Annotated in this window: 46 protein-coding genes and 3 pseudogenes; 34 read left to right on the forward strand and 15 right to left on the reverse strand. The window is 61.3% G+C overall.

Going from position 1 to position 55526, the window contains the following annotated elements; translation table 11 throughout:
• Both H926_RS27735 and H926_RS34135 read right to left on the reverse strand, forming a co-directional pair.
• The coding region (locus H926_RS27735; protein WP_237741049.1) for a strawberry notch-like NTP hydrolase domain-containing protein at positions 1–2957 on the reverse strand (2957 nt) is incomplete at its 3' end.
• A 58-nt stretch (positions 2958–3015) separates the two neighbouring features.
• The gene (locus H926_RS34135; RefSeq protein ID WP_237741050.1) at positions 3016–3645 is read right to left on the reverse strand and encodes a toprim domain-containing protein; all 630 of its coding nucleotides are present in this window, start codon (positions 3643–3645) and stop codon (positions 3016–3018) included.
• Positions 3646–4634: 989 nt separating this feature from the next.
• Between H926_RS34135 and H926_RS0114515 the strand changes: the two genes are divergently transcribed.
• Positions 4635–5753: a replication initiation protein gene (locus tag H926_RS0114515; RefSeq protein WP_022676961.1), complete on the forward strand. Its 1119-nt coding sequence runs from the start codon at positions 4635–4637 to the stop codon at positions 5751–5753.
• Positions 5754–6184: 431 nt separating this feature from the next.
• On the opposite strand, the gene H926_RS0114525 is transcribed toward H926_RS0114515, so the two are convergent.
• Together H926_RS0114525 and H926_RS0114530 are read right to left on the reverse strand one after the other, a co-directional pair.
• The gene (locus H926_RS0114525) at positions 6185–6877 is read right to left on the reverse strand and encodes a ParA family protein (protein ID WP_022676963.1); all 693 of its coding nucleotides are present in this window, start codon (positions 6875–6877) and stop codon (positions 6185–6187) included.
• Between the two features lie 347 nt (positions 6878–7224).
• A complete protein-coding gene (locus H926_RS0114530; protein WP_022676964.1) occupies positions 7225–8151 on the reverse strand; it encodes a helix-turn-helix transcriptional regulator in 927 nt (308 codons plus the stop codon).
• A gap of 237 nt (positions 8152–8388) precedes the next feature.
• Between H926_RS0114530 and H926_RS0114535 the strand changes: the two genes are divergently transcribed.
• The 4 genes and pseudogenes from H926_RS0114535 to H926_RS31825 all read left to right on the forward strand — a co-directional run bounded on the left by H926_RS0114535 (position 8389) and on the right by H926_RS31825 (position 13208).
• Entirely contained in the window at positions 8389–9318 is a 930-nt protein-coding gene (locus H926_RS0114535; RefSeq protein WP_237741051.1) for a site-specific integrase, read from the forward strand.
• A gap of 497 nt (positions 9319–9815) precedes the next feature.
• Positions 9816–11402, forward strand: a complete 1587-nt coding sequence (locus H926_RS0114540) for a TonB-dependent receptor plug domain-containing protein (protein WP_022676966.1) — start codon at positions 9816–9818, stop codon at positions 11400–11402.
• Between the two features lie 52 nt (positions 11403–11454).
• A pseudogene (locus H926_RS0114550) lies at positions 11455–12824 on the forward strand (IS3 family transposase).
• A 90-nt stretch (positions 12825–12914) separates the two neighbouring features.
• A complete protein-coding gene (locus tag H926_RS31825) occupies positions 12915–13208 on the forward strand; it encodes a 3-hydroxyacyl-CoA dehydrogenase family protein (protein WP_256380249.1) in 294 nt (97 codons plus the stop codon).
• A 30-nt stretch (positions 13209–13238) separates the two neighbouring features.
• Here H926_RS31825 and H926_RS27745 read toward each other — a convergent pair whose 3' ends face one another.
• On the reverse strand, positions 13239–14018 hold the full coding sequence (locus tag H926_RS27745; protein WP_022676969.1) for an NUDIX hydrolase: 780 nt from the start codon (positions 14016–14018) through the stop codon (positions 13239–13241).
• A gap of 64 nt (positions 14019–14082) precedes the next feature.
• On the opposite strand from H926_RS27745, the gene H926_RS0114565 reads away from it, so the two are divergent.
• The gene (locus H926_RS0114565) at positions 14083–14505 is read left to right on the forward strand and encodes a thioesterase family protein (RefSeq protein WP_022676970.1); all 423 of its coding nucleotides are present in this window, start codon (positions 14083–14085) and stop codon (positions 14503–14505) included.
• Between the two features lie 7 nt (positions 14506–14512).
• On the opposite strand, the gene H926_RS0114570 is transcribed toward H926_RS0114565, so the two are convergent.
• Positions 14513–15526, reverse strand: coding sequence for an aldo/keto reductase (locus H926_RS0114570; protein ID WP_022676971.1), 1014 nt, complete (start codon positions 15524–15526; stop codon positions 14513–14515).
• A gap of 138 nt (positions 15527–15664) precedes the next feature.
• Here H926_RS0114570 and boxB (H926_RS0114575) point away from each other — a divergent pair, with 138 nt between their 5' ends.
• Positions 15665–17158, forward strand: coding sequence for a benzoyl-CoA 2,3-epoxidase subunit BoxB (gene boxB / locus H926_RS0114575; RefSeq protein WP_202804727.1), 1494 nt, complete (start codon positions 15665–15667; stop codon positions 17156–17158).
• A gap of 83 nt (positions 17159–17241) precedes the next feature.
• Here boxB (H926_RS0114575) and H926_RS0114580 read toward each other — a convergent pair whose 3' ends face one another.
• Positions 17242–17721: a hypothetical protein gene (locus H926_RS0114580; protein ID WP_022676973.1), complete on the reverse strand. Its 480-nt coding sequence runs from the start codon at positions 17719–17721 to the stop codon at positions 17242–17244.
• Between the two features lie 12 nt (positions 17722–17733).
• Positions 17734–18195 carry a flavodoxin domain-containing protein gene (locus H926_RS27750; protein WP_022676974.1) on the reverse strand — a complete coding sequence of 154 codons (462 nt, stop codon included), beginning with the start codon at positions 18193–18195 and terminating at the stop codon, positions 17734–17736.
• Positions 18196–18255: 60 nt separating this feature from the next.
• Here H926_RS27750 and H926_RS0114590 point away from each other — a divergent pair, with 60 nt between their 5' ends.
• The 18 genes from H926_RS0114590 to H926_RS0114675 all read left to right on the forward strand — a co-directional run bounded on the left by H926_RS0114590 (position 18256) and on the right by H926_RS0114675 (position 39902).
• Positions 18256–19134 carry a shikimate kinase gene (locus tag H926_RS0114590; protein WP_022676975.1) on the forward strand — a complete coding sequence of 293 codons (879 nt, stop codon included), beginning with the start codon at positions 18256–18258 and terminating at the stop codon, positions 19132–19134.
• A gap of 71 nt (positions 19135–19205) precedes the next feature.
• Positions 19206–20891 (forward strand): 2,3-epoxybenzoyl-CoA dihydrolase, encoded by a 1686-nt coding sequence (boxC, locus tag H926_RS0114595; RefSeq protein ID WP_022676976.1) that lies wholly within the window; start codon positions 19206–19208, stop codon positions 20889–20891.
• A gap of 93 nt (positions 20892–20984) precedes the next feature.
• Complete coding sequence (gene boxB, locus H926_RS0114600) at positions 20985–22382, forward strand: benzoyl-CoA 2,3-epoxidase subunit BoxB (RefSeq protein WP_022676977.1); 1398 nt, start codon at positions 20985–20987, stop codon at positions 22380–22382.
• Positions 22383–22439: 57 nt separating this feature from the next.
• Positions 22440–23996: a benzoate-CoA ligase family protein gene (locus H926_RS0114605; protein ID WP_028658037.1), complete on the forward strand. Its 1557-nt coding sequence runs from the start codon at positions 22440–22442 to the stop codon at positions 23994–23996.
• Positions 23996–25249 (forward strand): NAD(P)/FAD-dependent oxidoreductase, encoded by a 1254-nt coding sequence (locus tag H926_RS0114610; RefSeq protein ID WP_022676979.1) that lies wholly within the window; start codon positions 23996–23998, stop codon positions 25247–25249. The genes H926_RS0114605 and H926_RS0114610 overlap by 1 nt, the downstream gene beginning before the upstream one ends.
• 19 nt (positions 25250–25268) lie before the next feature.
• Positions 25269–25751 (forward strand): DUF4863 family protein, encoded by a 483-nt coding sequence (locus H926_RS0114615; RefSeq protein ID WP_022676980.1) that lies wholly within the window; start codon positions 25269–25271, stop codon positions 25749–25751.
• Positions 25744–26538, forward strand: coding sequence for an enoyl-CoA hydratase-related protein (locus H926_RS0114620; RefSeq protein WP_022676981.1), 795 nt, complete (start codon positions 25744–25746; stop codon positions 26536–26538). The genes H926_RS0114615 and H926_RS0114620 overlap by 8 nt, the downstream gene beginning before the upstream one ends.
• Before the next feature lie 35 nt (positions 26539–26573).
• Entirely contained in the window at positions 26574–28118 is a 1545-nt protein-coding gene (gene paaZ, locus H926_RS27755) for a phenylacetic acid degradation bifunctional protein PaaZ (RefSeq protein WP_022676982.1), read from the forward strand.
• Positions 28119–28121: 3 nt separating this feature from the next.
• Positions 28122–30137 (forward strand): 3-hydroxyacyl-CoA dehydrogenase NAD-binding domain-containing protein, encoded by a 2016-nt coding sequence (locus H926_RS0114630; protein ID WP_022676983.1) that lies wholly within the window; start codon positions 28122–28124, stop codon positions 30135–30137.
• Complete coding sequence (locus H926_RS0114635) at positions 30134–30892, forward strand: alpha/beta fold hydrolase (protein WP_022676984.1); 759 nt, start codon at positions 30134–30136, stop codon at positions 30890–30892. Before H926_RS0114630 ends, H926_RS0114635 begins: the two co-directional genes overlap by 4 nt.
• A gap of 2 nt (positions 30893–30894) precedes the next feature.
• Entirely contained in the window at positions 30895–32097 is a 1203-nt protein-coding gene (gene pcaF / locus H926_RS0114640) for a 3-oxoadipyl-CoA thiolase (protein ID WP_028658040.1), read from the forward strand.
• Positions 32098–32126: 29 nt separating this feature from the next.
• A complete protein-coding gene (locus H926_RS0114645) occupies positions 32127–33239 on the forward strand; it encodes an S-(hydroxymethyl)glutathione dehydrogenase/class III alcohol dehydrogenase (RefSeq protein ID WP_022676986.1) in 1113 nt (370 codons plus the stop codon).
• Positions 33240–33243: 4 nt separating this feature from the next.
• A complete protein-coding gene (gene fghA / locus H926_RS0114650) occupies positions 33244–34083 on the forward strand; it encodes an S-formylglutathione hydrolase (RefSeq protein WP_022676987.1) in 840 nt (279 codons plus the stop codon).
• Positions 34073–34513 carry an NAD(P)H-dependent oxidoreductase subunit E gene (locus H926_RS0114655; RefSeq protein ID WP_237741052.1) on the forward strand — a complete coding sequence of 147 codons (441 nt, stop codon included), beginning with the start codon at positions 34073–34075 and terminating at the stop codon, positions 34511–34513. Before fghA ends, H926_RS0114655 begins: the two co-directional genes overlap by 11 nt.
• Positions 34510–36045: an NADH-ubiquinone oxidoreductase-F iron-sulfur binding region domain-containing protein gene (locus H926_RS0114660; protein ID WP_028658041.1), complete on the forward strand. Its 1536-nt coding sequence runs from the start codon at positions 34510–34512 to the stop codon at positions 36043–36045. The genes H926_RS0114655 and H926_RS0114660 overlap by 4 nt, the downstream gene beginning before the upstream one ends.
• Positions 36042–36854: a formate dehydrogenase accessory sulfurtransferase FdhD gene (gene fdhD, locus H926_RS0114665; RefSeq protein WP_022676990.1), complete on the forward strand. Its 813-nt coding sequence runs from the start codon at positions 36042–36044 to the stop codon at positions 36852–36854. The genes H926_RS0114660 and fdhD overlap by 4 nt, the downstream gene beginning before the upstream one ends.
• Positions 36844–39687, forward strand: a complete 2844-nt coding sequence (fdhF, locus tag H926_RS0114670) for a formate dehydrogenase subunit alpha (RefSeq protein WP_022676991.1) — start codon at positions 36844–36846, stop codon at positions 39685–39687. Before fdhD ends, fdhF begins: the two co-directional genes overlap by 11 nt.
• A 5-nt stretch (positions 39688–39692) precedes the next feature.
• Positions 39693–39902, forward strand: coding sequence for a formate dehydrogenase subunit delta (locus H926_RS0114675; RefSeq protein ID WP_022676992.1), 210 nt, complete (start codon positions 39693–39695; stop codon positions 39900–39902).
• A 342-nt stretch (positions 39903–40244) separates the two neighbouring features.
• Here the strand turns inward: H926_RS0114675 and H926_RS35575 are convergent, their stop codons facing one another.
• A complete protein-coding gene (locus tag H926_RS35575) occupies positions 40245–40760 on the reverse strand; it encodes an alpha/beta hydrolase domain-containing protein (protein WP_371256263.1) in 516 nt (171 codons plus the stop codon).
• On the opposite strand from H926_RS35575, the gene H926_RS27760 reads away from it, so the two are divergent.
• From H926_RS27760 to H926_RS0114705, 5 genes are all read left to right on the forward strand, one after another.
• A protein-coding gene (locus H926_RS27760; protein WP_237741053.1) for an IS3 family transposase occupies positions 40707–41929 on the forward strand; the annotation gives its coding sequence in 2 pieces (ribosomal slippage) (positions 40707–40959 and positions 40959–41929; 1224 coding nt in all). The two genes, H926_RS35575 and H926_RS27760, sit on opposite strands and share 54 nt — an antisense overlap.
• A gap of 1 nt (position 41930) precedes the next feature.
• Positions 41931–42011 (forward strand): hypothetical protein, encoded by an 81-nt coding sequence (locus H926_RS35580; RefSeq protein WP_371256264.1) that lies wholly within the window; start codon positions 41931–41933, stop codon positions 42009–42011.
• Positions 42011–42460 carry a VOC family protein gene (locus tag H926_RS27765; protein ID WP_051146379.1) on the forward strand — a complete coding sequence of 150 codons (450 nt, stop codon included), beginning with the start codon at positions 42011–42013 and terminating at the stop codon, positions 42458–42460. The genes H926_RS35580 and H926_RS27765 overlap by 1 nt, the downstream gene beginning before the upstream one ends.
• A 19-nt stretch (positions 42461–42479) precedes the next feature.
• The gene (locus H926_RS0114700) at positions 42480–43661 is read left to right on the forward strand and encodes an MFS transporter (RefSeq protein ID WP_022676995.1); all 1182 of its coding nucleotides are present in this window, start codon (positions 42480–42482) and stop codon (positions 43659–43661) included.
• An 87-nt stretch (positions 43662–43748) separates the two neighbouring features.
• Positions 43749–45245: a N,N-dimethylformamidase beta subunit family domain-containing protein gene (locus H926_RS0114705; RefSeq protein ID WP_022676996.1), complete on the forward strand. Its 1497-nt coding sequence runs from the start codon at positions 43749–43751 to the stop codon at positions 45243–45245.
• 241 nt (positions 45246–45486) lie between these two features.
• Here H926_RS0114705 and H926_RS35585 read toward each other — a convergent pair whose 3' ends face one another.
• From H926_RS35585 to H926_RS0114720, 4 genes and pseudogenes are all read right to left on the reverse strand, one after another.
• The gene (locus tag H926_RS35585; protein ID WP_028658042.1) at positions 45487–45672 is read right to left on the reverse strand and encodes a hypothetical protein; all 186 of its coding nucleotides are present in this window, start codon (positions 45670–45672) and stop codon (positions 45487–45489) included.
• Positions 45673–45691: 19 nt separating this feature from the next.
• Positions 45692–46172, reverse strand: a pseudogene (locus H926_RS34770) (IS66 family transposase zinc-finger binding domain-containing protein); the annotation flags it as partial.
• A gap of 133 nt (positions 46173–46305) precedes the next feature.
• The gene (gene tnpB, locus H926_RS31835; RefSeq protein ID WP_256380250.1) at positions 46306–46485 is read right to left on the reverse strand and encodes a transposase; all 180 of its coding nucleotides are present in this window, start codon (positions 46483–46485) and stop codon (positions 46306–46308) included.
• A 136-nt stretch (positions 46486–46621) separates the two neighbouring features.
• On the reverse strand, positions 46622–48880 hold the full coding sequence (locus H926_RS0114720) for a TonB-dependent receptor (RefSeq protein WP_158441993.1): 2259 nt from the start codon (positions 48878–48880) through the stop codon (positions 46622–46624).
• A 304-nt stretch (positions 48881–49184) separates the two neighbouring features.
• On the opposite strand from H926_RS0114720, the gene H926_RS31840 reads away from it, so the two are divergent.
• The 4 genes and pseudogenes from H926_RS31840 (at position 49185) to H926_RS34280 (ending at position 52964) form a co-directional block, all read left to right on the forward strand.
• Positions 49185–50492, forward strand: a complete 1308-nt coding sequence (locus H926_RS31840) for a cytochrome P450 (RefSeq protein ID WP_082209180.1) — start codon at positions 49185–49187, stop codon at positions 50490–50492.
• A 25-nt stretch (positions 50493–50517) separates the two neighbouring features.
• Positions 50518–50964 carry a nuclear transport factor 2 family protein gene (locus tag H926_RS0114730; protein WP_148291757.1) on the forward strand — a complete coding sequence of 149 codons (447 nt, stop codon included), beginning with the start codon at positions 50518–50520 and terminating at the stop codon, positions 50962–50964.
• A gap of 542 nt (positions 50965–51506) precedes the next feature.
• A pseudogene (locus H926_RS31845) lies at positions 51507–52436 on the forward strand (IS4 family transposase); the annotation flags it as partial.
• A gap of 6 nt (positions 52437–52442) precedes the next feature.
• Entirely contained in the window at positions 52443–52964 is a 522-nt protein-coding gene (locus H926_RS34280) for an IS4 family transposase (protein ID WP_202804731.1), read from the forward strand.
• Between the two features lie 109 nt (positions 52965–53073).
• Here H926_RS34280 and H926_RS0114745 read toward each other — a convergent pair whose 3' ends face one another.
• Together H926_RS0114745 and H926_RS0114750 are read right to left on the reverse strand one after the other, a co-directional pair.
• Complete coding sequence (locus tag H926_RS0114745; protein ID WP_022677001.1) at positions 53074–54522, reverse strand: benzaldehyde dehydrogenase; 1449 nt, start codon at positions 54520–54522, stop codon at positions 53074–53076.
• 207 nt (positions 54523–54729) lie between these two features.
• Entirely contained in the window at positions 54730–55506 is a 777-nt protein-coding gene (locus H926_RS0114750) for an SDR family oxidoreductase (RefSeq protein WP_028658045.1), read from the reverse strand.
• Positions 55507–55526: the final 20 nt, after the last annotated feature.

A 55526-nucleotide genomic window follows, 5' to 3' on the forward strand; every position in this document is an offset into this window, starting at 1 on the left:
CACGCCTGGTGCGTGCGGTGCGTGCGGCCCAGCCCCTGGATTGCCCGGTCCGCGCGCCATCCGGGCTCGAGCAGGAAATGAACCCGGCGCTGCTGGTTCTTGGCATCAAGGCTGGCGTGATAGCTGCGCCCCGTGCCGCCCGCATCGGAGAACACGAGAATACGCTTGGCTCCCGTCATGAACGCGGTGGTCTCGGCAAGGTTGGTCCGGGGTGAACGGCTTTCGAGGCGCTGCTGGCCCGAACCGTCCCGGACCAGGCGTTTGCTGCGCCCGGTGACCTCGGCGACGGCCGTAACCCCGTAATGCTCGAGTAGCGCATCGAGCGCGGTCGGGATCGGGGGCATGGCGCAGATGTGCTCGATCAGGTCTGCGCGCGCGGCCTCGGCCTGTGGGTTGTGGACCGGATTGCCTGCCTCGTCCCACATCGGCCGCGAGCGCACGTCGCCGAGCTCGTCCGTGTATTCCTCCATTTGCCGGGTCGGGAAGGCCCGGGTGAGGTAGTCGACGACGTATTCCTTGCAGTCTGCCAGAATTTCGAGCTCCTCGCGTTCTTCGGGTTCGAGCTCATTGAGACGTCGGTTGAGGATCGATTCCGCGGTGCTCACCAATTGAACGACCACGCTGTCGCCCGCGCCCAAATGCTCGTCGATCGCGGGGTAGATCGATGGCAGCTTCAGCGCGAGCAGCACCTGTCCGAAGAAGCGTTGCTTGGTCCCCTCGAAGCGGCTGCGGGCCGCCGCCTTGGCGCCGCTGTTGAGCGTCCTTTTCTCAAGCCCATCGACGATCCCGGTGAGTTCGAGCGCGGCTTCGAGGTTCTGGTGGATGATCGTCCAGGCCTCGCAGTAGGTGTCGTAGACCGCGATCTGCTCAGGGGTCAGGTCGTGGCGCAAGATGTCGTATTCGATGCCAGCAAAGCTGAGCGCGCGAGCGAGGTAGAGCCCAGAGGCCTTGAGGTCGCGGGCAACCAGTTCCATTGCGGCAATGCCGCCATCGCGAATTTCGCTGATGAACTGCTCGCGATTTGCGAACGCCGTGCCCGGCCCCCACAGTCCAAGCCGGACCGCATAGGCGAGGTTGTTGACGTCCGAAGCACCGGTTGCCGAGGCGTAGAGCACGCGGGCGCGCGGCAACGTGTTCTGGAGCAGAACCCCGGCGATACCCTGGAGTGAGCCCTGCTTTTGACCCAAGGCCCCTTCCCCGCCCGCGACGCCGCCCATTTCGTGGGCCTCGTCGAAGACGATCACGCCTTCGAAGTCTTCGCCGGCCCAACGGACAATCTGGTCGAGCCTGGTGTCCTCGACGCGTGAACTGCGCAGCGTGCCGTAGGGAACGAACAGGATGCCCTCGGGCGCTGCGATCTCCTCGCCGATCTTCCAGCGAGCCAGATCGAGAATTTCGGACGGCAACCCGCCGATCGCGGTCCAGTCGCGCTGCGCGTCCTCGAGCAGCGGCGCATTCTTCGAAATCCAGATGTGGCGGCGATTGCCCTTGAGCCACTGGTCGAGAATGCAGGCCGCCGCCTGCCTCCCCTTCCCTGCCCCGGTGCCGTCGCCGAGGAAGAACCCTGTGCGGTAAAGTTTGCCGTCCGAGTCCTCCTTGAGCGCAACCTCGCCGGAAGGATGGGTAAAGCGACCGTGCAAGTCGCGGCTCCAGGCCTCGCCTGCATAGATCACGGTTTCGAGCTGGGCGGCCGAGAGCAACCGCGCTGCCACAGTGCGTTCGGGCAGAGCGGGCACGTAGCTGGGCTTCGGCGCGGCGATCGAGGCCATGGCGGCGGATTCGACGAGGTGGGTCGGGTGTTCGCCAGCTTCCGCGATGACCACGCGTGACGGCCGGTAATCGGCATAGACCCCGCGCTGCTCGCCCATCGCGGCAGGTTCGGCCAGCACTTTGTAGGCGACGGGGCGGACGTTGTTGGTCTGGGGAGCTCGCACGATCACGGGCCGGGCTGGACAGGTCTTCACCGAGCGGAACAGGCTGAGCTTTGGTCGGGGCGCAGCCGCCCGCGTCGGGTCACGCAACGGCGTCCGGGGCGGCACCGGCGGCAACGCGGCGAAGAGTTCGCCGACCGAACCGCGGTTGATCGTGGATACGCCGATGTCGCCTGGCACCTTGTCGATTACCAGCATACGAACGGCGATACCGGTGCCGTGCTTGGCATAGCCGCCCTTGTCCAGACGAAGCGACAGGACGACCCGCGCGCCTTCAAGGGTGCGCCGGAAGGCTTCTTCGTACTTTGCCGAAGGCGAGAACCAGTCCGGCATGATCGCAACGATCCGGCCTCCCGGCAGCAAATGATCGAGTGCGGACCGCAAGTGCCTGGCGGCGGTGTTCTGATCTTCCCCGCGCGATTGCGACACCGAGAACGGCGGGTTCATCAGAACAACGCTTGGCCGCGCGGTTCCGGAGAGCAGAGCGCTGAGTTTCGCACCGTCGTGGTGGTAGACCTTCGTGCCGGGAAACACGGCCTCGAGCAGGTCGGCGCGCGTTGGCTCGAGTTCGTTGAGGATCAGATCCTTGACCGCGCCCTTGGCAAGCGAAGCGATGATCCCGGTGCCTGCGCTCGGCTCGAGTAACACGTCATCGCTCGAAAGCCGCGCCAGATGAATGGCGAGACGGGCCAGCGCCGGCGGCGTCGAGAACTGCTGGAACTGGATCTGGTCCTCGCTGCGTACCGTGTGGGTTGGCAGTTCTTTCGCCAGCGCCTCCAGCGTGGCGATCGCCGCGCCGACGTCCATGCGGCCTACCAGCTCGGGAATGGCCAGGGAGAGCGCGACTTCCAGCGCTTCGAAACTGTCGCGCTGCTGCCACGCACCTGCGGCGTCATTGCCGCCTGCACTCTCCGTCATGGCTTCGCTCAAAGCAGCTCGGTCGATCGGAACAGCGAGGAGTAGCTTGGCGGCAAGTGTGCGCGCAGCGCCGAGAATGGCGCTGGCGCGCGGAATCGTTGTGGTCATGCGGAGAACTCCTGAGCTCGTGCCGATCAGCGGCACGCCCCCTCCAGCCCCCCTCCCCTCACCGCTTCAGAAGCTGCGCCCAGTCGTTCATGCGGCCCGGTGGCCATTCGGTCTCGATTGCAAGGCCGGGGCGTCGATAGGCTTCGGCTGCGCGATCGCGCGCCCGCCTGCCCTCGGCGTCGTTGTCGGCCAGCAGGATCAAGGTTTCGACTGAGGCGGGGATGTTGACCTGGTGGAAGCGTTTGGCACCCATGGTCGCCCAGGCCTGGATACCCGTGAGCGACGTATAGGCAGCCGCAGTCTCGAACCCCTCGCAGATGCCGATGGTCTTGGCTGGCGAGCCGTTGGTCCATGCAGCGCCGATAGCCTGGCCGAGGACGCGCTTCTCGGTGTAGGTCGATGTCGACGGATCGAGGAAGATCCGCTGGATCGCGGCGATCGCGCCCGCCTTGCGCATCGCAACGAGGAGTGCCGGCTCGAAGCTCGCAAGCTTCCCCTGCCCTCGTGGACACCGGGGATGAAAGCGCAGGTCATCGACCGGTGCCCAGATGTTGCGAACTTCGCGGACATAGTGCTCGGCCAAGGTTCCCTCGATCTCGCGCGCCGCCTGCCAGATGGCGAGATAAGCCCCATGGCTAGTGTGCCGGTTTGGAGAGATGCTTGGAGGTGTGAAGCTCGGCAGATCCATGATGCGCCGAAGGGCTTTGAGGACATCGCGACTGTCGCACCCAGCATGGCAGGTGACGAGGATACTGCGGTCACCCTGACGGATCGCGAGGGATGGGGTCCGGTCAGCATGCGCGGGGCAGCAACACATGGCAACATTGCCGGACCATCTACCGTTCAGTCGGGCTACCAGGTCGCGGAGAGCGGGTGATGGTCTGTTTTGAACTATGGACATGCAAGCCCAACCAGACCACCCTCCTCTCTCTTGTCATTGAATCCTATTGATCAAAACGCCCAAGCGCAGCTTGGGAGGTTTCTTAGATTCAGGATTCTATGATTCGGGGGTCTTTAGGCACCGAAAAACAGAGACTTAATTGCCTTCTATGTGAGCCGAAGGGGGCTTTAATATGAGCCTGCGGGGGCGTCTGCATGAGGCCGCGGGGGCGTCATTATGAGGTCTCGGGTGATTGCATGAGGAATCGGGGGACTTGGTGTTCTCACAACAAGACCGGGTCAGAAGGCTCTGATTCCAGTGACTGAATCGCCAATTTGGTTCGTGGTGGGTCTAAACCAGGCGTCTAAATGAGCAATGGGGGGAGTCCGCGCCTCTGCGGATCGGGTTTACCTGAGGAATCGGGGGTTCGTGTGTTGCCGGGACAGCCAATCCGAGATCAATTATGTGAGTAATCGGGGTTCTCGCGAAATTGCGCCCAAAACCAATAACATGGCGCGGCGTATATGTGAGTCGGAGGGGGCAATGTGACAGCTGCCTTTTCCGCCGCGACGAACACCCTGTAACCCTGCCCCATGACTATATGAGTGATCGGGGGAATTCCGGGCAAGGACGGAATCCTGCGGCCTTCCAGAGAGTTTTATGTGAGCCTTTGGGGGCTATCCCGATGTTGCCCCTTTTTTGCGTGGACAGGCCTTTATGTGAGTGATCGGGGGCTTGTCTATGTGAGTTCACGGGGGTGTGTTCTCATTATGACAAGGTGATGTTATGCAACTCACATGGAGCTCGATTCGAATCCCAGTGAAATCGAGGTTACTCCAGGTTTGGAGGGCCTGAGCCGCACCTTGCGTGTGGCCGAAGTGATTCGCCGCAAGGACCTGGACTTCGTAAGCAAGCCTGGCGAACTCGTCGAATCTGAATTCGAAACTGGCTCCTTAAGTGCGGCCGCGAGAAAAGCCTTTGCTCTGATGTTGCGCAAGGCCGGGCCGGATGCGGGCGAGACCAAGACCTTTACGATCACCAAGAAGGAACTGCGCGGGTCACATAAGGGGAACGAACGAATTCAGCCGGTCATGGATGAACTGCTTCGCGTGATTGTCCGCATCAGGACCACGTCGAAGAAAGGCAAGCCGGCGGTCATGTCGCAGTCGTTGCTTGCGAGCTGCGTCGAGGAAATCTCAGAAGACGGGATGAGCGTCGTCGAGTTCGAGTTTTCAGACAATTTCAAGCGTGTGATCCAGCGTTCGGACTATTATGCGCGGGTCAATCTCGGGGTTATGTTGGCGCTGCAATCGCGTTACTCCCTCACCCTTTATGACCTCGGCTGCCTGATCATCAACCGTCAGAACCGGGTTGTGAAAATGACGGTCGAGGAGCTTCGCCGTAAGCTTGGCGTTCCAGAGGGGAGCTTCAAGAACTTCGCGGAATTCCGCCGAGACGTGCTCGCAAAGTCGAAGGCCGAAATCGATCAGCTAGCCGACTTCATTGTGGAGTGGGAGGAAGTTCGGGGGGCTGGACGCGGCCGTCCGGTTGTTGCGGTCAAGCTGACCTTCTCGCCGAAGGAGCCGGGCGAGCAGGAGGCAACAGCCAAGGAATTGGATCGTCCAAAGGTGGGACGCAAAGCCCGCCGCGATGGGACCGCAGAGCAGATCGTTGCCATGCCCGCGCCGAGGATCACGACCCGCAAGCTTTTCCCGACCGATTCCCTGCATTTCTGCGGTGATCAGACCATTCTGACCATCGTGAGTGACTTTGGTGGTGGCTGGGACAAGGATCTCGTTGCGGAGGCCTATCGCAAGCAGATGGGCCCCAAGCTCGAGACCTTGAGCGGACAGGCGCTATACAAGTCCTGGGAAGGCTTCTGCAAAGGCTTCGTCAAGGCCCGCGGACGGGCCTGACCCCCCAATCACTCACATTAACCTGACCGGTTGAGGGTTAGGCCCCCTCCCCTGCCCCTTCCGCCAGATCGAGGAGCGCCACGATTCCGTCGGGCAGGCTCAGATTGCGTTCGTCGCACCATTGGACGAGGCGGTCGCGTTCGGGTGGCGAGAGCCGCATGCTGATGTGGAGTGTGCGCGTGGGGCCACGCTGCGGCTTCCGCTTGGGGACCATCGCTGTGTCGACGGCGACTTGCGGGAAATAATTGCCTGGCAGGGCTGCTGGAGCTGGATCGCGCGCAATCGGTGCTGCCGGTGCAGGCTTCGCCACTGTAGTGGCTGCGACAAGGTTCTTAAGGCGGTCTGCCGGACTTGCAGGCGGCGCAGGCTGCTCGAGGCGCTGGCGCGTTGAACTGATGATATCGCCCATCGCGCTGCTGGCGGGGTTCTGATCAGGCATTTACGGCCTCCTTGTTCTGGATTTCGTCGAGAATGTTGGCGAGCACGCTTTGGGCGATGTGTCGCGCCTTCTCGGTCTTCGCGAGTTTGTTTGCCTCGACTTCGGCGAGCGTCATGCGGAAATTGGACATGGCGCGGAACGCGTCGAGATTGTGCATTTGCTCGGTAAATGTGGGCAAAGCCTTGGAAATCTGACTATCGATTTCCCATTCAGCCTTAGACCGCGCGACCTGGCCAGTTTGCGTGATCAGCACCCGATAAGGTACGCCGCGGCACATTTTTTCGAGCATGTCGCTGGTTTCGACGGTGCGCTCCAGATCCAGGCGCGAGGACCGCGTCGGAATGACAACAAAATCGGAATCCATGGCGGCATAGGCCGTCTTGAAGTTGGAGGTTCCTTCGGAGTCCACGATGACGAGTTGCGCCAGTTCCCGTGCTTTTGTGATCGCGGCGCCGATGTCCGCATCGCGCAACTGTGAGGCATCCTCGACCTGAATTTTGGAGTCCCCTCCCCTCCCCGCAGCCAGTCGATCGCGATGCCAGTTCAGCAGGCTGTTTTGCCGGTCTGCATCCAGCATGTAGACCGAACCGCCCAAGGCCTCGAATTCCGATGCCAGCGCAAGCGCGAGGGTCGTCTTGCCTGCTCCGCCTTTGCTTTGGGCGATTGTGATAACGGGCACGGTCATTCTCCTGTGTGGCGTCAGCGCGGCACATCGCGCGGCACAATCTGAAAGTGCAATCACGAGCGCGGCACCATCTGCGAGTGCTGGCCCTAGCGCGTATGGCAGCGCGGTGCAAGGCGTAAGCGCGGTACAAGTTGGCAGCGCCAGCGAAGGCGCTGGCGGATGGTGCCGCGCCGCACATAGCGCGGCACATAAGCGCACCACGATATGCGGTACAAAGAGCTGCACAGTATGAGGCACAAAACGCGGCACAATGTGCCGCGCTGAATAAACTGTTGGACTTCGGCCAAAAAAAGGGGAGGGTGGGGCCCCAAAGTGGGTGCCGCGTTCTGCAGACTCCAGAACCTGAATCAACCACAGGCGGATAAAATCACCTTGTCAGCGGGCCGCAGCCGTACAAGATTCGCGCTTTCTAACGCGACCACGGCCAGGGAAGCAGTCCGAGGCGTAACTTCAAGTGCGCGAGCGAGCTCGGCACGGGTGAGGGGCCCCAGTGCCGAGATGAGCTGCCACACATGCGGGGCATGAGAAGAGGCATAAAGGCCGCGCAACTTAAGATCGCGACGATGAAGCGCCTGACGCATCGCCGAAAGATCCGACGACACCGCAGCCGCGGCGCTACCAATAGCAGTGGAAAGCAGAGAGGGCAGGGGGCTCTCGAGAATCTCCTTAAACAGGCCACGCGGCGCGAGCCCGGCAAGCGCAAGGGGGGCTGCGCCGAGACCGAAGAGCTGCGGGCGCAGCGCGGCGGCAAGTGAAGCGGCCCAAGCTGCGCCACGCGGGGCAAAGCGGCTGAACACGTGCCCCTCAAATTCAACGAACTCGCTGCCGCCTTCAAGGAACGGGGTTTCGTCCTCGCGCAGCTGATGGATCCATTCGGCGAGCGCGGCGAGCGGATCGGCAGCCGGGAGCAAGGCATCAAGCCGCTCGAGTGCGCGATCGGCGGGATCGAAGCTGCTGGTGAAGCTTTCGCTGACGCCCTTGGCCTTGAGCGCGATCCGCGCGGCGCAGGCGAGGGGAGGGGGGCCGCGCCGACTAATCCAAGACAGCATGTCGCGCCGTTCCTCGCCATACCAGCTGCGCATAAGCTCCGCGGATTCTAACCCTGGGTCATGCTCTATCCCAATGTTCTCAAACGTAAAATCGCGGACATGCACGCGCCACAGGCGGCGCAGCGTGGCGAGCGCGAGACTTGCGGCAAGGTCGTCGTCGAGGAAGGGCAGGGCGCCTTCGATCCGCGCGAGCGCGATGGGCCAAGGGGCAGGGGAGGGGGCCATCGACCGGAAAATATACTATCGGCCAGAAAAGTATACGTCGCTTGTATGGCACCATCACTATCCGATAATGGCTCTTCACGGACAGTGAAAAAGGAGGTAAATAAGGCTCGGTTGGGCGCGGCGAAGGGCGAGAAAATGGGGGATGGCAGCGAGGATGCCGCCGTTGGCGAGACCCGGGTCGCAGTAAACCCTGTCGCAGCGGCATCCTCTGCCGTGATCTCAGACCCAGGGAGGATATTGGGCGACGAGATCGCAGCAGCGCGGGTTTACCGCGCCCAGGCCAAAGCCGCCAACACCATCCGCGCTTACTCCAGCGACTGGGCCCAGTTCGAAGGCTGGTGCGATGAACGCGGGCTCGATCCGCTCCCGGCGCGGTCTGAGGCGGTAGCGACATACCTCGCCTCGCTCGCGATGGCGGGCAAGGCGGACAGCACCATCGGCCGCCATCTCGCGGCGATCGGGTGGAAGCATCGTCAGGACGGCCTGTTGGTGCCAACAGCCCGCGATGAGAAAATGGCCATTGCCGACACACTCGCTGGTATCCGCCGGGAGCAACGCGCGCGGCCCAGCGCCCGCAAGGCGGCGATTACCGCCAGCGAGTTGGCGGCGATGATAACCGCCGCCGATGGGCAAGGCACCCGCACGATCCGCGACCGGGCGATCCTGGCTATGGGCCTCGGCGCAGCACTCCGCCGCTCGGAACTTGTCGCGCTCGAAAGGCGCGATGTGGAACTGGTGGACAAGGGCCTGAAGCTGACGGTGCGGCATTCGAAGACCGACCAGGAGGGTGAGGGGCAGGTGATCGCGGTCCCCTCCGGCAAGACACTCAAACCCGTTGAGCGGCTCAAGGCCTGGCTGGCGGTCCGTGGCGGCGGCGCGGGGCCGTTGTTCTACCAGATCGACCCGCAGGGCAGGCTGACTGACAAGCCGATGTCGGACCGCTCGATCGCGCGGTTGATCCAGAAATACGCGGGGCGGGTCGGACTCGATCCCGAAACGGTGGCGGGCCATTCCTTGCGGGCCGGGTTCCTCACCGAGGCCTCGCGCACTGGGGCGACCATTGCCAAGATGCAGGAGGTGTCGCGGCACAAGAAGGTGGAGGTCTTGCTCGGTTATGTCCGGTCCGCTGAACTGTTTGACGACCATGCGGGGAGTGAATTCTTGTAAAGAGTTAGCGAGCCTAGCGGCTAATCAATGTCATCCAACTGGTCCCCTTAGCCTATTCTCGCATGAGCATATCATGGGGAAATCGATCTTCTTCGCATGCTCACCGCAAACCAATTTGTAGTTGCCGGGGTTGATCAAATTGAGCCGGTGTAAATTCCGTTCTCCAACCTCACATCTCTGGCTCGGCTCGGGCGGAATGCGGCCACGACAACAACCTTGTTAGCTACTCCTCACAAAGTGTCAGCGTTGCGATTTTGGCGCGAGGTGCCTCTAATCCACCGCGATCCCCTAGTGCCTCAGTAGCCAACCCTTATCGCCCCCAGACGGGTTTGCTCCTAATATGCCTTATAATGCAGTTTCAATTGGCTGGATATGCTTGAACCAGCCGAACAATAAAACTGTTAAATGGAGGGGATTTGCCGATGCCAATCAACCTAGATGTAGGGCGGGGATCTCTCCGAGCCAAGTTTGCGTGCGGCTCGGCGCTTGCAGCCCTGATGTCCCTTCTTCAACCGTCCACTGCTTATGGGCAGGATTCGGAAGGGAAGAATGCAGAGGTTGAAGGCGTCTCCACCACCCCCGGAGAAATCATCGTTACCGCGCAGCGCCGCAGCGAAAAGGCGCAGAACGTGGGGATTGCGATCGCCGCGTTTAGCGGTGACACGTTGAAGGAACGCGGTGTCGCCACCAGTTCAGACATCGCAGCTTTGACTCCCGGGGTAAATCTCTCGGGCACCTACGGTGGGCAAAGTGTCCAGTTCTCAATTCGCGGCGTGACGCAGAGCGATTTTAACGACGCCATCGAAGGGCCTGTCGCGGTTTACGTTGATGACATTTATATCGCCTCGCAGCAGGGGCAGTCGATGGCGTTGTTTGATCTGGCGCGCGTCGAAGCGTTGAAAGGGCCGCAGGGCACGTTGTTCGGTCGCAACGCGACGGGTGGACTTGTGCACATGGTGGTCCAGACGCCGAAACTCGCTGTCATGGAAGGCCACCTGGATGCGTCCTACGGACGGTTCGACACGACCTCGGTTGATGGCGCCATCAACATTCCCCTCGGGAATTCGGTTGCGTTGCGGGCCTCAGGAGCGTGGAATTACAACGGAGCGATGTGGCGGAACGTTTTTCCGGCCGGAAACAATCCGGCGGCAATTCAGTCATTTATCCCCAGAACGTCTCCTCAGGGCCAAGATCTGGGTCGCAAGGACTCTCTCTCGGGCCGCCTTCAGCTTCTTGCGGAGGTCGCGCCCGATTGGCGCATTCGCCTATCGGTCAGCGGGACGCGTCAGCGCTTCTCCGAATCCCCTTGGGCTTCTTCAGTTGCAACTCCAGTGGTCGATGCTTTCGGGAACGTGGTCAACACTGTGCGTACCGGGCCGAATGACACCCGCAGCGTGATCGGGGCTGACGGTAACAATTACTTCAACCCGGCAATCTTTGCTTTCCAGGCGTTTCAGCAAGGCAATGGGCCGATCTTCGCGCCGACAGGTGCAAGCATGACGCGCTTCCCCGGTGCGACTTGGTTCGGCTACACGCCAGTGGACATCAACAAGCGGCAGCTATCGAAAGACTACGCATTGTCAAACCTCAACCGGTTCGACGCCTACAGTTTCTCAGGACATCTCGATGGGAAGGTTGGTAATTCTGACCTCACGCTAATTTCCGGTTATAACCGCTACAAGAAAACCTTCCTGCTCGATGCCGACTCCTCGCCGGGCAACGTTTTCACGTTCGGCAACAAGGCCGATATCCAGACATTCTCCACGGAGTTGCGGCTTTCTCACAATGCTCCAGGTCTGAACTGGCAGGCGGGTCTGTACTACTTGCACGACAATGCGTTCAATGCGCAGGGCATCCTAGGCCCGACTGGGTCGTACTTCGCGCTCGTTTTTGAGCTTCCCCCCGCCGCGGGGGGCTTTGGAATCCCGGGCGCGCTGGCGAATGGGATTGACCCCTTGGCCGTCTTCAGACTGAAGACGAACAGCTATTCGGCCTTCGGCCAGATCAACTGGGAGTTCGCTCCCAAGTTCACAGTTGTTCTGGGAGGGCGTTGTCCCCCGTCAGCGCCAATGGCACAGATTTGAGGTTGTGATTTAAGGAGGGTTTGGGCTTCGTCGCAGTGACGAAGGAACGAAGATGAAGCCCAAACCCTCCAATGCAAAATCGCCGGCGAAGCCCTCTGCGGATCGGGTGGTGAAGGACATCCGGCGGCAGACCCGCCGGCATTTCTCAGCCGAGGACAAGATCCGCATCGTACTCGACGGCCTGCGCGGCGAGGACAGCATCGCCGAGCTGTGCCGCAAGGAAGGCATTGCCTAGAGCCTGTATTACACCTGGTCGAAGGAATTCATGGAAGCAGGAAAGCGCCGCCTGGCCGGCGACACTGCCCGTGCCGCGACAACGGGCGAGGTGCAGGACCTGCGCCGCGAAGCCCGTGCCCTGAAGGAATGCGTTGCCGACCTGACGCTGGAGAACCGTCTACTGAAAAAAAGCATGATCGCGGATGGGGGCGACGACGCATGAGGTATCCGGCATCTGAGAAACTCGAGATCATCAGGCTCGTCGAACAGTCGCACCTGCCCGCGAAGCGCACGCTGGACCAACTCGGTATCGCCCGCCGGACGTTCTACCGCTGGTATGATCGCTTCCTCGAAGGTGGGCCCGAGGCGCTGGAAGATCGACCTTCGGCGCCAAGGCGGGTGTGGAACCGGATCGGCGATGACATCCAGGCCCAGATTATCGAGATGGCATTGGAAGCTGACACAACCGATCTCAGCCCGCGCGAACTGGCGGTGCGGTTCACCGACGAGAAGCGCTACTTCGTATCGGAAGCCACGGTTTACCGTCTACTCAAGGCCCATGACCTGATCACCAGCCCGGCCTACGTCGTGATCAAAGCCGCCGATCAGTTCCACACCAAGACCACCCGGCCGAACGAGATGTGGCAGACCGACTTCACCTACTGCAAGATCATCGGGTGGGGCTGGCTGTATCTGTCGACCGTGCTCGACGACTTCTCGTGCTACATCATCGCCTGGAAGCTGTGCACCAACATGCGGGCCGAGGATGTCACCGATACGCTGGACCTCGCCCTAGCGGCTTCCGGCTGCGACAACGCCACGGTCCTGCACAAGCCCAGACTGCTCAGCGATAATGGCCCCAGCTACATCGCCAGCGAACTCGCGGAATACATCGATGCCCAGCAGATGAGCCATGTGCGCGGCTCCCCGTGTCATCCGCAGACCCAGGGCAAGATCGAGCGCTGGCACCAGACCCTGAAGAAGCGCATCCTGCTGGAGAACTACTTCCTGCCCGGCGACCTCGAGGTCCAGATCGAGGCCTTCGTCGAGCACTACAACCACCAGCGTTACCACGAGAGCCTGAACAACGTGACGCCCGCCGACGCCTACTTCGGCAGGGCGGCAGCCATCATCCAGCAGCGCGAAAGGATCAAGCGACAGACCATCGAACATCGGCGCTTGCAGCACCGCAAGCTCGCCGCCTAACATCAATCCCCAGACGAGGCCCGCAATCCGCTAATCTACGCCGCGATCTGCGCCAAATGTTCTGACGACGGACAGTTCACTGACCAGGAGATCGTTGAGCGCTTCGTTCTTCAGTTGATCAACGTCGGCGCCCAGATCCTTGAGGAGGGTATTGCCTACCGCGCCGCCGACATCGATGTGGTCTGGGTGCATGGGTTCGGTTTCCCGCGCCACCTGGGTGGACCGATGTTCTATGCCGACACTCTCGGACTTCCGCACGTGCTGGCCCGCATCGAATATTGGCACGCCCGCCTTGGCCATTACTGGCAACCGGCACCGCTGCTCCGGGAGCTGGCAGGTGAGGGCGGCAGCTTTGCAGCATTTGACGCTGCACGGGCTGGATGAATGGCGCCCGCCCTGGGTGTTCGGCTATCCTCAGTCAATCATGATTTGAGAAAGTGGGGCCGCGGTGACGGGATAGCCGAGGCCTTCGGGTATATGCAGCATGTCTTGCGCACCAGTCTGGACAATCCAAGGCGACACGGTTTGCGCCGGGGTACTCCGGGCATGCATCGCAACTTCCTCGAAGCTCGTATGCTGTGCGAGACGCTCAAGGTTGCGACGGGTAGGATAGATCGCCTTGATTTCTCCGGTGTCGATCAGGTCAAGCGCTTCTCGGGCGCTGGTCCAGAACAGCCGGGTACTTTCGCCAAGGTCGGGAGTGAGGTCAACATTTCCGCTGCCGATGTTGGCAAGGTAGAAACGGGTGTCAAAGACCCTGCCTGGTTTGAACGTCGGAACCCAATGCGCGAACGGGACGAGGGCTTCGAGGTCGAGTGTCCAGCCGAAACGGTCGAGCACGGGCGCGAGATCTTCCTTTACCGTGAGCATGGTGCGTGCCGTGTGCGCCTGTTTAGCGTTCGCCCGTTCGGCAATTCCAATCACAAGGCCGGTCTCTTCGATCAGTTCACGGATTGCGGCGATGCGTGCGGGACCATGGATGCAACTGGGCTGTGCCGCGCATTTAGCGATCTTGCGGTCGCTTTCGTGAATTTTGCCGCCGGGGAAAACCACGGCCGATCCGGCAAAGGCCAACTCCTTGGCGCGCTGGATCATCAGGATTTCGGGAGGCCCAGATTGGCCGTTCCGAAAAACGATGACAGTGGCGGCCTCCACGATAATTTGCTCTTTGGTCTTTCCGTTTTGATCTGCCATTTGCGCTTACTCCGAAGTCTGCTGCCGTTGGGGGCTCAGCGACCGATTATGAAAGAGAAGTTCGATGTTTACTAATACGAGGACATGGATCGTCGAATGGGGTGATTGCGACCCTGCTGGAATTGTGTTCTATCCTCGTTTCTTCGCGGCCTTCGACACCTCGACTTCGCGCTTGATCGAAGCTGCGACAGGAATGAAGAAGGCGGCGCTGATCAGTGAACATGGCATCATCGGCTGGCCGATGGTCGATACCGGTGCAAAGTTCGCTTCGCCCGCCAGCTTTGGTGATGAGGTCCAGATCGAGACTTCAATCAGCCGCGTCGGACGGTCGAGCTTCGGGGTCGAACACCGCCTGATGAAGGATGGCCAGGTTTGTATTGAAGCGACCGAAGTCCGCGTATGGGCCGCACCCAGACGAGATGGCAACCCGGGGATCGAGAGCATTGCGATCCCCGAGGACATTGCGTCAAAGCTGCGCGGCGGCTGAGCCAGCATCAGCATCTGGGTGCGATGGGGGTAGTAAATCGATCTGGAGCGCCCATTGCGAACTTGCGCAGGTAAGACGAGCGGATCAGCGGTCCTGGGAAGAGTGCTCCGGCTGATGCCAAGCTATCCACCTTTGCGAAGGTCTCTGCGTCAATGGGAGTGGCAACGTCTTTCAATATCTGGGTGAGTTGATCGGCGGTCCGCGAGCCGACGATAGGAATGCGTTGGGTGCCCGATTGCATTAACCATCGCAGGGCGAGCCGCCTGGGTGTTTCGCCGCTCGCATCAGCAATCTCGATAATGGCGTTGCGGACTTCGCGCAGCGGGGGCGGAATGCGGTCGCCCGGTTGGCGCTGAGGGGTAGCCCCACCGGCCAAGGCGCCGGCCGCCAACGGGCCCCAGCAGAACACAGCGAGGTTCAGGGCGTCGGCCATTGGAAGGAGGTCGCGCTCAACGCCGCGGACCGCCGCATTGTATTCGAGCTGGACACCTATCACCGGCGCTCGACGTTGCTGTTCGGCCAAGGTCGCGGCCCGGGAGATCAGCCAGGCAGGCGTGTCAGAGATTCCAAAATAGAGAATCTTCCCGGAGCTTACGAGATCGTCGACCCCGCGCAGGATCTCTTCCATGGGCGTTGTGCCGTCCCAGAAGTGAAGCCAGAGCAAGTCGATGCGGTCAGTCTGCAATCGGCGCAAACTTCCCTCGACCGACTGCATCATGGTTCTGCGGCTGTTTCCACCGGCAAGGGGATGAGCCGAGGATGCGGCTGTGAATTTGGTAGAGAGGATCAATTCATCACGGCAGGTTCGGGCAAAGGAGCCGACGATCTCTTCGCTCGTGCCATCCCCGTAATTCGGAGCGGTGTCGATCGTGGTCCCGCCCGCTTCGACGAAGCATTGCATGATCGCTTCCGCTTCGCTCGCGGTGCAGCCCCATGCGCGGGAGTCTCCAAATGTCATCGTTCCGAGGGCAATCTCGCTGCTTCGCAGCCCGCTCGGGCCGACCAGGACTTGCCTGAGCATGCTTTCTAATCCTCCCCAGTATCTCAAATGGTGGCAGCGACCTGCAATTTGATTCAGATCAACCGAACCTCGTGAATTGCATGATAGTGCATTTTGAACATGCTGCATAGAGCATGTTGAGCCGGATGGAGGATGATTGTGGCTGAGCCAGAAACCCTGATTGAAGACGATGCATCCGTAAAAGCCGATGCCTTTGTCGAAGTGAACTATGATGACCTCATTCCAAACAATGTGGATCTGTCGTCCGACCGCCAGCTGCTACGCGCATTGGAGACTTGGCAGCCGGAATACATCTCGTGGTGGAAGGACATGGGGCCGGATGGCTTCCAGGCAACGGACGTTTATCTGCGCACCGCCGTCGGCGTCGATCCGGCGGGCTGGGCAAAGTTCGGTCACGTCAAGATGCCCGACTACCGCTGGGGGATCCTTCTGGCGCCGGAAGTCGAAGGTCGTACCATTCCATTCGGCAAGCACAAGGGCGAGCCAGTTTGGAAGGAAGTGCCCGCCGAATACCGCTCGCTCCTTCGCCGGCTGATCGTCGTCCAAGCCGATACCGAACCAGCCTCGGTAGAGCAGCAACGTCACCTTGGACGCACGGCACCTTCGCTCTACGACATGCGCAACCTGTTCCAGGTGAATGTCGAGGAGGGCCGACACCTGTGGGCGATGGTCTATCTGCTTGTGAAGCACTTCGGCCGTGACGGCCGCGAGGAAGCGCAAGCTTTGCTCGAGAGACGCAGCGGGCATCAGGACAACCCGCGCATCCTCGGCGCCTTCAATGAGGCGACGCCGGACTGGCTGTCGTTCTTCATGTTTACCTATTTCACTGACCGCGATGGCAAGATGCAGCTCGCCAGCCTTGCTGAGAGCGGCTTCGATCCGCTGTCTCGCTCGTGCCGGTTCATGCTGACTGAGGAAGCCCATCACATGTTCGTGGGCGAGACGGGCGTCGGGCGCACGATTGAGGCGACATGCACTGCGATGAAGAATGCGGGTATCTCCGATCCGTATGATGTCGAGGCTATTCGCGCTCTGGGTGTGATCGACCTGCCGCTGATCCAGCGTAAAGCCAACTTCCATATGTCGGTAACCCGAGACCTGTTCGGCAGCGAGATTTCCGGCAACGCCGCTGCCGCCTTCTCCGCTGGCCTCAAGGGTCGCTTCGGCGAAGCCCGGCTCGATGGAGACGATCATGTCCTGGAAGATGCAACCTACGCGGTCACCCGGGTAATCGACGGCAAGTTCGTTGACGAGGACGTTCCGGCCTTGCGGGCGATCAATGCGCGGCTGCTCGATGATTACATCGCCGATTGCCAGACGGGCATCGAACGCTGGAACCGAGCGATCGCCAAGGCAGGAATCGACTTCCAGCTGACGCAACCGCACAAGGGCTTCAACCGCCGGATTGGCGAATTTGCAGGCCAATTCATCACGCCCGCGGGTGATATCGTCAGTGAGCAGGCCTGGAATGCAAGCAAGAACGAGTTCCTGCCGACAGACGACGACCTCCAGTTCATCAACTCGTTGATGCAGCCGCGCCATGGCCCGGGTGAATATGCGAGCTGGATTGCCCCGCCGCGCATCGGCATCAACAATCAACCGATTGACTACGAATACGTCAAGATCGCCTGACAGGAAGGGCAGGCATGAAAAGAGCCGGAACCTCGCGATGGGTTCCGGCCCTTTTTGGTGTCCGAAGATGCGTTAACGCGGCTTTAGCGGGGTGTGTCAGTGAGCTTCAGGCCCAGAGCTACCATGCGCTCTGCCAGCTCGCTGGCCCTTTCCGACCAGCCCGCGAGGTCCTCGACGTTGAGGATGTCGATCGCTCCTGCCTCGGATATGAAGCGCGCGCCCGAGAAGCTCTTGATGCATAGCTTGCCTGAGGACCGGCGTGAGAGCACGCCACTGGCGACAAGGTTGCGCCGTTCCAGAACTGCCGCCACATCTGCCATCGCCGCGCGGAGCAGGTCGGGCTCTTTGTGCCAATTGGTCAGCCGTTCCTCGATGACCTGCCGCTTTTCTGCAAACGGCATTGCCTTGAGGGTATAGGAGAGGAATTTCTGCTTCTCCTGCGCGCAGAACCAGCGTGCCATGAACTGGCTGACACGGTAGTCGAGGAGCGAGCAGCGGGCGATAAAGCCGCCTATCGCTGCGTGGGCACCAAGCATCTGAGCATCGGCTTCGTGAATATCCATATCGCTTTCTCCTCAGCCGATTTGCGTCGCCCAGCCGGCAGCCCATTCGCCCGCGACATCTTCGGCAAGTGTGCCGCTTGATGCATCGTGGCGTTCAATTTCAACAATACGGCGGGCACCACAAGCGGTGAGCGCTGCATCCCAACGATCACCTGCGGCGCAAAACGTATCGGCGTAAGTTCGATCACCAAGCGAGAAGATCGCGTAATTCTTGCCGGAGAGATCGTATCCGGCTTCGACCGCAGCGAACAGAGCCTGGCCGTTGTCGGGGATCTCGCCATGCCCGTAGGTTGAGGTGACGACTACGATCAGGTCGAAGGGTTCGAAGGCAGAGGCGTCAAGGCCGTCCATCAATTGGCGTTCGCAGTCGAACCCTGCACCTGAGAGCGCAATCTCGACTTCTTCACCGCACATGTCGGCAAGGCCAGTCATCGTAGCGACAAAAATGCCGGTGCGCGTGTTTCCGCTCGACATAGGGCTCCTCATCCGGAAATATGATTCGTATGATACTTCAATATGCAATATAGTGCAGACATGCAAGCCACCCAATTCGATCAAGATTCAGAAGGCACTGCCGCCAGCCTTGAGATTGCCAGCCGTATCCGGTCCGCACGCGCACGTGCGGGCTTTACGCGAAAGCAATTGGCGGCGGCATCGGGCGCCTCGGAGCGTTATCTGGCGAGACTTGAAGCCGGAACCGGAAATCCGTCCATAGAAATGCTGATGGCGGTGGCCGACGCTCTCGGTCTCGCCGTTGCTGATCTTATTCCCCTCGGGGGTGAGCGAGATCGCGAGATGGCACATGTCGCCCAGCTGCTGAGGCGAATGCCCCCTGAACGCATTCGCGCTACGCTCGATTGGCTCGGCGAAAGCCCGGTGGGATTGGGCGGCAAGGGCAGGCGGGTTGCCCTTATCGGGTTGAGGGGCGCGGGCAAGTCTTCCTTGGGGCAAGCGCTGGCTGAGCGTATAAACGCGCCATTCTTCGAGGTATCAAAGGAGATCGAGCGCCGCTATGGCGGCACGATCGGTTTGCTGCTCGAAATCAACGGGCCCTCGGCATTGGGTCGCTACGAGGCGGAGGTTCTGGAGGAGATTTGCCAGAACAATGGATCGGCCGTTATTGCCGCGCCTGGGGCAATTGTTGCCGATGGAAAGCTATACGAGCAACTGCGCCGGTCAGCCTGGACTGTCTGGCTTCAGGCGTCTCCTGAAGACCACATGCAGCGGGTTGTCGCACAAGGCGATTTGCGACCGATGAGCGGCAACCGCGCTGCCATGGCCGATCTCAAGAGCATTCTTTCCGCGCGAGAGGCCGACTATGCCCGGGCGGACGCCCGCCTCGACACCTCGTCGCAGGATTTTGCCCAAACCCTTGATTTGCTGGAAGGGATAGTCGCCTCATTGCCGAGATGAATTATAGTGCTTGTTTGACCTCGATCAATGTCCTATTGTGCCGATCGTAATCGGGATAGAGGAGTGATTCGATGGCAACTCAACTCGCCGGGGCAACTTCCCCCCAGGCAACGCCGTATACCTATGATCAGGATGGCGAATCATATCGGCACTGGAACGTCAGCATCGAGGGCCGCATCGCCACCGTCGCGATGAACGTCGATCCCGATGGCGGACTCAACCCCGGCTACAAGCTCAAGCTCAACAGCTATGATCTCGGCGTCGACATGGAACTGCATGATATCGTGCAGCGCCTGCGGTTCGAGCATCCCGAAGTCGGCTGTGTTGTCCTGACCAGCGCGAACGATCGCATCTTCTGCTCAGGGGCCAACATCTACATGCTGGGCACTTCGAGCCACGCGTGGAAGGTGAACTTTTGCAAGTTCACCAACGAAACCCGCAACGGGTTCGAGGATTCGTCGCAGAATGGCAGCCTCAAGTTTCTTGCCGCAGTCAACGGGACTTGCGCGGGCGGCGGCTACGAAGTCGCGCTGGCCTGTGACGAGATCCTGTTGATCGATGATCGCTCGTCGGCAGTCTCGCTTCCCGAAGTCCCGTTGCTCGCGGTTCTGCCGGGAACGGGCGGCCTGACCCGCGTGGTCGACAAGCGCATGGTCCGCAAGGATCTCGCTGACGTGTTCTGCACTTCGGAAGAAGGCGTGCGTGGCCGCCGCGCCAAGGACTGGGGGCTGGTTGACGATGTCGCCCCGCGCGGACGGTGGGATGAGGCCGTCAAGGCGCGGGCGGAAGCTCTAGCGAGCCAGACCCCGCGCCCGACTGCGGCGACCGGCGTCAAGCTCACCCCGGTAACGCGCACGATCGACGAGGTGGGTTACCACTATGAGACGGTGGACGTGACCTTCAATCGTGCACGCGGGTTTGCAACGATTGTGGTCAAGGCTCCGACCAGCGCGCCGCCCGCCGATGGCGCTGCGGCTGCGGCGCAAGGCACGGCCTTCTGGCCACTGCATATGGCACGCGAGCTCGACGACGCGATTCTGCTCCTTCGCACCAACGAGCCGGAACTCGGCCTCTGGGTTCTCAAGACCGAGGGCGAGGGCGCCAAGGTTCTTGCTTACGACGATATGCTGCTCGCCAATCGCGACCACTGGTTTGTTAACGAGTGCGTGGGCATGCTTCGCCGCACGCTCTCGCGTCTCGACGTTTCCTCGCGCTCGATGTACGCGGTGATCGAACCGGGCTCGGCCTTTGCCGGAACTCTGGCGGAACTCGCCTTCGCGGCTGATCGAGCCTATATGCTTGAACTGGTTTCGGACCCCGAGAGCGGGCCCGTCTTGCACCTTGGCAAGGCCAACTTCGGGCTCTACCCGATGTGCAACGGCCTCTTCCGGCTTCAGTCGCGGTTCCTGGGCACGCATGGCCGGATTGCAGAACTTGAAGACATTTCGGGCACAGCAATTCCATCAGGCGAAGCCCATGACCTTGGCCTGGTGACCTTCGCACCTGACGATATCGATTGGGAAGATGAAGTTCGCCTCGCCATCGACGAGCGAGCCGGCCTGTCGCCCGATGCCTGCACGGGCATGGAAGCTTCCTTGCGCTTTGCGGGCGCTGAGACCGTCTGGTCCAAGGTCTTTGGTCGCCTTTCGGCATGGCAGAACTGGATCTTCATACGCCCCAATGCTGTGGGCGATGGCGGTGCGCTAAAGCTCTTTGGCACCGGCAAACGAGCTGAGTTCGACAAGAAGCGCGTTTGACGAAATTCCCGTCGTCCAACCCTCTCCTGGACGGCGGGAAACCCTATCACTGACGGAACGCCCCGCAAGAGACGGTGGCCCGGGAGAAATTCAATGGCGATTGATTATCAAACCAAGATTCCGAACAATGTCGACCTCTCGAACGACCGCGCGCTGCAGCGCGCGCTCGAGCACTGGCAGCCAGCATTTCTCGACTGGTGGAAAGACCTCGGCCCGACGACCTATCAGGGTCACGAGGTCTACCTGCGTACGGCTACTTCGGTCGATGCCAAGGGTTGGGCCACATTTGGCCACGTCAAGATGCCTGACTATCGCTGGGGCATCTTCTTGGCCGATCAGCAACAAGACCGGACGATCGGCTTCGGCGATCACAAGGGCAAGCCAGCCTGGCAGCAAGTTCCGGGCGAATACCGTTCGGCGCTGCGCCGTTTGATCGTGACGCAGGGCGATACCGAGCCCGCGTCCGTCGAGCAACAGCGCTTGCTCGCGCTCACCGCGCCATCGCTCTATGACATGCGTAACCTGTTCCAGGTCAACGTCGAGGAAGGCCGCCACCTCTGGGCAATGGTCTATCTGCTGCACGCCTACTTCGGTCGCGACGGTCGCGAGGAGGCGGAAGAAATGCTCTACCGCCACTCCGGCGATGTCGATCATCCGCGTATTCTCGGCACTTTCAACGAGCCGATCGACGATTGGCTGTCGTTCTACATGTTCACCTACTTCACCGATCGTGACGGCAAGTACCAGCTCAAGTCGCTGGCCGAGAGCGGCTTCGATCCGCTGGCCCGCACCTGCAGCTTCATGCTGACCGAGGAAGCTCACCACATGTTCGTGGGCGAAACCGGCATCGCACGCGTCATCCGCCGCACGCTCGATGAAATGCAGAAGCTGGGCACCGACGACCCGGCGACCCTGCGAAAGGCCGGGGTGATCGACTTGCCGCTGCTGCAGCGCTACATCAATTTCTGGTATAGTTCCGCGCTGGACCTGTTCGGAGCCGAGATCAGTTCGAATGCCGCGACCTACTGGGCCAACGGCCTCAAGGGCCGCCCGGACGAGGGCACCTATGAGGACCACGATTGCCTCGACACCTTCGAGCAGGTCGACACGCCCGATGGGCTGGAGCAGGTAGCTACCCGCAACGCGATGAACCTGATTACCCGTAATGCCTACGTGCGCGACTGTGGTATCGGTCTCACCCGTTGGAACCGCACGATTGCCAAGGCTGGGTTCAACTACGAACTCACTCTGCCTTCAGAACGCTTCAACCGGAGCGTGGGCGTTTGGTCGGGGATGTCGTTCGACCCTGCCGGCAAACCCTGCTCGCCGGAAACCGTTGCGGCTGCCCTGCCAAGTGAAGCTGATCGCGGCTATGTCAAGTCGCTGATGGTTGGTGTCACCGAGCCCGGCAAGTGCGCCAACTGGACCAGCCCGCCGGATCGCGGGATCAACAACATGACGTTCGATTTCGACTACGTCCGCGCTTCCTGAGAAAATATGCCGGCGCGACCCGGCCCGAGAGCCGGGCGCGCCGGAGAGAGAGGACCGATGAGAACTGATCAGGCCCGTACCATTGCGGAACTGCCGGACTTCTTCAATGCGGCTGAAGATCTGCTTGCTCATAACCTTGCGGAGCAGCCCGACAAGGTTGCCATCATCGACATCCACGGAACGTGCACCTATCGCGAACTCGCAGACCGTGTCGCCCGTATGGCGAGCGTTTTCCAGACGCTCGGAGTTCGCCGCGATCAGCGTGTCCTGGTTTGTCTGACCGATACACGCGATTTTCCCACCGTCTTCCTGGGGGCTATTCGTGCAGGTGTTGTCCCTGTTGCGCTTAACACCCTCCTGACCGAAGACGACTATAGTTGGATCCTCCACAACAGCGGCGCGGTCGCAGTTTTCGTTTCCGAAGAACTGGCGGACAAATGGCGAGATGTCGCGGCATCGGAGCCCCATGTTCGCTTCGTCTCGAGCGAGGGCAATTCTTGGCTCAATCTCGAAACCCTACTGCGTGGTGCAGAGCCTGCAATTGAGCCGGCAAAGACGCACCGCGATGACGTAGCCTTCTGGCTCTACACCTCGGGTTCAACCGGTCGCCCCAAGGGCGCGATGCATATCCATGCCTCGATGCGTCTGACGGCAAACCTCTACGGTCTGGGCACGGCAGGCTACCGCAAAGACGATGTGGTCCTGTCGATCGCCAAGCAATTCTTTGCTTATGGTCTCGGGAATGCACTGACATTTCCTTATGCCGCAGGGGCCACCGTCGTGCTCTACAACGGACGCGCCACGCCAGAGCCAATCAGCAAGCTCGTTCGCGACCATAAGGTCTCGGTCCTCGGGGGTGTCCCCACCTTCCTGGCTGGTTGGCTGGCCCATCCTTCCTGCCCGTCTCACGAGGAAGCACCAGCTTTACGGATGGCGACATCTGCCGGTGAAGCGCTACCCGCGCACATAGCCCGTGCCTTTCGGGAACGGTTCAATGCAGACGTGCTCGACGGTCTGGGATCGACCGAGATGCTGCATATCTTCGTGTCGCAGCGCCCGGGTGAAGTCCGCTTCGGGTGCACGGGCCGGGTTGTCGATGGCTACAAGGTGCGGCTGATCAACGATCTCGGCGATGAGGCCTCTCCTGGTGAGATCGGCAATCTTCAGATTTGCGGTCCGACGACGGCGATCGGCTACTGGAGGAATCGCGAGAAGTCGATCGTCTCCTTCCAGGGCGAATGGACCGTTAGCGGCGACAAGTACGTCATGGACGAGGAAGGTTGGCTGACCTACGCCGGTCGTGCGGACGACATGCTGAAGGTTGGCGGGATCTACGTTTCGCCGATCGAAGTAGAAGAGGCCCTGGCAAGCCATCCGGACGTTCTGGAAGCGGCTGTCATTGGTGCTGAAGACGCTGACGCCTTGGTCAAGCCTCATGCGTACGTTGTTGTCCACAATGGCGTTGTTCCGGATGACGCCTTGGCTGATCGCCTCAAGGCCCATGTGAAGGACCATTTGGCGCCGTTCAAATATCCGCGCTGGATTACGTTTGTCGACGAGTTGCCCAAGACCGCAACCGGAAAGATCCAGCGTTTCCAGTTGAGGAACGATTGATGGGAAAAGACCTTGCATTTGACGTCGTCATTGTCGGCGGCGGCCACGGTGGCGCGCAAGCGGCGATCGCCTTGCGAGGAGCGGGCTACGAAGGATCCGTGGCGATTGTGGGCCGTGAAAACGAGATGCCTTATGAGCGGCCGCCGCTCTCCAAGGAATATCTCGCGCAGGAGCGTCCGTTTGATCGGCTCTACATCCGTCCGGCGCAGTATTGGCAGGACAAGCAGGTCGACTTGTTGCTCGGCAGGACGGTGACGGCGGTGGATCCGGCGACCCATACCGTGACCTGCGCGGATGGCGAAACAATCGTCTATGGCCAGTTGATCTGGGCGACTGGCGGCGATCCGCGAGCCCTTCCGGTGCCCGGCGGCGATCTGCCGGGCGTCCACGCCGTGCGCGACCGCGAGGATGTCGACGCGATCATGGCCGAGCTCGGCGAAGTCGAGAACGTGGTGATAATCGGTGGCGGCTACATCGGACTCGAAGCCGCAGCGGTACTGGCAAAGCTCGGCAAGCACGTAACCCTGCTCGAAGCCCTGCCGCGGGTGCTCGCACGCGTAGCGGGCGAAGACCTCTCGGCCTTCTACCAAGCTGATCACCGCGCCCATGGTGTCGATCTGCGCGTGGACCAGCAAGTCGACAGCCTGGAAGGTGAGGGGCGGGTCAGCGGCGTGCGTCTCGGTGACGGGACGGTCCTGCCGGCGCAGATGGTGATCGTCGGGATCGGGATCATTCCATGCATCGAGCCGCTGGTTTCGGCCGGCGCCGCATGCGGCAACGGCGTGACGGTCGATGGTCAGTGCCGCACCAGTCTGCCCAATATCTTCGCCATCGGCGACTGCGCCGCCCATGCCAACCGCTTTGCCGGCGGCGCGGTGATCCGGCTGGAATCGGTGCAGAACGCCAACGACATGGCGACAGTCGTGGCCAAGACCATCTGCGGCGAAGCTGCGGAATATGGCGCGACGCCGTGGTTCTGGTCGAACCAGTATGATCTCAAGCTGCAGACAGTCGGTCTCTCCACCGGCCATGCCCGGGCAGTGACCCGCGGCGATCCGGTGAACCGCAAGTTTTCGGTGGTCTATCTCGACGCTGCTAGCCGTGTGGTAGCGCTCGACTGCGTCAACAATGCCCGCGACTATTCGCACGGACGCCGGCTGGTTGAACTTGGCGTGGTGGTGGACCCGGTAAAAATCGCCGATGCCGAGCACCAGCTCAAGGAGTGGATCCCCACTCCTGCGCCTGCCGCCTGAACCTTACGGAGACCGAACAATGAGCGAGCGCCCGCAGACCCCCGGCGAATTCGTCGATCACCTCGCCGTGGTCACCGCCGCAATCGGTACGGAAGTGCCCAGCCCTGCGCTGGAAGAGCGGCTAAACCGCGATTTCGGCGCGGCCGGCGACTGGTTCGCCGAGGCGACGGCGCTGTGTCACCGAGGCATTGCGGAAGGCTGGCTGTGCGGGCGCGAAGCCGGCGGGATCAAGTTCGGCCGTCCGGTCAAGGAAGGCGAAGCGACCCACGGCATGTCGGTCGACGTTGTCGAAATGGATGATGTCGTTGGCCCGCACCACGCCCATCCCAACGGCGAGATCGATCTGGTCATGCCTGTAGACGCAGCTGCCGAGTTCGACGGGCGCGGCGCGGGGTGGAAGGTCTATGGCCCCGGTTCGGCGCACAAGCCGACGGTAACCGGCGGCAAAGCCATCGTACTCTATCTCCTCCCGGGCGGCGCGATCGAGTTCACCCGTGACTGAAGACCCCGTCAAGAACAGTGAGCGTGTCCGGCTGACCATCGCCGGGGGCGTGGCGACGATCGCGCTCGACCGCGAGGCGCGAATGAACGCCTTTGACGAAGCGATGCATGCCAGCCTACGCGCAGCGCTGGCAACCGCAGCGACTGACGCTTCGCTGCGTGCTGTCATCCTCACCGGGTCTGGCCGCGCCTTCAGTTCGGGCCAGGATCTGGGCGAGCGCGCCGCAACTTTCGCGCAAGGGCAGGTGCCTGACCTGCGCGCCTCGCTGGAGGGCAACTATAATCCACTGGTGCGCTGTCTTGCCCAGTTGCCGATCCCGGTGATCGCGGCGGTGAATGGCATCGCCTTTGGGGCAGGCGCGGCGCTGGCCATTGCCTGCGACATTGTGGTTGCGGCACGGTCGGCCCGATTCCAGTTCGGCTTCATCAATGTCGGCCTCGGGCCGGACAGCGGCGCGAGCTGGCACCTGCCACGCCTGGTCGGCCCGGCGCGGGCCATGGACCTCGCGCTCACCGCGCGGCCCGTTTCCGCCGAGGAAGCGCTCGCTATGGGGTTGGTCAGCCGCATGGTCGAAGATGCCGACCTCGCCGAGACTGCCGCTGCCATAGCGCGCGAGTTCGCTACCAAGTCTGCGCCGGCTGTGGCGGCGGTCAAGCGGCAGCTGCGCGCCAATCCCGCCGGAACTCTGGATGCTGCACTGGATGTCGAGCGCGACACGCAAAGTCTTCTCGGCGCCTCGGTCGAATACCGCAACGCGGTGCTTCACTTCTCGCGGCCCCGAACCTGAACTTTTATCCTGCCATTTCCGCCAAGGACGATACCATGACCGAAGTACTCCCGCTCCGCAGCTACGCCGCCGACCACTGGTCCGCTCCCGGGATCGGCGCCCAGCTTGTATCGGCCATCGACGGCAGCGTGGTCGCCGCCATGCCCGGCAATTCCGATCCGGCCGAAATGGTCGAGCATGCCCGCAAGGTCGGCGGGCCTGCGTTGCGCGCGATGACCTTGCAGCAGCGCGGGCGCATGCTGCGCGCGCTGGCTGACGCGCTAAGCGCGCGCAAGGACGAACTCTACGCACTTTCTTACCTTACCGGCGCAACCAGGGGCGACAGCGCCTTCGACATCGAAGGCGGAATCGGCACGTTGTTCGTCTATTCGTCGAAAGCCAAGGGCCTGCCCGATGCCCGCGTTATGCTCGATGGCGGGCGCGAGGCGATCAGCAAGGGCGATTTCCTCGGCCAGCACATCCTCGCTCCCCTGGCAGGCGTGGCGGTCCACATCAACGCCTACAACTTCCCGATCTGGGGTATGCTGGAGAAGCTGGCGCCGACGCTGCTGGCTGGCATGCCGGCGATCGTCAAGCCGGGCACCGATGGCGCCTACCTGACCGAAGCCGCCTTCCGTATCATGATTGAAAGCGGCGCCCTGCCGCCGGGCGCGCTGCAGTTGCTGCTGGGTGATACCACCAACCTGCTTGACCTGCTGGACGGCCAGGACAGCGTAGCCTTCACCGGTTCGGCTGCCACGGCCAACCGGCTTAAAGCCCTGCCGAACATCGTCAGCAATACCGTGCGCTTTGCGGCCGAGCAGGACAGCCTCAACGCCTCGATACTCGGGCCCGACGTGACTGTTGATGCGCCCGAATTCGACCTCTTCGTCAAGGAGGTTGTGCGCGAGATGACTCAGAAGGCAGGGCAGAAATGCACCGCGATCCGTCGCATCTTGGTTCCCGCTGCGCTCATCGATCCGGTGCAGGACGCGATCGTTGCGCGCCTGGCGAAGATGACCGTGGGCGATCCGCGGGAGGAGACCACCCGGGTCGGCGCGCTCGCCGGGGTGCGGCAGCGCGGCGACGTCCAGGCCAACCTCGCGACGCTTCGCCAGGAGGCTGAACTGGTCGTCGGCGGTGCCATTCCCGATCTTGGCGAGCAGCTCGTGGGCGGAGCGTTCTTCGAGCCGACACTGCTGCGCTGCGACAAGCCGGTCGAGGCCGAGGCGGTCCACGCGGTGGAGGCTTTCGGGCCGGTTTCCACCCTGATGCCCTATGCTGATGCCGGGCAGGCGATTGGACTTGCCAATGCCGGCAAGGGTTCGCTCGCGCTGTCGCTGTTCAGCAACGATGTCGCCGCTGTGGTCGGCCTGGTCGGCGGGGTTTCGACCTTCCACGGCCGGATCATGATCGTGAACCGCGACAATGCAGAATTTTCCAGCGGTCATGGCGCAGCCCTGCCGCATCTCCAGCACGGTGGTCCGGGTCGGGCCGGCGGAGGTGCCGAACTGGGCGGCACGATCGGCATGATGCCCTACCTCCAGCGCAGCGCGATCCAGGCGAGTGCGGCCGTCCTCGCGGCTATCGAGGCGCTCTGACCGATGGGCGAGGTGGCGCAGTGGAGGTTAGAGGGCGACGTTGCCGTCCTCACACTCGACAATCCTCCGGTCAATGCGATCTCGGCCGCAATCCGCGCCGCCCTGATCGACGGGGTGAAGCGTGCCGGGAGCGATCCGGCAGTGCGGGCGCTGGTCATCGCTTGCGCCGGCCGCACCTTCTTCGCCGGGGCGGACCTGCGCGAATTCGGAAAGCCCTCTGTCGAACCCTTTCTGACCGAGGTGATTGACACGATCGAGGCCTCGACCAAGCCGGTGATCGCGGCGATCCACGGCACCGCCTTGGGAGGCGGGCTCGAGATCGCCATGGCCTGCCATTACCGCGTAGCCCGACCCGATGCCAAGCTTGGCCTGCCCGAGGTCAAGCTTGGCTTGATGCCCGGAGCGCGCGGGACGCAGCACCTGCCACGCCTGATTGGCGTCGAACGCGCGCTGGAGATTATCGCTCTGGGCGATCCGGTTGGGGCGACAGCAGCCAAGGATATGGGGCTTGTTGATACGTTGGCGGACGGTGAGCTCGTCGATGCCGCCCGTGCTGTGGCGCGCCGCGTTGCCGGACAGCCGCCTCGTCGGACGCGCGATCTGGTGGCGGCAAAAGTCGACGATACCGTTTACAGCGCCTTCGCACAGAAGCACTCCCGGAAATTCCGCGGCCTCGACGCACCGCCGGCGATCATCGCCTCGGTCCGCGCGGCCACCGAGCTGCCATTCGAGGAAGGCGCGCGGCGCGAGCGCGAAATCTTCCTCAAGCTGCGCACGGGACCGCAGAACGAGGCCTTGCGCTACGTGTTCTTCGCGGAACGCGAGGCGACCAAAGTGCCGGGCCTCGAAGGCGTGGAGCCGCGCGCGGTAGGCCGTGCCGGGGTGATCGGCAGCGGCACGATGGGTAGCGGTATCACCATCGCCTTGTTGAGCGCGGGCATTCCGGTCACACTCTACGAACACGACGCGGCCGCCTTGGAACGAGGTACTGCCCATATCCGCCAGACCATCGCTGGCAATGTGGCTACCGGGCGCATGAGCCAGGCACAGGCTGACGCTGCGCTGGCGGGATTTTCGCAAGCGCGCGACATGGAAGCCCTGGCCGGGGCCGACCTGGTGATCGAGGCGGCTTACGAGACCATGGCGGTCAAGCGCGAGATTTTCTCGGCCCTCGACGCGGTCATGCGTCCCGGCGCGATTCTCGCCACCAACACATCCTACCTCGACATCGACGAGATCGCCGCCGTCACGGCACGCCCTGCAGACGTGATCGGGCTGCATTTTTTCTCGCCCGCCAATGTGATGAAACTGCTCGAGGTAGTGCGCGGCAAGGCCACGGCCCCGGACGTGATCGCGACCGCCTTCACGTTGGCGCGGCGGATCCGCAAAGTGCCGGTCCTTTCGGGCAATGCCTGGGGGTTCATCGGCAACCGGATGCTCGCCGTGCGCCGCACTCAGGCCGAGGCGATGGCCGTGGAAGGCGCTTCGCCTGCGCAAATTGATACCGTCATCGAGAAGTTTGGTCTGGCCATGGGCCCATTCCGGGTTGGGGATCTCGCTGGGCTGGACCTTGGCTGGAGCGCCGAAACATCGACCGGCTCGACGGTCCGCGAACGCCTGAACGAGGCTGGGCGCCGTGGGCAGAAAACCGGGGCAGGCTTCTACGACTACGACGAAAACCGCCGGCCGGTCCCGTCGCAGGCCGCGCTCGACATCATCGCCGGCTTCGCGCGCGACAACGGCATAAAACAACGCGCGTTCACCGACGCGGAAGTGCTCGACCGGCTGCTCTGGCCGATGGTCGATGAAGGCGCGAACATCCTGGCCGAAGGTATTGCGCTTCGAGAATCCGACATCGATGTGGTCTGGCTCAACGGCTATGGCTGGCCGGCTTGGACTGGCGGCCCGATGTTCCACGCTCGCCAGACGGGGTTTGGAGAGGTGGCGCGTCGTCTCGAGGCCATGGGGCTGCCCGTTTCCGACGCCCTTAGGGCGCTCGCCCGGGAGCAGGCGGGGTGAATCAGCAATGGATCGAGGTCGGTGGACGGCGCCTCGAAGCAGCGCGATGGGGACGGGGCGGCAGAGCCCCGATCCTGCTGCTGCATGAGGGGCTGGGATCGGTCGCACTGTGGAAGGACTTCCCCGAAGCGCTGGCTGAGGCAAGCGAGCGCGAAGTAATCGCCTGGTCGAGGCAAGGCCACGGCTGGAGCGCGCCCTATGAAGGTTTGCGCGGGATCGACTACATGCACCAGGAGGCCGAGCTGCTTCCGGCAATCCAGATGGCACTCGGCATTTCGAAGGCGCATTGGTTCGGTCACAGCGATGGCGGATCTATTGCACTGATCGCAGCATCTCGGTTTCCAAATCTCGCTCTGAGCCTGATTCTCGAGGCTCCCCATGTGTTCGTCGAGACCATCACCAAGGCCAAAATCAGCCTTGCTGCTTTGGACTTTCTGAAGTCCGACATGGGCGAGCGCATGAAGCGCTACCACGATGCACCGGAACATTTGTTCCCGGATTGGTGTCGAACATGGCTATCCGCGGAGTTCAGTGGCTGGAACATCGAGACTTCTGCAGCGGCTTGCCGTCAGCCAACTTTGCTCATCCAAGGCATGGGAGATCAATACGGCACGATGGAGCAATTGGACCGTATTCAGCGGTGTATGCCTCAGGCGATACGCCTCGAACTCGATGACTGTAGGCATTCACCGCATTTCGATTCACGGGATGCCGTTATTGCGGCGACGTGTACGTTTCTTGACGGAAAGGATTGACCGTGGCCGAGGCCTATATCTGCGATGCCATACGGACCCCGATTGGCCGTTATGGTGGCGCCTTGTCGTCGGTCAGGGCTGACGATCTTGCCAGCTTGCCGATTAAAGCCCTAATGGAGCGTAATCCGAATGTGGATTGGGGGGCGCTGGACGATGTCATCTTTGGCTGCGCCAACCAGGCTGGCGAAGACAATCGCAATGTAGCGCGCATGGCCGCGCTCCTGGCTGGTCTGCCCCAGGAAGTGGGCGGATCGACCGTTAACCGGCTGTGTGGGTCGGGGCTCGACGCGGTGGGAACTGCAGCACGATCCATTCGCGCAGGTGATGGCGATTTCTTGTTGGCGGGCGGCGTCGAAAGCATGAGCCGTGCACCCTTTGTCATGCCGAAAGCAACTTCGGCCTTTACGCGTGACAATGCGGTCTATGACACGACCATTGGCTGGCGTTTTGTCAACCCGCGGATGAAGGCGGCACACGGGGTTGATCCGATGCCGCAGACCGCCGAGAACGTCGCCGAACGTTACAATGTCTCGCGCGAAGACCAGGACCGCTTCGCCCTGCGTAGTCAGGAGAAGGCGGCGGCGGCTCAGGCTTCGGGCCGGTTAACAGCTGAGATCTGTCCGGTTTCGATCCCTCAGCGCAAGGGAGATCCGTTGATCATCGAACGCGATGAACACCCGCGCGCCACCACGCTCGAGGCACTGGCTAATCTCAAGCCGGTCGTCCGTGAGGGTGGCAGCGTCACTGCCGGGAATTCGAGCGGCGTCAACGATGGCGCAGCGGCTCTGGTGATTGCTAGCGAAGCCGCCACGGGGCGCCATGGGCTTACCCCGCGAGCGAGGATTGTCGCCATGGCATCAGCGGGAGTCGAACCGTCAATAATGGGCATCGGCCCTGCGCCTGCCGTACGCAAGTTGCTGCAGCGAACCAAAACAAATCTTGATCGGATCGACGTGTTCGAACTAAACGAAGCCTTTGCTGCACAAGCAATTGCAGTGCTCGACGAGCTGGGGATCAGTCATGATGATCCACGGGTCAATCCTAACGGCGGCGCAATTGCTCTGGGCCATCCATTGGGGATGTCTGGCGCCCGACTGGCGCTGACAGCGACTGAGCAACTCGTTCAAACAAATACCAAATTGGCAATAGCGTCGATGTGTATTGGTGTCGGTCAGGGCATTGCCATCCTGATCGAGAGATTGTGACCCGCAAATATCGCAAATGGAGTTCCTATATGAAGACCCGCGCCGCAGTTGCCTTTGCGCCGAAGCAGCCGCTGGAGATCGTTGAACTCGATCTCGAAGGCCCCAGGGCGGGCGAAGTGCTGGTCGAGATCATGGCGACGGGCGTGTGCCACACCGACGCCTATACGCTCGACGGGCTGGACAGCGAGGGGATCTTCCCGAGCATCCTTGGCCACGAGGGCGCCGGCGTGGTGCGCGAGGTTGGCCCCGGCGTGACCAGCGTCAAGCCGGGCGATCACGTGATCCCGCTCTACCCCCCCGAATGCCGCCAGTGCAAAAGCTGCCTTTCGGGCAAGACAAACCTGTGCACCGCGATCCGCGCCACACAGGGGCAGGGGCTGATGCCCGATGGCACCAGCCGCTTTTCCTACAAGGGCCAGACCATCTTCCACTACATGGGCTGCTCGACCTTCTCGAACTTCACCGTGCTGCCCGAGATCGCGGTGGCCAGGATCCGCGAGGACGCGCCGTTCCAGTCGAGCTGCTACATCGGCTGCGGGGTCACCACCGGGGTCGGCGCGGTGATCAACACCGCCAAGGTCCAGGTCGGCGACAATGTCGTGGTGTTCGGATTGGGCGGAATCGGCTTGAACGTGATCCAGGGCGCGCGGCTGGCGGGCGCGGGCAAGATCATCGGTGTCGACCTGAACCCCGACCGCGAGGAATGGGGCCGCAAGTTCGGGATGACCGATTTCCTGAACAGCAAGGGCCTGCGCCGCGAGGAGACCGTCGCCGCGATCGTCGCGCTGACCGATGGCGGCGCCGACTATACCTTCGACGCCACCGGCAACACCGAAGTGATGCGCACCGCCTTGGAAGCCTGCCACCGTGGTTGGGGCACCAGCATCATCATCGGGGTGGCCGAGGCCGGCAAGGAAATCAGCACCCGCCCGTTCCAGCTGGTGACGGGGCGCAACTGGCGCGGCACCGCGTTCGGCGGGGCCAAGGGCCGCACCGACGTGCCCAAGATCGTCGACATGTACATGACCGGCAAGATCGAGATCGACCCGATGATCACCCATGTCATGGGACTGGAGGAAATCAACACCGCCTTCGATCTGATGCACGCGGGCAAGAGTATCCGCAGCGTCGTGGTGTTTTGAGCCGATGGAGCAGGTCAGCGCCAACCGCAGCCACGGCGGCACGCAAGGGGTCTATACCCACCAGTCCGCCGCAACCGGCACGGCGATGACCTTTTCGGTCTTCGTGCCCGATCACGCCAAAGGCGCGAAGCTGCCGGTGCTGTGGTACCTTTCGGGGCTGACCTGCACCCACGCCAATGTCACTGAAAAGGGCGAATTCCGGGCTGCCTGCGCCGAACACGCGGTGATCTTCATCGCGCCCGACACCTCTCCACGCGGTGATGATGTGCCTGACGATGACGGCTACGATTTCGGCAAGGGGGCGGGCTTCTATGTCGATGCCACGCTGGCGCCGTGGCGGACGCATTACCGGATGCGCACCTATATGGAGCAGGAACTGCCTGCGCTGGTCGCGGAGCATTTTTCGGCGGACATGGCGCGGCAGGGGATCACCGGGCACTCGATGGGCGGGCACGGCGCGCTAACCATCGCCCTGCGCAATCCGGGACGGTTCAGTTCGGTGAGTGCGTTTGCGCCGATCGTCAGCCCGCTGTCGTGTCCGTGGGGCGAAAAGGCGCTGGGTGGTTATCTGGGTTCGGATCGGGCGTCTTGGGCAGAATATGATGCCTGCGCGCTGATCGCGGGCGGCGCGCGCTTGCCCGACCTGCTGGTTGATCAAGGCACCGCGGACAACTTCCATGACGGCCAGCTCAAGACCCACCTGCTGGCCGATGCCTGCGAAGCCGCCGGACAGCTCGCCACAATCCGGATGCAGGACGGGTACGATCACTCCTATTACTTCATTTCCACATTCATGGCCGATCATGTCCGCTGGCATGCGGAGCGCTTGAAGCGTGGGGTTTGACGTCATGGGAACCGAGGAAAAACTGACCGAAATCATCGCCGCCCATCGCGGCCGCGAGGGCCCACTGCTGCCGATCCTGAATGACGTGCAGGCCGCGTTCGGCTGCGTCGATCCGGCGGCCGAACGGGCCATCGCGCTGGCACTGAATCTGTCCCGCGCCGAAGTCCACGGCGTCGTCAGCTTCTACCACGATTTCCGCGAGGCTCCGGACATGCGCCCCGAAGTGCAACTCTGCGGGGCCGAAGCCTGTCAGGCACGTGGCGTCGAAACGTTGGTGAGCGCTGCTGAAGCTGCCGCCGGGGACCGCGTGCGTCTCTCGAAAGTTTACTGCCTTGGCTTGTGCAGCGTCGGCCCAGCCGCGCGAGTGGGCGATACCGTCCACGCCCGGCTGAATCAGACCGCGCTGGTAGCGCTGGTGGAAAACGCATGATCCAGAGTCACCCTTTGGTGCGTATCGCCGATGACTCCCTCGCGCTAGCCTGCGGGGCCGATGCGGTGGCTGCTGTCTTCACGGCGACGGGCTGCACGGTAGAGCGGGTGTCGAGTTGGGGAATGCACTGGCTCGAACCGCTGGTGGAAATCGATGGGCAGGGGTTCGGCCCGGCCCCCCCCGCCGATGTCCCCGCGATCCTTGCCGGCACCAGCGCCAAGGCCATCGGCCCCATCGCCGCGCACCCGTTCCTGGCCCGCCAGCAGCGGCTGACTTTCGCCCGCGCCGGCCGGACCCGTCCGCTCAGTCTGGACGATTACGCCGAAACCGGCGGCTGGGCCGGGCTCAAGCGCGCCCGGGCGATCGGGCGGGAAGAAGTGCTGGCGGAACTGATCACCTCGGGCCTGCGCGGGCGCGGCGGCGCCGGCTTTCCGGCGGGGATCAAGTGGCGCACCGTGGCCGAAGCGCCCGGCACGCGCAAATACGTGGTCTGCAACGCCGACGAGGGCGACAGCGGCACTTTCGCCGACCGGATGGTGATGGAAGGCGATCCGTTCCTGCTGATCGAGGGCATGGCGATCGCCGCGCACGCGGTCGGCGCGGACCGGGGTTATATCTACGTCCGCAGCGAATATCCCCACGCCATCGCCAAGCTCAGGAAGGCGATCGGGTTGGCGATCCTGCATATCGCGCCGTTCCAGCTCGAAGTGCGGGTGGGCGCGGGCGCCTATGTCTGCGGTGAGGAAACCTCGCTGCTCAACAGCATCGAGGGCAAACGCGGCGAAGTGCGGGCCAAGCCGCCGCTGCCCGCGCTGGAGGGGCTGTTCGGCTGCCCCACCGTGGTCAACAACGTGCTGACGCTGGCGGCCGTGCCGCATATCCTCAGCGCCGGCGGGGCCGAGCTGTACCAGCGCCTGGGGGTGGATCGTTCCAAGGGGACGATGCCGGTCCAGCTCGCGGGCAATATCCGCCATGGCGGGCTGTTCGAAACCACTTTCGGCATGACCCTGGGCGAACTGGTGAACGATGTCGGCGGCGGCACGGCCAGCGGCCGCCCGGTCAAGGCGGCGCAGGTGGGCGGGCCGCTTGGGGCCTATATTCCGCCGTCGCAGTTTCATCTGCCCTTCGCTTACGAGCAGTTCGCCGCGGCCGACGCGCTGATCGGCCACGGCGGGGTGGTGGTGTTCGACGATACCGTCGACATGGGCGGCATGGCTCGCTTCGCCATGCAGTTCTGTGCCGCCGAAAGCTGCGGCAAGTGTACCCCTTGCCGGATCGGCTCGACCCGCGGGGTGGAGCTCATCGACCGTATACGCGCACCGACTCCTGCAACCGCGGATGCAGTTGCATCGCTGCCGCAGATGCACAATGGCCGCAAGTCCGGGCGCAGTCGGGAAGAAGAGCTGCAACTGCTCGAGGACCTGTGCGAGACCATGCAGTTCGGCTCGCTCTGCGCGCTTGGCGGATTCACGCCCTATCCGGTTCGTTCGGCGCTGAAGCATTGGCCGGAAGACTTCGAGCCCAAGGCATGAGCGCCGGATCGGTCTCGATCCCTGTGCGGACCAGCGCCTACTCTGCAGCCAGCGAGGCAGGCACGCGCCGCGTACCGGTGGAGGCGCCGGTCGCGATCGAGATCAATGGCGTTGCCTATGCCGTGATGATGGCGACCCCCTGCGACCTCGAGGATTTCATTACCGGTTTCCTGCTTTCGGAAGGTCTCGCTGAGGCCGGAGAGCTTGGTGAGATTGCGCTCCACCCGCTCGAAGGAGGCGAGGGCTATGTCGCACGCGTCAACCTGCCCGCGCACCGCGCCGAACCCGTGCTCGAGCGCGCTCGCCGCCGCCTCGGCGACAGCTCCTGCGGAATCTGCGGGATCGAGAGCATCGAACTGGCGCTGCGCGCACTTCCGCCGGTCCAGGCATGCCCTCGCGCGCGGCCCGAGGCGATCGGCCAGGCGCTGAAGGCTGCCCGCGCGCTGCAAGTACTTGGTGCCGAGACCGCTGCCACTCACGCCGCCGCCTTCGCCCGCAACGACGGAACCATCGTTGTCCTGCGCGAGGATGTCGGGCGGCACAACGCGCTCGACAAGGTGATCGGCGCGCTGGCGCGCCAGCGCGAAGATCCGGCCCAAGGCTTCCTCATCGTAACGTCGCGCTGTTCCTACGAGCTCGTCGAGAAGGCAGTGCGCGCCAAATGCGGCCTGCTCGTCGCGATTTCCGCGCCGACCGACCTCGCCGTGCGTCGCGCCGACGCCGCCGGCCTCACCCTTGCCGCCATCGCCCGTGACGACACCCTTGCCTGGGTCACCCAGCTTCAACCGGAGACCACCGATGGGATATGAACCCCAAGCCGATTTCGGTACCCCCGAAATCAGCTCCGACACGCAGGTCTGCCTGACCATTGATGGTCGCAAGGTCACGGTCCCGGCGGGCACCAGTCTCATGCGCGCGGCGGCGACTTGCGGCGGCTCGATTCCCAGCCTCTGCGCGACCGACAGCCTTGAGGCCTTTGGTTCCTGTCGGATGTGCCTGGTCGAAATCGAAGGGCGGCGTGGCACGCCGGCGAGCTGCACCACGCCCGCCGAGGAGGGCATGGTCGTTCACACCCAGAGCAAACGTCTGGCTCGCCTGCGGAAGGGGGTAATGGAGCTCTACATCTCCGACCACCCGCTCGATTGCCTGACCTGCAGCGCGAACAACGATTGCGAACTCCAGGACGCCGCGGCTGAGGTCGGGCTGCGCGATGTGCGCTATGGCTACGCGGGCGCTAACCACCTCGGCCTCGCGACCGACAGTTCCAATCCCTACTTCGATTTCGATCCGTCGAAATGCATAGCCTGTTCGCGCTGTGTGCGCGCCTGCGACGAAGTGCAAGGCACCCTTGCCCTGACGATTGATGGGCGTGGCTTTGCCAGCAAGGTTTCCGCGGGACAGGCGAGTGACGACTTCTTCTCGAGCGAGTGCGTCTCCTGCGGCGCCTGCGTCCAGGCCTGCCCGACCGCGACCTTGCAGGAAAAGGCGGTGAAGGAGATCGGCAAGCCCGAACGCGCGGTGGTCACCACCTGCGCCTACTGCGGCGTCGGTTGCACCTTCCGTGCGGAGATGCGCGGTGAGCAGCTGGTGCGGATGGTGCCGTGGAAGGACGGCAAGGCCAATCATGGCCATTCGTGCGTCAAGGGCCGTTTCGCCTGGGGGTATGCCAACCACCAGGACCGGATCACCCGGCCGATGATCCGCGAGAGTATCGACCAGCCTTGGCGCGAGGTCAGCTGGGACGAGGCACTGTCCCATACCGCGGCCAGGCTGAATACGATCAAGGCCCAGTCCGGTGCCCGCGCGCTCGGCGGGATTACATCGAGCCGTTGCACCAACGAGGAAGTGTGGCTGGTGCAGAAGCTGGTCCGCGCCGGCTTTGGCAGCAACAACGTCGATACCTGCGCGCGGGTTTGCCATTCCCCGACCGGCTACGGACTGTCAAAGACCTATGGCACTAGTGCGGGCACGCAGGACTTCGATAGCGTGATGGACGCCGACGTGGTTATGGTGATCGGCGCCAACCCGACCGATGGACACCCGGTTTTCGCAAGCCGGCTCAAGCGGCGGCTGCGGCAGGGCGCGCGCCTGATCGTGATCGACCCGCGCCGTATCGACCTGGTCCGCTCGCCCCACATCGAGGCCGCCCACCACCTCGCGCTCCAACCAGGAACCAATGTCGCGGTGCTGACCGCCATGGCCCACGCGATCGTCACCGAAAGGCTGGCCGACGAGCAATTCATCCGCGAACGCTGCGATTGGGACGAATACCAGGACTGGGCGCAGTTCGTGGCGCAGGACCGGCACAGTCCCGAAGTCCTCGAGCCCGTGACCCGCGTTCCTGCTGAAGAACTGCGGAAGGCCGCCCGACTCTATGCTACGGGGGGCAATGGAGCGATCTATTACGGCCTCGGCGTGACCGAGCACAGCCAGGGCTCCTCCACGGTCATGGCTATCGCCAACCTAGCGATGGTGACCGGCAACATCGGCCGGCGCGGCGTGGGGGTAAACCCGCTGCGCGGTCAGAACAACGTGCAGGGCAGCTGCGACATGGGCAGCTTCCCGCACGAGCTGCCCGGCTATCGCCACATCGCCGGCGCAGAAGTGCGTGCAAGCTTCGAGGCGGACTGGTTGGTCAGCCTCGATCCCGAACCGGGACTGCGCATTCCTAACATGCTCGATGCAGCGCTCGACGGCTCATTCCGCGCGCTTTACGTGCAGGGCGAGGACATTCTCCAGTCCGATCCGAACACCCATCACGTTGCGGCGGGCCTTAAGGCGATGGACTTGGTCATTGTCCACGACCTATTCCTCAACGAGACTGCGAACTACGCCCACGTTTTCCTGCCGGGCAGTACCTTCCTCGAAAAGACCGGCACCTTCACCAATGCGGAACGCCGCATCCAGATGGTGCGCAAGGTGATGGAACCCGCCAACGGCATGGAGGATTGGCAGGTCACGCAGGCGCTGGCCCAAGCCATGGGATTGGACTGGAACTACAGCGACAGCGGCCAGATCATGGACGAGATCTCCCGACTTACCCCAACCTTCGCTGGGGTCAGCCATGCCCGGCTCGATGCCGAGGGCTCGCTGCAGTGGCCGGTGGACTCGGCGCATCCCGACGGCAGCCCGATCATGCACGTCGATGGGTTCGTGCGCGGCAAGGGCAAGTTCATGGTCACGGACTATGTCCCGACCGACGAACGGACCGGGCCTCGCTATCCGCTGCTGCTCACCACGGGGCGGACCCTTTCGCAATACAATGTCGGAGCGCAGACCCGCCGCACCGCCAACACGATTTGGCATCCCGAGGACCTTCTGGAAATGCATCCGGCCGACGCCGAGAACCGCGGTCTCAAGGACGGCGATTGGGCGCGCCTTGCCAGCCGCACGGGCGAAACGACGTTGCGCGTGACCGTGACCGACCGGGTCGCTCCGGGAGTGGTCTATACCACCTTCCACCACCCGGCGACTCAGGCCAACGTGGTTACCACCGAATATTCGGATTGGGCCACTAATTGCCCGGAATACAAGGTGACCGCGGTTCAGGTCGTGCCCAGCAACGGCCCCTCCGAATGGCAGGAAAGCTATGCCAGCTGGTCGGAAAAGAGCCGGCGCATTAATCGCGTGGCGGGGGAGTAGGCAGCATGGAAATCACCCGTCTTCGCTACATGGCCGACCAGATTGCCCGCAACCTCGTGCCGCATGGCGAGGCGTTGGCGATCGAGGGGACGTTCCAGCACATCCGCGATTACTGGGACCCGCGGATGAAGGCCGCGATCCTTGCGGACGATCCCTTGGCGCTTAGCCCGATCGCGGCCGCTGCGGTTGTTATGTTGGCGCAGCCGGACCGGTGAAGGTCAATTGAGGAGCCGAGGGCGCTGGGTCGAGTTTGGTCGGAGTGATTGACTGGACCAAGTGTTTCTGATTTTCTGTCCTCGCGCAATTCCCACCGCCGTCATGCGAATGACGCGTAAAGACAGTGCCCGGTCAGAGATCTACGACTTTTCTGATTGCCTTTTCCGCGAGGGACAGAAAGCGGCTACGCTCGCTTGATCGATGCCGGGCTTAGCGAATAGCACGTCCATGGCCGCGAACTGCACCGGGGTGATATCGAGCCGCGCTTCTTGCCGTTAGCGGCCATTGTCGCGTGAGCCATCCGAGCCTCATTGAATCTAAAAGGTCAAATGTCCAATTACTCAGCCCGGAAGCACGTCAGCCGCTTCTGCTATCATGCGATATTCATTTACGCGATATGGCAAAATCACACCGGCTTTCAGCGCGTTATCTGCTGCTCGAAGAACCCTGTCGACGTAGGTAGCGTGATCAGGATAGATGCTGTTCAACTTTTCTGACGGAAACGGCGTGGTTTTCCCCCACAGATTAAGGCCTTGATCGGCTGCGATAGGCTCCGCATCGTGAGTTGCGATAGGTGACTCCAATTCGGGGAGGCGAATACCTCCCGTTGCATTGCCATTGGCGTCACGAACAATGGCCGGCTCTGCGCCAGCAACGTTGATGGGCGGTTGTGATGGCGGGGGAGGGCCGCCGTTGACCCATTTGTGAATATGGTGGATCGCGGCGTCGGTAGTGGCTAGTGACGTGCTCCCCTGAAATGTGACCGATTTTGAGTAGAGTCCGACGCGAAGGAGTCGGACAGAATGAAGCGAAGCAGGTTCAGCGAAGAGCAGATCATCGCGATATTGAAGGAGCATGAGGCGGGGATGCCGACGGCGGATGTATGCCGCCGGCACGGGATCAGCTCGGCGACATTCTACAAGTATAAGGCCAAGTTCGGGGGTCTGGACGTGTCGGAAGCGCGGCGGCTTCGGGCGCTCGAGGACGAGAATGCGAAGCTGAAGAAGCTTCTGGCCGAGGCGATGCTCGACAATGCGGTGCTGAAGGATCTGACATCAAAAAAATGGTGACGCCCGGCGCCAAGCGGGAGGCCGTCGCATATGCTCGTGACCATCACGGGCTGAGCGAGCGTCGGGCGTGCAGCCTTGTCGGCGTGAGCCGCCGGGTGATCAGATATGAGCCGACGAGGCCGGATGACGGTGCTCTGCGGCAACGCCTGCGCGAACTGGCGGCCGAGCGCCGCCGGTTCGGCTATCGCCGCCTGGGGTATCTTCTGGCGCGGGAGGGCATGCGCCCGAACCACAAGAAGCTGCTGCGCATCTATCGCGAAGAGGGACTGCGGGTCCGCCGCCGTGGTGGCCGCAAGCGGGCCTTGGGCACGCGGGCGCCAATGGCACTGCCGCAGGGTCCGAACCAGCGCTGGTCGCTCGACTTCGTATCGGACAGTCTGGTGTGCGGTCGGCGGTTCCGCATCCTGTGCATCGTCGATGACTTTACGCGGGAGTGTCTGGCGCTGGTGGCCGATACGTCGCTGTCGGGCATCCGCGTTGCCCGGGAACTGACGACGCTGATCGGCCTGCGGGGGAAGCCTCACATGGTCGTCAGCGACAACGGCACCGAACTGACCTCGTCGGCGATCCTGCGCTGGTCGCAGGAGCGTCAGGTCGAATGGCATTATATCGCGCCGGGGAAGCCGATGCAGAACGGCTTCGTCGAGAGCTTCAATGGTCGCCTGCGCGACGAATGCCTCAACGAGACCCTGTTCACGTCGCTGGCGCATGCCCGCTTCGTGCTCATGGCTTGGCGGCACGATTATAATCACGTCAGGCCGCACTCGAAACTGGGCGGGCAAACCCCCGCCGAGATCGCCGGCCAATGGTCCTGGGGGCATGCCCCCAGGACCATTGCCATCCCATCAACCAACCATCATGAAGGAGCCGGACTCTACCTCTGGCTGGTAACAATCAGGGGAGCACGTCAAAACCGAGAAGGTCACCCAGGAAGTACAGGCGACCGCACCGGGTAAAATGCTCGAGATCATCGTACCCGCAGGACAGGACGCCCAGGTCGGCGACCCCGTCTGTATCGTTGATGTGGAGATAAAATAATGGTTGGAGGAAATGTTGTCGGTCTCGCCCATACGGGTGTTACCGTGTCGGACATGGACCGAGCGATTTCCTTTTTCGGCGGTGTACTTGGCGGCGAAGTGGTGCAGCCTGTACTCTACGATGATCCTGTCTTTGAGCGGATAACCGGGGTGAAAGACGCGGTGATCAACATCGCTTACGTAAACTTCTCGAACCACACATTGGAATTGTTAGAATATCGCAAGCCCGAAGATCGGATGGTAACACCATCGCGGCCTTGCGACCCTGGCCACCTTCATCTGTCGCTGAATGTGGAGGGGATCGAGGAACTTGCTCAGCGTATGGCCGAAGCGGGGTTCGAAACAGTCGGTCCGATCCAGCATGTCGAAGTGGAGGGAGGCTTCGACGTCATTTATACGTACGGGTTTGATGGACTCGTCATCGAACTGATGGACTTCTCCAAAAAATAGCGATTGGAAACCACCTCAAATGATCAGTACTACAGACTTTCAATCCCTCAATACGAAAATCCTGTGTCTGATCATTGGATCGGGTGCCGTCCTGATCCTCGGAATCCAGCCGTTGATCCTCGGGGCGCTGCTCAACTCCGGAGTCATTGATGCCATTCAGTTGGGTTGGACAGCCACGGTCGAGGTGGTCGCGATGGGCATCGGGGTGTTGGTCGGCACCCCTTTGCTCCGGCATGGCAGAGCCAAGCAGATCGTCTTCGCTGCGGCTATCGTCACCGCTCTGGCCAATCTTGGGACATGGCAGGCAGGCGCGGTAGCCGGTGTTATGGTGCTGAGATGTCTGACGGGCCTGGCTAACGGACTACTGATCGCGGTCAGTGTCCTGTGCATCACCTACAGCAATTCGCCGGGTCGCATGAATGCGATATTTCTCTCGATGGGCGCAGTGCCCCAGCTTGCCGCAGCCTATGCCTTGCCCGCTTTCATCGCCCCGCGATTTGGTATCGGGTCAGGCTTCGTAATATTGGCGCTCGTCGGTGCGCTGTCAGGCATTCTGGCGCTTGCGGTCCGCGATCGATTTGCTCCGCCCGTGGAAGAGACAACGGGAAAGATCGTATGGACTCCACTCGTTGTCGTCGCCTTGGCCGCCAGCCTGGTCACGGCCGCTGCGGTTGGAGCCTGTTGGGCTTACGTCGAACCCATGGGAGCAGCGATTGGATTGTCGCCCGAGCAGATCGGCCTTGCCGTCACGATCAGCCTGCTGTTCCAACTTCTCAGCACCCTCGTGGTTTCGACCGTCGGCTGGCGCATTCCGTTTGCGGTTCCGCTCCTTGGTGGCGCGATCGGCCAGATCGCAGTCGCGGCGCTGCTGCTCAATTCGACGGACATGGTTCTGTTCTCTACTGGCATCGCCCTCTTCGGTTTCCTTTGGCAGGGCTGCATGCCGTTTGGCGTGGATCTGATCATTTCCGTGGATGCATCGCGCGCCACCGCACCCCTTATGTTGCCGTTGAACTTCTTCGGCCTGAGTGCTGGCCCTCTGATCGCTTCCTTCTTTGTCGGTGACAGCGTTAGTGGCGCATTCCAGATCGCTTTGGTCGGCTTCGTCGGGTCGCTAGTTCTTTATACCATCATATTTCTCACGGCTCGCGGCAGGATGTCGGCCAGCGATCCGGACGTGGCCGAAGTTGTCATCCCTTGACGCCGGGGCGGTTTGGAACCGGGGGCAGTGACCAATAAAAGCCATTGATGGTCCCGCAATCAACCCTTTAGTATCTGGAGCAGTTTGATGATCGAAGGTTACTGCTATCGTCGCTCCTATCGATCCGACGAAGCGATAGGTCTTCATGTATCCACCGATGCCGAGACGTTCGATGTCGTGGTAATTCGTTCAGGCCTGGAGGAAGTCACCCATCACGTCCAACGCGGGATCCGGGGGACGAAGCATACTGTTCCGGATGATGTGGTCGCGAATGGCTGCGGATGGCCCGAAACCGTGTCAATCAGCCCTGGCGCGGACTGGAAGAGCGGATTTTACAAGATATCACTCCAAGGAAGTGATGGAAGCTCCTCCGAAGCCTGCTTCATTCTGCGTCCGGCTGAACCCACTGCCGCGATCCTATGGGTAATCGAGACCAACACGTGGAATGCCTACAACTACTACGGTGGTCAGAGCACGTATACCGACGATAGCGGGAGCTATTCCGGAGGCGCCGCGCACGTTTCGTTTCTGCGCCCTTTGCCCAAAGGCTTCATTACGTTGCCCGACGATCACGCGCGTCTCGGCGATGCTGGCGAACCCGGTGTCTATGTACAATATGCTGAATGGTCAGCGGCGAATGATGTGGCGCTGTGGACGGGGGCAGCGAGCTGGTCGCAATGGAATCGCGCTTTTGCAAGATGGATCGAAAGCGAAAAGATTGAGGTAGATTACGCTGCAAGCGAAGATCTTGAGCGTTTTCCTGACCTGCTTTCATCCTACCGGCTGATGATGTCGGTCGGACACGACGAATATTGGTCGTGGGGAATGCGCGACGCCGTCGAGTCATTTATCGCCAACGGCGGCAACGTTGCGTTCCTTTCGGGCAACACCTCCTACTGGCAGGTTCGTCTTGAGCAGGACGGGCAACAGATGGTCGCTTACAAAGGCCGGGTTGAAGACGATCCGGTCGTGGGGACGGCCGATGAACGTTACAACACAGGGATCTGGTCGAACCGCATGACCAGACGCCCGGAAAACACCATGACCGGTCTGAGCTTCACACGAGGTGGTTATGCCAGGGTCGGTTTTGTCAGCCCTCTCTCATCCGGGGGATACACAGTCTACAGATCCGATCACTGGGCGCTTGAAGGCACAGGTCTTTCGTATGGCGATCAACTTGGCGCAAAGTCCTACATCATCGCTTACGAATGCGATGGTTGTGCCTTCCAGATGAAGAACGGTTTGCCGGTGCCGACTGGTGAAGACGGGACACCGACGAACTTCGAGATTATCGCGATCGCGCCAGTTGCATTGTTCACTCGCGAAAACGCCTTTCCCGGGCTGTACCCGGAAGGCGAGCTGACTGATCTCGAACTGGTGAGCGAGCAGGTCGAAGGACGACGTGATGCGGAGACCTTGGCTAAGTATGCGCACGGGCACGCTGTCTTGGGCAGCTATACAAGCCCGGGCGGGGGTATTGTTTTCAACAGCGGAACAACGGAATGGGCCTTCGCACTGGTTGAGCCGGCCGTCGCTCAGATCACTCGCAATGTGATCAACCGGTTATCAGCCGAAAGAGCCTGACGTCCCAATCGAAGAAGGGCGTCGAAGGACTCTGCAGAGCAGGTGGAGAAAGACATCAGGCGTCAGGCCCCGGCGCCTCTTTTTGGCCGAAGACAAAGATCCGCATCGTGCTCGAAGGCTTGCGCGGCGAGGACAGAATTGGCGAGCTGTGCCAAAAGGAAGGCATCGCGTAGAGCCTTATAATGAAACCTGTGCGCGCGTGGGTGAGGTGCTCGCCGACAGCACCTATCGCGGCAATGAATTATGGGATGCTGCGCGAGCGAAGGGTGGCATCATTGCCATTGATGGCGTGCTCGACATCGAACAGGGCATCGATCCACTGCACGGCCTCGAGCGCACCTACATGTTCGCCACGGCACTTCTTGCGGGCCGCACTGGCAACGTCGGCCAGCTCGAAGAACTTGCGCCTCGCGTGGGCGGCAACCACAGAAGCAATTACGCCCGGACCGCGGCACGACGTGGAACGGGGCCGGCGGCTGCGCGATCGTCTCACAATCCCGGCAGGAATACTTCTCGCGCAAGGTCTGGATTTCCTTCCAGGCGCGCGGGATCACCTTCAGCGTCTCAGTGACGTCCTCGCCCAGCTTGGACAGCCGGCTGCCGCCACAGGCCGGGCAAGACACGGATGACCGGCTCACGCGGCAGGTGCCCGGGAAACGACTTCCTGGCCGACCGCTTGCGGGCGAAGGCGGGGACTGTCGCTGTCTTCTCGGCCGCAACTTCGGCAGCGAGATCGTCCTCGGTTGCGTCGGCTTCGAGCTCCTCGAGCTTCAGTTCCAGCTGGTCGAGCAGCCGGCGGGTACGCTCGGCGCTGGCGCCGTACTGCTCATTAGCGATCTGCAACTTGAGGTGCACGATCACCGCCTCGATTGCGCTCTCCCGAGCATAGGCGTTGGCCAGGTTCGCTTCGGCCTCATCGGCCCGCATGGTCGCGCTCTCCAGCAGCGTTTTGAGCGCTTCGATATCGTCAGAAATGGGCGACTCCCATGACCGCGATGGAATCACAGAAATGCGCCCGAATGAAGCGCAAAATGCGATGGCACAGAAGAAAACGAACACCCTATCCGCCGATCTGCGGACGCCAAGAACACTGGGGGTTACACCAGTCGATCCCGTCGAGCAGGCAGGCCAATTGCGAGGCTGTCAGCGACACCATTCCGTCCTTCGCCGACGGCCAGACAAACCTACCCTTCTCGAGCCGCTTGGCGTAGAGCGACATGCCAATCCCGTCGTGCCAGATGAGCTACGCCCCGACCTGCGCCAAGTGCTCTGACGGCGAGCACCAGTTCCTACTCTGTGATAATTCCAATATTGAGAATTTACCGCGCCTTACCTGCAGCGCGGTAAATTCTCCACGTAGTTCAATCGTCAAATTTTCAGAACCGGTAAGTGATCTCTGCTCCATAGGTCTGCGGCGCACCACGCACAAACTGGATGAAACCAAGGCCGCGCAGGTCAATGCCGTTAACGAAATACTTTTCCTTGAAGATGTTCCGCGCATAGGCGGCCAAGGTGAAGTGGTCGCTTTCGAGGCTCAGTCGGGCGTTCTGCACCCACCGCGGGCCGGTGCTGACCAGATTGTTCTGGTATGCATCGAAATAGATGCGCGAGGCAAAGGCGCCGTCAAGCTGCAGGCGGACGGTTCCGTAGCCAGTCTTGGCGAGATCGACGTCCACGCCAGCTTGGGCATTGAAGCGAGCCGCCCCGGCCATCTGATTTCCGCCGATCGCAATGCCCGTGCCCGGAATCGTTGTGCCGTTGGCGTCAAGCACCCCGTTTAGTTCTGCTCCCTTCCGATAGCGTGGATCGACCCAGCTGAAGGCAGTATTGACTGTTATCCCATCGACGACCTTCAGGCGAACCTCGCCTTCCAAGCCGTAAATGCGCGCATTTACGTTCGCCAGCGTGCTCAGCCCCGTCGAGGGATTTACATTCAGGACCTGTTGATGCCGGTAATCGACGAAGAAGCCTGCGAGGTTGAACGTGAGGCGGCGTCCAAACAATTGGGATTTCAGACCCACCTCGTAGCTGTTCACCGTCTCCGGCTGCACGGCATTGATTTCATCCGGGCTAAAGAACGCCTGAGCATTGAAAGCGCCGGTGCGATAGCCCTGCTTGAAGCTGGCGTAGGTCATGACGTCATTCGCCACGGCCCACTGAAGGCCCGCTTCAAAGCTGGTATTGTGATAGCGAGCTTTCCGGTTCTCATTCACGATCGTGGGTGTGTCAAGATTCGGCACACCCGTGCCAGGGTTGGAGGAAATGAATGAATTGAAGTTCTCGATCGCAACGCGATCATCGCTGTAGCGAATGCCACCTGTCGCCGTCAGCGACGGGGTGATCTTGAATTCTCCGCGCCCGAAGATCGCCCACCCGTTGCGCCTTTGTGTAAACACACTGCCGTAATTAGCGCCATAGCCGCCAGTGCCGAAGCCGAAAGGATCGACAGCTCCGAGAAGCGCGCTGTTCAGAAGCATGTAGTTCTGATCCAGTTTCATGGAGTCGCTGCCGTAGCTGCCGCCGGCCGTCACGTTGAATGGGCCATCGAACGCTGTGACAACTCGCAGTTCCTGCGAAAAAGACTTGCCGTTGCGCGCGTTGGACTGCACTTCAGCGACGCTAATCGGCAGTCCATCGTCGTCCGTCGTTGACAGCCACTCGCCCCGATCCACCGCGGTAATCGACGTGATCGTGGCGTGGTCAAGTTTGACGTTCAACTGGAGGTTCGCGCCGTAGTTTTCGAGCAGCTTGCTGGCAACGCGATTGTTGTTGTTCTCCCAGAACGAGAGCCCCGCGCGAGAAACACCCGCCGTGAGCGAGGGATCCGGTACATCTGCATAGTACCCTGCGTTCCCGCCGGCCGAGCGGTTGTAGCTCAGCCGCACAGTGGCATCGAATAGGCTGCTCGGCTTCAGCAGGAAGGACAACCGAGCGCCGAACACATCCGCTTGGTCGGAATTGTTCGAACCCGGAAAGACGTTTCGGACATAACCGTCATTCTTCTGATACGTAAACGCGAAGCGAGTCGCCAAGACGTCGTTCACCAGCGCGGTCTGGACAGCGCCCTGTGCAGAGCGTTCGTTGTAATTGCCGTAGCCTGCGGTGAGGTAGCCTTCCGTATCAAAGCCGGGCGCCTTTGAAACGATGTTGATCGCGCCACCCGTGGCGTTTTTGCCGTAGAGTGCGCCCTGCGGACCTTTCAACGTCTCCACGCGCTGGACATCGAAGAAGGGTATTGCTTCGAACACCGGGCTGGCGCGGATAGCATCGTCCTCATACAGGGCGATCGGACGACTCTGCGAGAAGCTGAAGTCATTAGCCGAAATGCCGCGAAGCGTAAAAATGGGCGGTGAACCTGCGCCGTTGGGCAGATTGACGTTTAGGCCCGGCACCACCGAGGAAAGCATGCCGGGGTTGTCTATCTTCATGCTGGCCAGAGCATCACCGCTAACAGCGGCAATCGAGGCGGCAACTTTCTGAGAGCTTTCAGACCGGCGATTGGCGGTAACTAAGATTTCGCCGCCCTGTTCGTCGGCCACGCCTTCGGTCGCGCTCTGCGCCCAGCCAGCCTGGGGTGAAAGTGCCAGCGCGCTGCACGCGCAAAGAAACTGGATTGGGAAATTAACACCGCGCATTACACCACCCCTCATACAGCATCAGTGGCCCCTCACGCGGTGCCACCGGGCATCGCGTTGCCCGCGTTTATCGACTTTAATCGACTTTAGGGCAGATATTTCCAAAGTCAAGTCATCATGCGTCGGCCTGCAGGGGCCGCTGATCGCGGGGGAGGGAGTCGCGGCCTGGCTGTGTCGCAAATCCACTTGACGAACTTTATAAGCCGAATATGGTCCTAATAAGTTCACCGTATGGATTTGGTGCCCGTTGAGGGCTGCGCTGCACGACTCGAGAACTTCAATCGAGGAATTTAAGGATCGCTCTATGCAGGAGACTACCGATGGACCCGTCTCGATGGCCGTTCTGCCGGATGCGGGCGGCCTTGATCTGATAGGCAATGTTTTCAGTTTTGAAGAGGTGTGCGCGCTGGCCTTCGGGAATGAGCGTCTAGGCCTGATCAAAATGGAAGATGGTAGCGTTGGGGTCTTCCGGTACGAGCATCTAAAGGCCCTCTCCGAAAATCCGGAAGTCGGGAATACGCCGGCAAACGAGTTAATTCGCTGGACCTTGCAGCACCCGGAAGCGGCGAATTGTCCTGAGGGTGAAGCGCCTGGTGCTTCGTTGGCGCGTTGGGTGTCGAACCAGATATTTACCGCCAATCCGCCACTTCATCGACCGGAACGGATGATTATTGCTCGGCAATTCGTACCAAGGGTAATCGCGAGATTGCGGCCAGAAGCTGAAAAGATCATGGAGAATATAGTAAAAGGCTGTCCAGAAGGTGAAATCTTTGATCTATCTCGCGTTGTAGCCAGCAAATTGTCGACAGAGATTTGTCGACATTTGCTTGATTTGACTGCTGATGAAGCGGATCGTCTCGGCGAAGCTGTCGATGACATGTCGCAGTTGTTCCTGCTCGAGCCGACGCTCGACCAGTTCGCAAGTGCGGACCGAGGCGCCGGTCGTCTGATTGAAGTTATGTGTATGGCCGCTGATCGAAAAATGGCTGCGGAAGGCGAAAATTTGATCAAGACGATGGCGGCGGAACTGGCACTCCTTGACCATAAGCCAGATCTGGATCGCACTGGCATGGTACCAGAAAACATTGGCTTGATGCTCGCCGCGAATATTTTCGACGCTGCCCACACAACTTGCGTGCTGGCGTCGAACGTCATGTACTTCATTTTGAAGCACAGGGATGTCTATGAACGCTTGCGTGCGGACTCTTCACTTATCAGCAATGCGGTATCGGAAGGAATGCGTCTCGCGCCGCCATTGTCAGTGTCACCTCGCTTTACGCTAAGCGACGTTGAATACTTGGGTGTGCTGATCCCGGAAGGGACAAAGCTGCTTATGATGTGGGAAGTCGGCAATCGCGATCCATCAGTTTTTGAGGATCCACACGCATTCATTCTGGAGCGGAAGGTTACACGCGACGTGACCTTTGGTGGCGGCGCCCATCTTTGCCCAGGACGGCATCTTGCTCGAATGCTCGCCGAAGTGATCGTAGGTGGGCTAGTCTCGCCGCGCATTGAGCTTCAGGCTACAGAGACCGATGGCCTGTGGGTCCCTAACACCATGTTACGGCACCTGCGGGAACTGCCTGTGACAATGAGCCGCCTCCCTGCCTAATTCACGGTGCGACATGAGAGCAAATATGACAAATTATGCCAAATTCGGAAATTCGCCTCAATGTGATGGAACCGAGCTTGAGGAGTTCCGTACGGAAATTCGCAAGCTTTATGATATGAAAGAGGCCGCTCTGGCTGCAGGAGAAGTGGAGCCGATCGTTGAGCGGTTTTATACGGCCGACGCCGTCACTTTCGGGCCCGATGCGAAAGTTGTCACAGGGCGGGAGGCTCTGACGCAGCATTATCATAACTTCCTTCAAGCTTTCGCCAGCGCGAAGGTGGTCTCGGTCAAGCAGTACGTCCGCAACGGCTTGGGTTGGGACTGGGCCAATTTTATCGCCACTGCGAAGGATGGGAGCGTAATCCACGCGCCGATGATCTTCCTGTGGCTCAAGACGAGTGAAGGTTGGGTTTCCTGTGGTGACGTTTTCGCTATTAACGCGGACGGCGCCATCGACTGGGGAATTGACTGATCGCCCCTGGTGTCGGCGTGTGAGCGTCGACACGGGGTCTCGCCTTTGCGGATTGGCGAGTTTTGCGATCAGTTCGAAGAAATTTGAGCAAGCACTGTCGTGCGAGATTGCGATTGCGCACAATGTGATGCGCCAGCCTCTGCTACGTGGCGTGCACTGAATGCGCTTCTGCACGCCAAAATAGGCTGGAATCTGCGACGCCCGCAGTGGCGCGGAGAACATCCGAAATTATCCATGTTGTAGAACCGGATCGGATTCCTCGGCCATCTTGGTGGCCATCTGCCAATGGAGTCAGGCGTTATCGACCTGTGCACCGCAGCACTCGAGCATTTTGAGTACCCTTCCGGTGGGGCTTTCAATTACCCACAAGTGGTCGCGGCTGAGATTCGCTTTGGCGCATCGGGTTTGCTGGGGCTGAATCCGATGTGATTCCTATTCGAGCACTGAACCGAGCAGATGGGATGTTCGCGATGGGGAGCAATTTGATCGGTGACGGCGCGTGTATCGACGGGGAGATTGATTGAACGGGATTTGGCGATGCGCGCCTTGGCCGGCGGTTGCGCAAGTTGATGAGCCATATCGATGGTGCGCTGGGCCAACCGATCCCCCTGCCTTGCGAAGATTGGGCGAATACCAAGGCGGCTTACCGATTTCTGTCGAATGCGTCGGTCAACGAAGACCCGATTTTATCCGGGTATTTCCAAGCGACGGCGCGTCGGGTAGCAGTCAGTGAGGGGCTTATTCTCGTCCTCCAAGACACAACAGAGTTCGTCTATCAGCGCGAGAGCCCGGAAAGCATTGGCTTTACCAAGCATGTGAACAGCGGGCGCGACAAGGAGGGGCGCTGGCGCCAGCACAAACTGTGCGGTGTGCTGATGCATGCCAGTCTTGCAATCACGCTCGAAGGGTTGCCGCTTGGGCTGACGGCTGTGCGGTCCTGGACTCGGCCCCAGTTCAAAGGGCTGCTGGCGCTCAAGCGCAAGGTCAACCAAACCCGGGTGCCGATCGAGACCAAGGAAAGCGTGCGCTGGCTCGAGAATATGCGCGGTTCAACGGCGCTGTTGGACGGCGCTGATAGTCTCGTCCATTTTGGTGATCGCGAAAATGACATATACGAATTCTTCTGTGCCACGCAGGAGTTGGGCAACCATTTTGTCGTGCGCACCTGTGTCAATCGACTGGTTGGAGACGGCAAGCACACGGTTTCGACCGAAATGGCCGAAGTCGCGGTCGCTGGTGGCCATCATGAGTTTGAAATCGCGAATGGCAGCTCGGCAAAGCTCGCGCTGAAATACAAGCGCGTCAATCTGCTACCGCCGATTGGAAAGGCGCGGCGCTATCCCCCGCTCCGCCTGACCGTCATAAATGCGACTGAAGTCGATCCGCCCGAAGGGCGCAAGCCCATTGATTGGAAGTTGCTGACCGACCCGCCGGTCGAAACTGCCAACCAAGCCATTGAGAAGATGGCCTAGTATGCGATGCTCTGGAAGATCGAGCTGTTCTTCAAAATCCTCAAATCCGGCTGCAATGCCGAAAAGCTCAAGCTGCGTGCCGCCGAGCGCCTGGTCAACCTCATCGCCATTTGCTGCATACTCAGTTGGCGCATCTTCTGGTTGACAATGCTCAACCGGGCGCTCCCCAATGAAAATTCCGAATGCGCGTTGACCTCTGCCGAAATCGGCGTGAGCGATCAAATCGCCGCGCGCGCTGGCCGCAACCACGCGCAAAATCCAAGGCTATATGACTATCTCCGCGAAATCGCCCGCCTCGGCGGATACCTCGCGCGAAGTCACGACCCGCCACCAGGCAACATGATCATGTGGCGCGGCTGGTCACGCCTGATGGACATCCAGCTCGGCGCAAAACTCGCTGCCGGAAAAGTTGTGGCAATTGAAAGAACGGCCGGATGGGTACACTGCGGCCATCTCGGTCGAAACCGTGTGCTTGCCATCGCCGGCCAGACGATCAACGCAGGTGCGCACGGCCTCGGCATTCAGTAGACGAGTTCCGCCGTGAACGAATTGGGAGGGCAGGGTAGCCCATTTCCATGAACTTCCCTGCCCGTCTGAGTCGATAGCAATCCGCTGAAGGGTTGCTCCGCAAGCCTTGTCAGAACGGAAAAGATTGGGCCTTGTCGCGTATCGTGACCCATTGCCACTGTGAAAATTCGTCCCAATTGGCCGGGCCGCCTATGCTGGTTCCGTTGCCAGATTGTCCGCGACCGCCGAAGGGATTGACGACCTCGTCAGCGACCGTCTGACCGTTGATATGGAGGAGGCCAACGCGAAGCCGTTCGCCCAAGGCCATGGCGCGTCCTACCGAGTTTGAGATAATCCCAGCGGACAAGCCGTAGGCCGTGTCGTTGGCGAACTCGACCGCTTCATCGTCGCTGTCGAAGCTTGTGAGCGCAGCTACCGGACCGAAGACTTCTTCGGTGTAGGCCGGCATCTCGCGGCGCACATCCGCGAGTACGGTGGGATGATGAAAGAACTCGTTCGCCTCGCCGCCGGCAATCAGCCTCGCTCCCGCACTGACACTTCGTTCAACGATGTCTTGCACCCGGCCAAGTTGATGGCTGTTGATCATCGGGCCTATCGCGACCTGACCCCTGGCAGGGTCGCCGACCGGGAGATTGCGCGCCCGTGCCGCTAGTTTTTCGGCGAAAGCATCATGGATCGCGGAGTGGACCAGGATGCGGCCGCTTGCCATACAGATTTGTCCCTGATGAAGGAAAGCGCCCCAGGCGGCATTCGAAGCAGCGATGTCGAGATCAGCATCCTCCAGGACGATCAATGAATTCTTTCCGCCGAGCTCCAAAGACAACTTCTTTAGATGTCCACCGGCAAGTGCGCCGATCTTGCGGCCTGCCGCAGTGGACCCGGTGAACTGGATCATGGCGATGTTCGGGTCGGAGCACATTGCCTCGCCAGCCTCGATGGCGCCGGGCACAACGTGGAGCACCCCGTCCGGCAGACCCGCAGCAGCGAAAAGGCGAGCTACCAGCAAGCCGCTGCTGATCGTCGTCCGTGGATCAGGTTTTAGCACCACGGCATTTCCGACCGCAAGGGCGGGGGCGACTGCGCGAAGCGCAAGGTACAACGGGAAATTGAAGGGTGAGATCACTCCAACGACACCGAGCGGCATGCGACGGCAGAAGCTGAGCTGTCCGGGCTGAGTAGGCAGGACAAGACCGTGAGGCTGTGAAGGCATGGCCGCAGCCTCGCGGATCACCTTTGCGACAATGGCTACTTCGAACGCAGCCTTTGCGTGAACCGAGCCCGTTTCACGGACTAGCCATTCCACGTAGAGTTTCGAGTTCTCTTCAACGAGCTGCGCTGCCTTATAGAGGATTGCCGCGCGCTGCTCATAGGGCATGGCAAACCAGCTCTCCTGGGATTTGCGCGCGCTGCGCGAGGCATTGGCAATTTCGGTGGCGCCGCCTTGACGCAACCATCCGAGGCTCTCACCCGAGGCGGGCGAGCGCACCTCTACATTCCCGCCAGCCCCGTCAACTGCAAGCCAAGCTTCAATCGGACTAATATCGAGTTTTGCGTTCATGGCATTCCGTCTCCAAGGTGGCAAATCTTAAGTCCGATCAGGCTTGCCTGGCGCATTTGGTCAGATCGGCTGCGATGTCGAATAGCGCCTATTTCATGGGGTGACTACACGAAAGTGACGTATCTGCACGCTAAGGGCGAACAAATCCGGTACGATGCCAGCAGATGCTATTCGCAGGCTTTCCTGCCCCTTTTATGTGGTGCCGCCCTACGGGCGCCGATATGGGAGGGCGGCAATCCGATTGACCAACGATCGAGGTAGAACCCTGCTCGCCAAATATGTGAGCTGGTTGCCCATCCCCGGTATGGCGAAGGATTGCCGATAAACCAGAGCGTGGACTGCATGGGACGCGCACCGGTCAACGTCCATCAAACCCAACCTCCCCCACTTCAAATCGCTGAGGGCAGCCATGTCTGTGTCGATTCCACCGGGTGCAAAAGACCCAACACTCACTCCCGTCCCGGCAAGCTCCACGGAAAGCGCTCGCATGAGGGTGCTCACATAGGCTTTCGACGCGCCGTAGACCGCTTGGAAGGGCACGGATGTTTCGCCCGCCAGGCTCGACACGGCGATTACTGAGGATTCAAACGGCTGCTCCCTGAAAATCGCAATCAGGCGAGCCAGCAAATCCGTGAAACCGAGTATGTTTGTTTCAATTACCTCGGCATAAGTGTCGGCACGGCCTGCATCAAATGAACCAACGCTCGTCATTCCGGCAACCAACAAAGCGGCTGTTACTTGCAATTCTGCAACCTTAGCCGCGATTTTCTCCCTGCCCTCGATTTCACGTTGATCAGCCACTATAATCTCGCACGGCACATTGAACCGCTCGTCAATTTCGGTCTGTAGCTCCCGCAAGTTGTCGAGCCTTCGTCCAACAATCAGGGGCTTGGCCTGGTACGATGCCGCCAAGCGGAGGGCGGACGCTCTGCCCAAACCGGTCGAAGCCCCTGTGACCAGCACCCACGAGTTCTTGATCGCCAGGGCTCTGTTGCAAAGATTGG

Source organism: Novosphingobium sp. B-7 (genome assembly GCF_000410615.1).
Taxonomy (GTDB): domain Bacteria; phylum Pseudomonadota; class Alphaproteobacteria; order Sphingomonadales; family Sphingomonadaceae; genus Novosphingobium; species Novosphingobium capsulatum.

Excerpts from the sequence above, each read along its gene's own strand:
- H926_RS0114675 (WP_022676992.1), top strand. The coding sequence starts at position 39,693 with ATGGAAATCACCCGTCTTCGCTACATGGCCGACCAGATTGCCCGCAAC.
- H926_RS0114570 (WP_022676971.1), bottom strand. The coding sequence starts at position 15,526 with ATGCTCAGGCAAGTCCTGGTCGGCCCGAGCGGGCTGCGAAGCAGCGAG.
- H926_RS0114745 (WP_022677001.1), bottom strand. The coding sequence starts at position 54,522 with ATGAACGCAAAACTCGATATTAGTCCGATTGAAGCTTGGCTTGCAGTT.
- H926_RS0114540 (WP_022676966.1), top strand. The coding sequence starts at position 9,816 with ATGTCCCTTCTTCAACCGTCCACTGCTTATGGGCAGGATTCGGAAGGG.
- H926_RS27745 (WP_022676969.1), bottom strand. The coding sequence starts at position 14,018 with ATGGCAGATCAAAACGGAAAGACCAAAGAGCAAATTATCGTGGAGGCC.
- H926_RS0114615 (WP_022676980.1), top strand. The coding sequence starts at position 25,269 with ATGAGCGAGCGCCCGCAGACCCCCGGCGAATTCGTCGATCACCTCGCC.
- H926_RS35575 (WP_371256263.1), bottom strand. The coding sequence starts at position 40,760 with ATGCTCCTTCAATATCGCGATGATCTGCTCTTCGCTGAACCTGCTTCG.
- H926_RS27765 (WP_051146379.1), top strand. The coding sequence starts at position 42,011 with ATGGTTGGAGGAAATGTTGTCGGTCTCGCCCATACGGGTGTTACCGTG.
- boxB (WP_022676977.1), top strand. The coding sequence starts at position 20,985 with ATGGCGATTGATTATCAAACCAAGATTCCGAACAATGTCGACCTCTCG.
- fghA (WP_022676987.1), top strand. The coding sequence starts at position 33,244 with ATGGAGCAGGTCAGCGCCAACCGCAGCCACGGCGGCACGCAAGGGGTC.
- H926_RS0114630 (WP_022676983.1), top strand. The coding sequence starts at position 28,122 with ATGGGCGAGGTGGCGCAGTGGAGGTTAGAGGGCGACGTTGCCGTCCTC.
- H926_RS34135 (WP_237741050.1), bottom strand. The coding sequence starts at position 3,645 with ATGGATCTGCCGAGCTTCACACCTCCAAGCATCTCTCCAAACCGGCAC.
- H926_RS0114730 (WP_148291757.1), top strand. The coding sequence starts at position 50,518 with ATGACAAATTATGCCAAATTCGGAAATTCGCCTCAATGTGATGGAACC.
- H926_RS0114515 (WP_022676961.1), top strand. The coding sequence starts at position 4,635 with ATGGAGCTCGATTCGAATCCCAGTGAAATCGAGGTTACTCCAGGTTTG.
- H926_RS0114605 (WP_028658037.1), top strand. The coding sequence starts at position 22,440 with ATGAGAACTGATCAGGCCCGTACCATTGCGGAACTGCCGGACTTCTTC.
- H926_RS0114590 (WP_022676975.1), top strand. The coding sequence starts at position 18,256 with ATGCAAGCCACCCAATTCGATCAAGATTCAGAAGGCACTGCCGCCAGC.
- fdhD (WP_022676990.1), top strand. The coding sequence starts at position 36,042 with ATGAGCGCCGGATCGGTCTCGATCCCTGTGCGGACCAGCGCCTACTCT.
- H926_RS0114660 (WP_028658041.1), top strand. The coding sequence starts at position 34,510 with ATGATCCAGAGTCACCCTTTGGTGCGTATCGCCGATGACTCCCTCGCG.
- H926_RS0114580 (WP_022676973.1), bottom strand. The coding sequence starts at position 17,721 with ATGGATATTCACGAAGCCGATGCTCAGATGCTTGGTGCCCACGCAGCG.
- H926_RS31840 (WP_082209180.1), top strand. The coding sequence starts at position 49,185 with ATGCAGGAGACTACCGATGGACCCGTCTCGATGGCCGTTCTGCCGGAT.
- boxC (WP_022676976.1), top strand. The coding sequence starts at position 19,206 with ATGGCAACTCAACTCGCCGGGGCAACTTCCCCCCAGGCAACGCCGTAT.
- H926_RS0114610 (WP_022676979.1), top strand. The coding sequence starts at position 23,996 with ATGGGAAAAGACCTTGCATTTGACGTCGTCATTGTCGGCGGCGGCCAC.
- H926_RS34280 (WP_202804731.1), top strand. The coding sequence starts at position 52,443 with ATGCTCTGGAAGATCGAGCTGTTCTTCAAAATCCTCAAATCCGGCTGC.
- H926_RS0114720 (WP_158441993.1), bottom strand. The coding sequence starts at position 48,880 with ATGCGCGGTGTTAATTTCCCAATCCAGTTTCTTTGCGCGTGCAGCGCG.
- H926_RS0114525 (WP_022676963.1), bottom strand. The coding sequence starts at position 6,877 with ATGACCGTGCCCGTTATCACAATCGCCCAAAGCAAAGGCGGAGCAGGC.
- H926_RS0114705 (WP_022676996.1), top strand. The coding sequence starts at position 43,749 with ATGATCGAAGGTTACTGCTATCGTCGCTCCTATCGATCCGACGAAGCG.
- H926_RS0114565 (WP_022676970.1), top strand. The coding sequence starts at position 14,083 with ATGTTTACTAATACGAGGACATGGATCGTCGAATGGGGTGATTGCGAC.
- H926_RS27750 (WP_022676974.1), bottom strand. The coding sequence starts at position 18,195 with ATGTCGAGCGGAAACACGCGCACCGGCATTTTTGTCGCTACGATGACT.
- fdhF (WP_022676991.1), top strand. The coding sequence starts at position 36,844 with ATGGGATATGAACCCCAAGCCGATTTCGGTACCCCCGAAATCAGCTCC.
- paaZ (WP_022676982.1), top strand. The coding sequence starts at position 26,574 with ATGACCGAAGTACTCCCGCTCCGCAGCTACGCCGCCGACCACTGGTCC.
- H926_RS35580 (WP_371256264.1), top strand. The coding sequence starts at position 41,931 with ATGCTCGAGATCATCGTACCCGCAGGACAGGACGCCCAGGTCGGCGAC.
- H926_RS0114530 (WP_022676964.1), bottom strand. The coding sequence starts at position 8,151 with ATGGCCCCCTCCCCTGCCCCTTGGCCCATCGCGCTCGCGCGGATCGAA.
- H926_RS0114700 (WP_022676995.1), top strand. The coding sequence starts at position 42,480 with ATGATCAGTACTACAGACTTTCAATCCCTCAATACGAAAATCCTGTGT.
- H926_RS0114645 (WP_022676986.1), top strand. The coding sequence starts at position 32,127 with ATGAAGACCCGCGCCGCAGTTGCCTTTGCGCCGAAGCAGCCGCTGGAG.